This window comes from Pseudomonas sp. 8 R 14 (assembly GCF_900005955.1).
GTDB lineage: Bacteria > Pseudomonadota > Gammaproteobacteria > Pseudomonadales > Pseudomonadaceae > Aquipseudomonas > Aquipseudomonas marginalis.
Map to the genome: position 1 here is coordinate 56023 of NZ_CVTH01000061.1, position 55536 is coordinate 111558.

A 55536-nucleotide genomic window follows, 5' to 3' on the forward strand; every position below is an offset into this window, starting at 1 on the left:
GCCAACCCGGCAGGCGCGCTGTCCCGCGCGTATGACATGGTGTTGAACGGTACTGAGCTGGGTGGCGGCTCGATCCGTATCCACCGCAAAGAGATGCAACAAGCGGTCTTCCGCCTGCTGGGCATCAACGAAGCGGAACAGGAAGAGAAGTTCGGCTTCCTGCTCGACGCCTTGAAATACGGTGCGCCGCCCCACGGTGGCCTGGCTTTCGGCCTCGACCGCCTGGTGATGCTGATGACCGGTGCCCAGTCGATCCGTGAAGTGATCGCGTTCCCGAAAACCCAGAGTGCTGCGGACGTCATGACCCAGGCTCCGGGCGTGGTGGATGCCAAGGCATTGCGCGAGCTGCATATCCGCCTGCGCGAGACGCCGAAGGCTGAGTAAGGCTGCTGCGTGAAAGCGCACTGAGGTGTACGCAGTCTAAAAAGGCGCATCTTCGGATGCGCCTTTGCGTTACAAGGGGTGTATCCCACCCGGGGTGGGGTTGATAAGGTTTCTAGAGAATTTCGGAGTTGTGTTATGGCTGGCCATTCCAAGTGGGCGAACATCAAGCACCGCAAAGAGCGTCAGGATGCCAAGAAAGGCAAGATTTTTACCAAGTGGATCCGTGAGCTGACGGTCGCTGCCCGCCAGGGCGGGGGTGACCCGGGCTCCAACCCGCGTCTGCGCCTGGCCCTGGACAAGGCCCTCGGCGCCAACATGAGTCGTGACATTATCGACCGTGCCGTGGCCCGTGGGGCCGGCGCTGCCGACACCGACGACATGGTCGAGTTGACCTACGAAGGCTACGGCCCGGGTGGCGTGGCGGTGATGGTCGAATGCATGACCGATAACCGCAACCGTACTGCCGCCGCCGTGCGTCATGCGTTCAGCAAGTGTGGCGGCAACCTGGGGACTGACGGTTCGGTGGCCTACCTGTTCGAACGCAAGGGGCAGATCTCCTTCGCGCCGGGTGTGGATGAAGATGCGCTGATGGAAGCGGCGATGGAGGCGGATGCCGACGACGTGGTGACCAATGAAGATGGCTCCATCGACGTGTTTACCTCGTTCGCCGGCTTCTACGCCGTGCGTAATGCCCTGGAAGCGGCCGGTTTCAAAGGCTCCGACGCCGAGATCGTGATGCTGCCGACCACCAGTGCCGAGCTGGACCTGGACGGTGCGCAGAAAGTGCTGAAGATGCTCGATATGCTCGAAGACCTGGATGATGTACAGAACGTGTATTCCAACGCCGACATCCCGGAATCCGTGGCCGAACAGCTAGGCTGAAGAATGACGTAGATCCAAATGTGGGAGGGGGCTTGCTCCCGATGGCGGTGTATCAGTCAGCCTATGTCTAACTGGACGATCGCCATCGGGAGCAAGCCCCCTCCCACATTAGAACTACGATGTATCAAAAAATGTGTTTATCCGACCTGCAGGCGTTATGACTTTAATCCTAGGTATCGACCCCGGTTCGCGCATCACCGGTTTTGGTGTGGTGCAACACACCCCGCGCGGCTGCGTCTACGTCGCTTCGGGCTGTATCCGTACCGGCGCAGGCGAGTTGGCTGAGCGCCTGCAGATCGTCTATCGCGGCGTGCGTGAAGTGATCCAGACCTACGGACCGGTCACCATGGGCATCGAAAAAGTGTTCATGGCAAAAAACGCCGACTCAGCCCTTAAACTCGGACAAGCCCGTGGCGCCGCCATCGTGGCAGGGGCCGAAGAGGGCATGGAAATCGCCGAATACACCGCGACCCAGGTCAAGCAGGCCGTGGTCGGCACCGGTGCGGCCAATAAAGAGCAGGTGCAGATGATGGTCATGCACATGCTCAAGCTCACCTCAAAGCCGCAGATCGATGCCTCCGACGCCCTGGCCATTGCCATTTGCCATGCACACACGCGCTCCAGCCTGCTGCCTCACGGCCTGGGCATGGCACGCAGTCGTGGCGGGCGCCTGCGTCTCTGATAGCATCAGCGCAATCGTTATTTCCGGTCAGGCCTCGCTCTGACCCCAAGCTTTAAGGATCTGAACCGTGATTGGACGCTTGCGCGGCACCCTGGCTGAGAAACAGCCGCCGCACCTGATTCTGGATGTAAACGGGCTGGGGTATGAGCTGGAAGTGCCCATGACCACCCTGTACCGCCTGCCGTCGGTCGGTGAACCTATAACGCTGCATACCCATCTGGTGGTGCGCGAAGACGCGCAACTACTCTATGGTTTCATTGGCAAGCGCGACCGCGACTTCTTCCGCGAACTGATTCGCCTTAATGGCGTGGGGCCTAAATTGGCCCTGGCGTTGATGTCGAGCCTGGAAGTGGATGAGCTGGTACGAGCCGTTTCGGCCCAGGACACCTCAGCGCTGACCAAGGTACCGGGCGTGGGCAAGAAAACCGCCGAGCGCCTGTTGGTAGAACTCAAGGACCGCTTCAAGGCCTGGGAAGTGGTGCCGAGCATGTTCGCCCTGGTGCCGAACCAGCCGGATATGCCGGCGGGCCAGGTCGCGAGTGCTGAAAGCGACGCCGTCAGTGCGCTGATCTCCCTGGGCTACAAACCCCAGGAGGCCAGCAAGGCCGTCTCGGCCATCAAGGACAAGAACCTGAGCAGCGAAGACATGATCCGCCGAGCCCTGAAGGGAATGATTTAAGTGATTGAAGCTGATCGTCTGATCGCGGCCACCGGGCCTCGTGACCGTGAAGAAGTCCAGGACCGCGCCATCCGGCCCTTGAGCCTTGCCGACTACATCGGCCAGCCCACCGTGCGCGAGCAGATGGAGTTGTTTATCCAGGCCGCGCGCGGGCGCAGTGAGTCCTTGGACCATACCTTGATCTTCGGCCCGCCGGGGCTGGGTAAAACCACCCTGGCCAACATCATTGCCCAGGAAATGGGCGTGTCGATCAAGTCCACCTCCGGCCCGGTGCTGGAGCGGCCAGGTGATTTGGCGGCGTTGCTCACCAACCTCGAGCCCCATGACGTGCTGTTCATCGACGAGATCCACCGGCTCTCGCCTATCGTCGAGGAAGTGCTGTACCCGGCGATGGAAGATTTCCAGCTCGACATCATGATCGGCGAAGGCCCGGCGGCCCGCTCGATCAAGCTCGACTTGCCACCGTTCACGCTGGTGGGCGCGACGACCCGTGCGGGCATGCTGACCAACCCGCTGCGAGACCGTTTCGGCATCGTTCAACGTCTGGAGTTCTATAGCACTACCGATCTGGCGACCATTGTCAGCCGTTCGGCCAGTATTCTCGGCCTGCCCCTGGACCCGGAGGGCGCGTTTGAAATCGCTCGTCGGGCCCGGGGCACGCCACGGATTGCCAACCGCTTGTTGCGTCGTGTGCGTGACTTTGCCGAAGTACGGGCCAAGGGGCATATCACCAAGGCCGTGGCGGACCTGGCCTTGAACCTGCTGGATGTGGACGAGCATGGCTTCGATCATCAGGATCGACGCCTGCTCTTGACCATGATCGAGAAGTTCGACGGCGGCCCGGTGGGTGTCGACAGCCTGGCGGCGGCCATCAGTGAAGAGCGCCATACCATCGAAGATGTGCTGGAGCCGTACCTGATCCAGCAGGGCTATATCATGCGTACGCCAAGGGGGCGGGTGGTGACGCGCCATGCCTATCTGCACTTCGGGTTAAACATTCCGTCACGATTGGGGGAGATGCCCGTGGTAGACGAATTCCTTGATGCAGTGGACGATTAAAAGCTTCACGCCAGTCGATTTATTCGATGTTTGTGCTGTCCTAGTGGCTGGCGTCGTCATTCAGTCACTGGATATGTTTTTCGAGAATGAAAAAACAGTTGCCCCACCGGATTGGCAACCTGAGGAGTAAGCACTAGAGTATGCGCGCGCAAAACGGGGATCAGTCGTTCGCACATCGCTGTCGCGTTTATTACGAGGACACCGATGCCGGCGGCATCGTGTATTACGTCAATTATCTCAAGTTCATGGAGCGGGCTCGTACCGAGCGGCTACGGGAGCTGGGCTTTGCCCAATCCCAGCTGGCAGGGGAGGACCTGTTATTCGTCGTGCATTCCAGCGAGGCGCGTTACCACGCACCGGCGCGACTGGACGACGAGCTGCTGGTCAGCGCTGAAGTAATCGAATTGAACCGTGCCAGCCTGCGTTTCAAGCAGCAGGTCAGGCGGGCAACGGATGCAACGCTGCTCTGTGAGGGGCAGTTCCTGGTGGCGTGTGTGCGCACCAATAGTTTGAAACCTCGGGCCATTCCCGAAACTCTACGTGCGGCCTTTGCCGCCGTGAGCGGCGCGGGTAAACAATCAAAGCAGGAGATTTAGCGTGGAACCTACCGTCGTCGACCATTCCTCCATGTGGAGCCTGGTCAGCAATGCCAGTGTCGTGGTTCAACTGGTGATGCTGACCCTGGTAGCCGCATCGGTTACCTCTTGGGTCATGATTTTTCAGCGCAGCAACCTGCTGCGCGCCGGTCGACGTGCCCTGGAGAGCTTTGAAGAGCGCTTCTGGTCGGGTATCGACCTGTCCAAGCTGTACCGCCAGGCCGGCAGCAACCCGGACCCGGACTCGGGCGTCGAGCAGATCTTCCGCGCGGGCTTCAAGGAATTCTCGCGCCTGCGCCAGCAGCCGGGTGTTGATCCGGAAGCGGTCATGGAAGGCGTGGCCCGTGCCATGCGCGTCGCCATTTCCCGTGAAGAAGAGAAACTGGAGCAGAGCCTGCCGTTCCTCGCTACCGTCGGTTCCGTCAGCCCGTACATCGGCCTGTTCGGTACGGTGTGGGGGATCATGAACTCGTTCCGCGGCCTGGCCCAGGCCCAGCAAGCGACCCTGGCCACCGTGGCCCCGGGTATTGCCGAAGCCCTGATCGCCACCGCGATCGGCCTGTTCGCCGCTATCCCCGCAGTAATTGCCTACAACCGCTTTGCTGCAACCAGCGAAACGTTGATCAGCCGTTACTACACCTTCGCCGATGAGTTCCAGGCGATCCTGCACCGTAAAGTGCACACCAGCGAAGAATAAGCAGGTAATTCCCAATGGCTTTAATCGCTCGAGCTCGCAAAAAGCGCAAGCCGGTCGCCGAGATGAACGTAGTACCCTACATCGACGTGATGCTGGTGCTGCTGGTGATCTTCATGGTGACCGCGCCGATGCTCAACCAGGGCGTGAAGGTTGATCTGCCCAAGGTTTCCAGTGAAGCCTTGCCGCAGGACAACAACACTCAGGTCCTGACCATTTCGATCAAGGCTGACAAGACCTATTACTGGAACCTTGGCAGCGAAGTCGACACCCAGAAGCAACAGGACAAGGCCTTGACCCTGCCGGCGATGACCGATGCGGTGACCAAGATCATTCGCTCCGGCAACGAAGGCGGCAAGCACACCCAGGTGTTCATCCGCGGCGACAAGTCGGTCGACTACGGTTCCGTCATGGGCGCCATGGGCGGGCTGCAGAAGGCCGGCGTCGGTAACGTTGGCTTGATTACCGAGGCGCCCTGATGCACCAACAGCGAGAGCCGTCCGCCTCGGAAAGCTTCTTCTGGCCTAGCGTCTGGGCAATTGCCCTGCACGTCCTGGTCTTTGGCATGCTGTTCGTCAGCTTTGCCATGACTCCGGACCTGCCGCCAGCCAAGCCGATCGTGCAGGCGACCCTGTATCAGCTGAAATCGAAAAGCCAGGCCACCACCCAGACCAATCAGAAGATTGCGGGTGAGGCCCAGAAGTCGGCTGCGCGCCAGACTGAAGTCGAACAGATGGAACAGAAGAAGGTCGAGCAGGAAGCGGTGAAGGCTGCTGCGGAACAAAAGAAAGAAGAGGCGGCTCAAAAGGCCGAGGAATCGAAAAAGGCTGACGAAGCCAAGAAGGCCGACGAGGCGAAAAAGGCTGATGAAGCCAAGAAAGCCGAGAAAGCTGCCGAAGCTAAAAAAGCTGAAGAGAAACAATTGGCTGATATAGCCAAGAAGAAATCTGAAGAAGAAGCCAAGAAGGCTGCCGAAGAAGAGGCCAAGAAAAAGGCCGCTGAAGACGCCAAGAAGAAAATAGTCGAAGACGCGAAGAAGAAAGCCGCCGAAGACGCCAAGAAAAAAGCTGAAGCAGACGAGGCGAAGAAGAAAATCGCCGACGACGCGAAGAAGAAAGCTGCCGCCGATGCCAGCAAGAAAAAGGCCCAGGAAGCAGCGCGTAAATCCGCCGAAGAGAAAAAGGCCCAGGCCTTGGCAGATTTGCTCTCCGACACGCCGCAGCGTCAGCAAGCCTTGGCCGATGAACGTGGTGATGAAGTCGCGGGCAGTTTCGACGACCTGATTCGGGCGCGGGCAGCAGAAGGCTGGACACGTCCACCTTCGGCACGCAAAGGCATGACAGTAGTGCTGCAGATCGGCATGTTGCCGGACGGTACGGTGACTTCGGTCAGTGTGGCCAAGTCCAGTGGTGACGGTTCGTTCGACAGTTCGGCGGTTGCCGCGGTCAAGAATATTGGCCGGTTGACCGAGATGCAGGGAATGAAACCAAGCGACTTCGCTCCCTATCGTTCATTCAAGATGACATTCACACCTGAGGATCTAGCCTTGTGAGAAACCTTCTTCGAGGAATGCTTGTCGTTATTTGCTGTATGGCAGGGATAGCGGCGGCGGATGAAAAGAACATCCTGGTCACCAGCGGCAGCGATCGGGCTACCCCGATCGCGGTAGTGCCGTTTGGCTGGCAGGGCGGCAGCGTGCTGCCGGACGACATGGCCCAGATCGTCAGCGACGACCTGCGCAATTCCGGTTACTACGCACCGATTCCGAAAGGCAACATGATCAGCCAGCCGACCCAGGCCAGCGAAGTCATCTTCCGTGATTGGAAAGCGGTGGGCGCGCAGTACCTGATGGTCGGCAGCATCACGCCGGCCGGCGGTCGCCTGCAGATCCAGTACACCTTGTTCAACGTGGCCACTGAGCAGCAGGTCCTGACCGGCAGCGTATCGGGTACCGCCGAACAACTGCGCGACATGGCCCACTACATCTCGGACCAGTCGTTTGAAAAACTCACCGGTATCAAGGGGGCGTTCTCGACACGCCTGCTTTATGTAACGGCCGAGCGTTTCTCCGTAGACAACACTCGCTACACCCTGCAGCGTTCGGACTACGACGGTGCGCGGGCAGTGACCTTGCTGCAATCCCGTGAGCCAATCCTGTCGCCGCGCTTCGCGCCGGACGGCAAGCGTATTGCCTACGTGTCCTTCGAACAGAAGCGTCCGCGTATCTTCGTCCAGCACATCGATACTGGCCGTCGTGAGCAGATCACCAACTTTGAAGGCCTCAACGGTGCACCGGCCTGGTCGCCGGATGGTTCGCGCCTGGCATTCGTACTGTCCAAGGACGGCAACCCGGACATCTACGTGATGAACATGGCTTCGCGCCAGATCAGCCGCGTGACCAGCGGTCCTGGTATCAACACCGAACCGTTCTGGGGCAAGGATGGTTCGACCATCTACTTCACCTCGGACCGCGGCGGCAAGCCACAGATCTACAAGACCAGCGTTGGCGGTGGGGGCGCGGAACGCGTGACCTTTATCGGTAACTACAACGCCAATCCTAAGCTTTCGGCTGATGAAAAGACGTTGGTGATGATTCACCGTCAGGATGGTTTCACTAATTTCCGGGTTGCGGCCCAGGATTTGCAGCGTGGAACGGTAAAAATCCTCACAGATACCAACCTTGATGAGTCAGCTACTGTTGCGCCCAACGGCACCATGGTAATCTACGCCACCCGCCAGCAGGGCCGGGGAGTCTTGATGCTCGTGTCCATTAATGGACGCGTAAGGCTCCCGCTTCCTACCGCACAAGGCGAAGTCAGAGAACCGTCCTGGTCCCCTTACCTGAACTGACGCGGCGCTACAAAAAGAAGTACTTAACACACTGGGGTTCATTAGGAGTTTCACGATGGAAATGCTGAAGTTTGGTAAGTTTGCTGCTCTGGCTCTGGCTCTGTCCGTAGCCGTTGGTTGCTCGTCTAAAGGCGGCGACAATGCCGGTGAAGGCGCAGCTGTTGATCCAAACGCTGGTTACGGCGCTAACACTGGTGCAGTTGACGGCTCCCTGAGCGAAGAAGCTGCTCTGCGCGCTATCACCACTTTCTACTTCGAATACGACAGTTCGGACCTGAAACCAGAAGCCATGCGCGCTCTGGACGTTCACGCGAAGGACCTGAAAGCTAACGGCGCTCGCGTTGTTCTGGAAGGTAACACTGACGAACGTGGTACTCGTGAGTACAACATGGCACTGGGCGAGCGTCGTGCGAAAGCCGTTCAGCGCTACCTGGTACTGCAAGGTGTTGCTCCAGGCCAACTGGAACTGGTTTCCTACGGTAAAGAGCGTCCAGTTGCTACTGGCCACGACGAGCAGTCCTGGGCTCAAAACCGTCGCGTCGAACTGCGTAAGTAATTCGTCATGCGAACGTGCCGTCGTGCTCTAGCTGTATTGGCTCTCAGCCTCGCCCCGCTTGCGGTGTGGGCTGCGGTTCCTGTGGAAGATAGCAACTCTGGCTATAACAATAGCGGGAGCAGTTATCCGCCAGCGGGTTATGGCACGAATGGCGCCTATGCTGGGGGGGCGGCTACGTCCGCTCCCTCGGCACAGGGCGAACTGTTCAACCAGCTGCAACGCATGCAGGATCAATTGGCGCAGCAACAAGGCACCATTGAAGTTCTGCAAAATGAGGTGCGTCAGCTGAAGCAGGAAGGCCTGGAGCGTTACCAGGATCTTGATCGACGTATAGGAGCCGGTGTTACACCTGCCGCTACTCCTGATAATTCTTCTGCCGGTGGCGCGCCCAGCGCGGCTATCGGTGGTGCAGCAGCAGGGGCCGCCGCTGCGAGCCAAGCCCCTGCCGCCAGCAGTGAACCGGGTGATCCGGCGAAGGAAAAGCTGTATTACGATGCAGCCTTCGACCTGATCAAGGCCAAGGATTTCGATAAGGCCAGCAAAGCCTTTACCGCCTTCCTGGGCCGCTACCCAAACAGCCAGTACGCGGGCAACGCCCAATACTGGTTGGGCGAGGTGAATCTGGCAAAGGGTGATCTGCAGGGGGCGGGCCAGGCATTTGCCAAGGTCAGCCAGCTGTACCCCAAGCACGCCAAGGTGCCCGACTCGCTGTATAAACTCGCTGACGTAGAACGCCGCCTGGGTCATACCGACAAGGTCAAAGGCATTCTGCAGCAGGTCGTAGCCCAATATCCGGGTACCTCCGCTGCACAGTTGGCCCAACGGGATCTGCAACGCTTGTAAGCGATGCAGCCGTTTAGAAGAAACCCGCGCCTGGCGCGGGTTTTTTCGTTAGAATCCACGCCCTTTTATGACACACGCTTCCTGGGGCCTACGCGTTGGCGGGGTTCCTTGAAGTGCCTGACGGAGGCGGACAGCCTGTTTAGCTGTTACGCCCGTGGCGACTATGCAAGACACATTACGCATCACCGAAGTTTTTTACTCGTTACAGGGTGAAACGCGAACCGCTGGCCTGCCCACGGTTTTTGTGCGCCTGACCGGTTGCCCCTTGCGTTGCCAATACTGTGACAGCGCCTACGCCTTCAGTGGCGGCACTGTGCGCACCCTCGAAGACATCCTGGAGCAGGTTGCCGGCTACCGGCCCCGCTACGTCTGTGTAACGGGTGGCGAGCCCCTGGCCCAGCCCAACGCCATCCCCTTGCTCAAACAGCTGTGTGATGCCGGTTACGAGGTCTCCCTGGAAACCAGTGGGGCCCTGGATATTTCCGCTGTAGACCCGCGTGTCAGCCGAGTGGTTGACCTCAAGACGCCGGGCTCCAAGGAAGTGCACCGCAACCGCTACGAGAACATCGAACTGCTGACGCCCAACGATCAGGTCAAGTTCGTGATTTGTTCCCGTGAAGACTACGACTGGGCCAATTCCAAGCTGATCCAGTACGGCCTTGACCGCCGTGCCGGTGAGGTATTGTTCTCTCCCAGCCACCACGACCTGAACGCGCGCGATCTGGCCGACTGGGTGGTTGCCGATAACCTGCCCGTACGCCTGCAATTGCAGCTGCATAAATACCTGTGGAACGACGAACCGGGGCGCTGAGATGACTGATCAAAAGCGCGCGGTCATCCTGCTGTCAGGTGGCCTCGATTCCGCAACGCTAGTGGCCATGGTTCGCGCCGAAGGTTACAGCTGTTACACCATGAGCTTCGACTACGGTCAGCGCCACCGCGCCGAGCTGGATGCAGCCGCCCGTGTGGCCCGAGACTTGGGCGTGGTCGAACACAAGGTGATTGGCCTGAACCTCGACGGCATGGGTGGCTCGGCCTTGACCGACAGCACTATCGACGTCCCAGAGGCCCCCACCCAAGGCATCCCGGTTACCTACGTACCGGCACGCAACACCGTGTTCCTGTCCCTGGCCCTGGGCTGGGCGGAGGTTCTGAGTGCCCGTGACATCTTCATCGGGGTTAACGCGCTTGATTACAATGGCTACCCGGACTGCCGCCCCGAATACGTCGAGTCGTTCGAGCGTATGGCCAATTTGGCGACAAAAGCCGGGGTAGAAGGGCAGGGTTTCCGGATCCAGGCACCGCTGCAAAACCTGAGCAAGGCCGCTATCGTGAAGGCTGGCGTAGGACTCGGTGTCGATTACTCGCTGACAGTTTCCTGCTATCAGGCAGACGATGACGGCCGTGCCTGTGGGAAATGCGACAGCTGCCGGCTGCGTGCAGAGGGCTTCCAAATGGCCGGAATTACGGACCCGACGCGTTATTTCTGATTTATTTCAAATAAGGTGTTGAATAATCCTTAGAAATCAGTATTATACGCGCCACCACACAGCGGGTCGTTAGCTCAGTTGGTAGAGCAGTTGGCTTTTAACCAATTGGTCGTAGGTTCGAATCCCACACGACCCACCATTTTTGGCGGTTTAGAAAATCCGGAAGGCCCACGCAAGTGAGGATTTCCGGGTTTTTTTTTGCCTGCGATTTGGTGCTTACCTGCCGGTGCGCAATGCACCCAAGCTATACCAGCATTTGGCAAACCTCCCTGTTGACTCTCCTGTTACGGGCACACCCTATCCTGCCCGCTCGACTTTTCAGGATGAAGTGATGATGAGCAAGCGAGTACTGGTGATTCTGGGGCACCCCTCAACCGACAGTTTCTGTGGGGCATTGACCGACACCTATGTGAAGGCGGCCACAGAGGCCGGGCACGATGTGCGTCTGTTACGCCTGGATGCACTGCGGTTTGATCCAGTGCTGCACGATGGCTACAAACAGGTTCAGTTGCTGGAGCCCGATCTGCTCAAGGCCCAGGCCGATATCACGTGGGCTGAGCACCTGGCGTTTGTCTATCCCATCTGGTGGGGCGGAATTCCGGCCCTGATGAAAGGCTTCTTCGATCGGATATTCCTTCCCGGATTTGCCTTCAAGTATCGCGAAGGCAAAGCCTTTCCCGACAAGCTTTTGAAGGGGCGCACGGCCCACCTGCTGGTCACGATGGATACCCCGCCGTGGTACTACAAGTGGGTCTACTGCATGCCGGGCCTGCACCAGATGCGCAAGACTACCCTGGAGTTCTGTGGCATCAAACCATTGAAGACCCTCACGTTCGGGCCGATCCTCGGTTCCGGCGACTCCCAGCGCGAAGCCTGGCTCAAGCAAGCCCAGGCTATTGCTTGCCGCTGACATAGCCGTTGCACAGCATCGCCTTGCAGCAGGCGATGCCGGCTTTATCCCTGCCAATTACACTGCCTTTTGCCACCTTCGGGTTTCCGACCCCGTAGACATGTGTGAAGATGCGGCGCGCCAAAGTGCTCTCCCCACTCTTGTGCCAAAAAAGGACTTTTCATGTATATCGGCAAAGCCGCCCAGCTATCGGGCACTACCGTCAAGACGATCCGCCACTATGAAGACATTGGCTTGCTGCCGCCGCCCGTGCGCGAAGGTAAGTATCGGGTCTATAACCAGCAATGCGTTGAGCTGTTGACGTTCATCAAGTGTGCTCAGCAGCTGGGTTTCAAGCTTAAGGAAATGCAGGCGATTCTTAAGGACCACCGGGGCCTGGAGCTGCCGTGGGATTTGGCCAACCAGGCCATTGCCGATAAAAAGCTCGAGCTGAAAGCCCAGATCGAAGGGCTGCAAAACATCTACGACGGTCTTGAGCAGTTCGAAAGCAACCTCAAGGACGCCCGGTACCAATGCCAGTTTGAGCCTCTTTCCAAAACGGTCTGAACGAACTTGCTGCATGAACACTGCCCGCTGACGGCTATGTGCTTGAGGTGATGTCTGAAGGCGGGGGAGACCCAAGGTACCATTGCGGTTTTTAATCGACAGGCACACGCGTCAAAGCCAGATTAGGCTTTTGAAACCATTGGATATTCTGTAGCCTTGCGCAGCTTCACCTTTACCCGTGCTTGATGAACACAATCACTTCGTCCGGCGGCGCCCGAAGGGCTCCAGAGCCGGTGGTACACTCGACTTTCGCGCTACTGCGCCTGCAGGTCTTGCGAACATGACGCACATTTCCGAACGCCTACTGGTTCAAGCCCACCTCGACGCCAAGCAGCCCAAGGCCCTCAGCGCCGAGGAAGAGGCGAGCCTGCGTGCCGCCATTGCTGCCGAGCTCAAGGCTCAGGACGCGGTGCTGGTTGCCCACTTCTATTGCGATCCGGTGATCCAGGCCCTGGCCGAAGAAACCGGCGGCTGTGTCTCCGACTCCCTGGAAATGGCCCGCTTCGGCGCAGCCCACCCGGCCAAGACCGTACTGGTCGCCGGTGTACGTTTCATGGGCGAGACCGCCAAAATCCTCACCCCCGAAAAACGCATCCTCATGCCGACCCTGGAAGCCACCTGCTCCCTGGACCTGGGGTGTCCGGTGGATGAGTTTTCGGCGTTCTGCGACCAGCATCCCGAACGCACCGTGGTGGTGTATGCCAACACCTCGGCGGCGGTCAAGGCCCGGGCCGATTGGGTGGTGACCTCCAGCTGTGCGCTGGAAATCGTCGAAAGCCTGATGGACAACGGCGAGACCATCATCTGGGGCCCGGACAAGCACCTGGGTACCTACATCCAGCGCCAGACCGGCGCCGACATGCTGCTGTGGGACGGTGCGTGCATCGTCCACGAGGAGTTCAAGTCCAAGCAGTTGGAAGACATGAAGGCGCTGTACCCGGACGCAGCGATCCTGGTGCACCCGGAATCGCCGACCTCAGTGATCGAACTGGCCGACGCGGTGGGCTCCACCAGCCAATTGATTGCGGCGGCACAGCGGCTGCCGAACAAGACCTTCATCGTGGCGACCGACCGCGGCATCTTCTACAAGATGCAGCAGCTGTGCCCGGACAAGGTCTTCGTCGAAGCGCCCACGGCCGGTAACGGCGCCGCGTGCCGCAGTTGCGCACACTGCCCGTGGATGGCGATGAATACGCTGGAGCGCACGCTGCAGTGCCTGCGTGAGGGCAGTAACGAGATCTTCGTCGAGCCGTCGGTGATTCCTCACGCCGTGCGACCGCTCAAGCGCATGCTGGATTTCACCCAGGCTGCGCGCCTGAGGCTGGCCGGTAACGCCTGAATCGAGGCGAGCTCGGTTGAAAATGTGGGAGGGGGCAAGCCCCTTCCCACATTTTGATCTCCAATAAGAAGGGTATTATTTCTTTTGCTTCGGGATGCGCACCAACTGCGTATCCGAGTAGATGTCATGCCAGCTGCGTTTGTGCTTGTCGAACAACGACCAGACAAACCCCAGCCCCACGCACAACCATGACGCAATCGACACCACAAAGCGCAACAGCGCCTGCCACAGGCTGATCCGCGAGCCGTCGGCGTTTTGCACGCGCACGCCCCAGACCTGCATGCCCAGGGTTTGCCCGGAATGGGTCCAGAACTTGGCAAAGAAACCAAACAGCACAAAGAACAGAATCGTCGACAGCAGCGGGTCACCGTCCAGTGCGCCGGATTCGGTGAGGGTGCGCATCCTGGCTTCGCCCACGAACGCGATCCATACCAGCTTGTAGATAAACGCGGTGACGATCAGCAGCGCGGTGCACAACAGGAAGTCATAGAACATCGCTGCCAGGCGACGGCCCAGGCCAACGGCGGGGAACTCGCCTTGGGGACTCAGCAAGGGTTTGGACATGGCAGGGCTCTCAGAGGAAAAAAATCATTTTACGGAATAGCGCCCATAAAAAAGCCCCTGATGTCATGTCAGGGGCTTTTTGTCGCAGGAAGGATCAGCCTTCTGCTTGTACTTCGTCAGCCTGCATGCCTTTCTGGCCTTGAACTGCAACGAAGGTGACCTTCTGGCCTTCCTTCAGGCTTTTGAAGCCGTTGCCTTGAATAGCGCGGAAATGCACGAACAGATCCGGACCGCTTTCTGGAGTGATAAAACCAAACCCTTTCTCGTCGTTAAACCACTTGACGGTACCGCTCTGACGATCAGCCATTTTCTTATTTCCTTGACGCTAAAAATTAATGACAGCCCCTTTCACATGAAAGAGTACTGGGCTGGGTTGCAGGAAAGTAAGAGACGTCGAACGGGTTGTAGCACAACTACTTCAGCTACTGCCCAGGTCCAGGTTCCAAGCGACCCATGCAAACACAGTGGGCAAACTCTACGCCAACTAATGGAGAAAAAACAAGCCCTGGCAAAAGCCCAGGTTTTGCTCGGCCTCATGACACTTCGTTGAATAATGTGGAACCGACTTATTCGATAGAATGGGTCACTTGTTATAGGTTAATTCCTATAATAATGCCTATCGTTGCTGCACTGTTTTATGGCGGTTGCGTTACAGATTAGTGCACGTTAACGCAACCGCGTTACTTATAGGAACAGTCAATCAGCCACGATAGTAACGTTGCGGCACAAATGGCATTTTGCTTACACGAAGTGGCACTTTTTTCCCACGCACCAACGCAGAGACTTCGGTGTCCAGTGCGGTGAATGCGCTGTCCAGGTAACCCATGGCCAGTGGGCCACCCAGGCTCGGGCCAAAGCCACCGCTGCACACGCTGCCGATCACGCTGCCGTGTTCGTCGACGATCTCTGCGCCTTCACGTACGGGTGTGCGTTCCTGGGGCAGCAGGCCTACGCGCTTGCGGCTTACACCGGTTTGCTGCTGGGTGAAGATGCGGTCGGCACCCGGGAAGCCACCGGCACGCGCACCGTCGGTGCGTCGGGCCTTGGAGATTGCCCACAAGAGGCTGGCTTCGATCGGGGTGGTCTCAGTGTTCATGTCGTGGCCGTACAGGCACAGGCCGGCTTCCAGGCGCAGCGAGTCACGGGCGCCCAGGCCGATGGCCTGCACTTCGTCCTCGGCCAGCAGGCTGCGCGCCAGGCTTTCGGCGCTGGCGGCAGGCACGGAGATTTCAAAACCGTCTTCACCGGTGTAGCCCGAGCGGCTGACGTAGCAGTCCACGCCCAGCAGGCGCACCGGGGCGAATTGCATGAAGGTCATCCGGGTGACTTCCGGGGCCAGGCGCGCCAATACCTTCACTGCGGCCGGGCCTTGCAGGGCCAGCAGCGCGCGTTCTTCGAACAGCGGCTCGATGCGGCACTGCTCGCCGATATGCTGGCGCAGGTGCGCCAGGTCCTGGTCCTTGCAGGCCGCGTTGACTACCAGGAACAGTTCGTCGTTACCCAGGTTCGCCACCATCAGGTCGTCGAGGATGCCGCCCTGGTCATTGGTGAACATGGCGTAGCGCTGCATGCCGACCGGCAGGTCGATGATGTCGACCGGCACCAGGGTTTCCAGGGCCTTTGCGGCATTGGCGCCGGTCAGGCGGATCTGGCCCATGTGGGACACGTCGAACAGCCCGGCTTGTTCACGGGTGTGCAGGTGCTCCTTCATCACGCCCAGTGGGTATTGCACCGGCATGTCGTAGCCGGCGAAGGGCACCATGCGTGCACCCAGCTCGAGGTGCAGGGCGTGCAATGGGGTTTTCAACAGGGTTTCGGTGGACATGTTCAGCTCCTGAAAAACGTGCCGGCGCGCCTTTAGGCGTCAGCACTCGATAATGTTGACCGCTAAACCGCCACGGGCGGTTTCCTTGTATTTGCTTTTCATGTCGGCGCCGGTCTGGCGCATGGTGCGGATGACCTTGTCCAGCGAGACGAAGTGTTGCCCGTCGCCACGCAAGGCCATGCGCACCGCATTGATGGCCTTCACCGAGCCCATGGCATTGCGCTCGATGCAGGGCACCTGCACCAGCCCGCCAATCGGGTCGCAGGTCAGGCCGAGGTTGTGTTCCATGCCGATCTCGGCGGCGTTTTCCACCTGGGAAACCGTACCGCCCAATACTTCGCACAACGCGCCAGCGGCCATGGAGCAGGCCACGCCGACTTCACCCTGGCAACCGACTTCGGCCCCGGAGATCGACGCGTTTTCCTTGTACAGAATCCCGATGGCGGCGGCGGTGAGCAGAAAGCGCACCACGCCGTCTTCATTCGCGCCGGGGATAAAGCGCATGTAGTAATGCAGCACCGCCGGCACAATCCCGGCCGCACCGTTGGTGGGCGCCGTGACCACGCGCCCGCCGTTGGCGTTTTCTTCGTTGACGGCCAGGGCGTACAGGTTGACCCAGTCCAGCACCGACAACGGGTCGCGCAGGGCCGACTCCGGGTTCTTGCACAACTGGCGATGCAAGGCGGCGGCACGACGCTTGACCTTCAGGCCGCCGGGCAAGATGCCTTCGTTGCGACAGCCGGCTGCCACGCAGTCCTGCATCACCTGCCAGATCTTCAACAGGCCGGCACGGGTTTGCGCTTCCGGGCGCCAGGCACTTTCATTGGTCAGCATCACCTGGCTGATGGACAGACCGTAGGTGGTGCAATGGCCGAGCAAGTCCTTGGCATGCTTGAACGGGAACGTCAGTGGGGTGGCGTCTTCGACGATCCGGTCCGCACCGGCGGCGTCTTCATCCACCACAAAACCGCCGCCCACCGAGTAGTACTCGCGGCTGCGGATCTGGATACCCGCCGCATCAAAGGCACGAAAAATCATGCCGTTGGGGTGGTAGGCCAGGGGTTTGCGAATCATCGCCAGGTGTTCTTTCTCGTTGAACGCAATGCTGTGTTCGCCGAGCAGGTTCAAGCGACCGTCGCCGCGCATCTGCGCCAGGCGTGCGGCCACGGTTTCGGTGTTCACGGTGTCCGGGTGTTCGCCTTCCAGGCCCAGCAGCACGGCCTTGTCGCTGCCGTGGCCTTTGCCGGTGGCGCCGAGGGAGCCATAGAGTTCCACCTTGATGCCGGTGGTGGCGCTCAGCAGGTTGTCACGCTTGAGGCCCTCGACGAACCGAGCGGCCGCACGCATGGGGCCGACGGTGTGGGAACTGGAGGGGCCGATGCCAATCTTGAACAGGTCGAACACGCTTAAAGACATGAGTTGTTCTCCGGTTTCTTGTTATGTATTGGGTGGTACTCGGTCAATGTGGGAGGGGGCTTGCTCCCGATGGCAGTGTGTCAGTCAACAGAGATGTTGAATGTAAAACCGCCATCGGGAGCAAGCCCCCTCCCACATTTGATTGAGTTCAGCCTCAGGTTACGCGTAGCTCTCGATTGAAGGGCATGCGCATACGAGATTGCGATCACCAAACACATTGTCAACCCGGCCAACCGGTGGCCAGTACTTGCCTTCGATCAACGAAGCGACCGGGTACACCGCTTGTTCACGGCTGTATGGGTGGCTCCATTCGCCAACCAGTTCCGCCGCGGTGTGTGGTGCGTTTTTCAGCGGGTTGTCGTCCTTGTCCAGGGTGCCGTTTTCCACCGCGCGGATTTCTTCGCGGATGGCGATCATCGCGTCGCAGAAGCGGTCCAGTTCTTCCTTGGACTCGCTTTCGGTCGGCTCGATCATCAGCGTACCCGCCACCGGGAACGACATGGTCGGGGCGTGGAAGCCAAAGTCGATCAGGCGCTTGGCCACGTCATCCACGCTGATGCCGCTGCTGTCCTTCAGCGGGCGCAGGTCGAGGATGCATTCGTGCGCCACCAGGCCGTTGCTGCCGGTGTACAGCACGGGGTAGTGCTCTTCGAGCCGACGGGAAATGTAGTTGGCATTCAGGATCGCCAGCTGCGACGCGCGCTTGAGGCCTGCGCCGCCCATCATGCTGATGTACATCCAGGTGATCGGCAGGATGCTTGCACTGCCGAACGGTGCCGCACACACCGCGCCTTCCTTGCGCGCCATGGCCGCGTGGCCGGGCAGGAAGGGCGTGAGGTGGGACTTGACGCCAATCGGGCCAACGCCCGGGCCGCCACCGCCGTGGGGGATGCAGAAGGTCTTGTGCAAATTCAGGTGGGACACGTCGCCGCCGAACTTACCCGGTGCGCACAGGCCAACCATCGCGTTCATGTTGGCGCCGTCGATGTACACCTGGCCGCCGTTGTCGTGGATGATCCCGCAGATTTCGCGGATACCTTCTTCGAACACGCCGTGGGTGGACGGGTAGGTAATCATCAGCGCGGCGAGGTGCTCACGGTGCTCGATGGCCTTGGCGCGCAGGTCTTCGATGTCGACGTTGCCACGGGCGTCGCAGGCGGTAACCACCACACGCATTCCGGCCATGTTGGCGGTGGCCGGGTTGGTGCCGTGGGCCGACGATGGGATCAGGCAGATGTCGCGACGTGCTTCGCCACGGCTCTGGTGATAGGCACGGATGGCCAACAGGCCGGCGTACTCGCCCTGGGAACCGGCGTTCGGCTGCAGGGAGATCGCGTCATACCCGGTGGCCGCGCAGAGCATGGCCTCCAGCTCGGAGGTCAGTTGCAGGTAGCCGGCGCTTTGCTCGGCCGGGGCGAACGGGTGCAGGGCACCGAACTCGGCCCAGGTCACCGGGATCATTTCACTGGCGGCGTTGAGCTTCATGGTGCACGAGCCCAGCGGGATCATGGTGCGGTCCAGGGCCAGGTCCTTGTCCGCCAGCTTGCGCAGGTAGCGCATCAGCTCGGTTTCCGAGTGATAACGGTTGAACACCGGATGGCTGAGGATCGGTGACTGGCGCAGCAATGCGTCGGGCAGGCGGCTGTCCACCGTGGCGTTGACGTCCGGCAGGGCTTTGCCATTGGCAAAGATCGTCCACAGGGTTTCGATATCGCCTTGGGTGGTGGTTTCGTCGACCGAAAGGCCAACCCGCTCGGCGTCCACCACGCGCAGGTTGATGCGCTGGGCGCGGGCCTTGTCGTGCAGCGCAGCGGTGTCGGCGCCGGTGTGCAGGGTCAGGGTGTCGAAGAAGTGTGCCTGCTCGACCTTGAGGCCCAGGGCGGTCAAGCCCTTGGCGAGCATCGCGGTCAGCTGGTGAATGCGCTTGGCGATCTGGGTCAGGCCCTTGGGCCCGTGGTACACGGCATACATGCTGGCGATGTTGGCGAGCAGCACTTGCGCGGTGCAGATGTTGCTGGTGGCTTTCTCGCGGCGGATATGTTGCTCGCGGGTCTGCATGGCCAGGCGCAGGGCCGGCTTGCCGAAGCGGTCTACCGACACACCGACCAGACGCCCCGGCATGTCGCGCTTGAACGCATCCTTGGTGGAGAAGTACGCCGCGTGCGGGCCACCGAAGCCCAGCGGCACGCCGAAGCGTTGCGCGCTGCCGATTGCCACATCGGCGCCGAACTCACCCGGCGGGGCCAGCAGGGTCAGGGCCAACAGATCGGCAGCCACGGCCACCAGGGCGTTGGCGGTATGGAAACGCTCGGTCAGCGCGCGGTAGTCGAACACGTCACCGTTGCTGGCCGGGTATTGCAGCAGGGCGCCGAAGAACCGGCTGACATCGGTCAGTTCGCGCTCATCGCCGACCACCACGTCGATGCCCAGCGGCTCGGCACGGGTGCGCAGTACGTCGAGGGTTTGCGGGTGGCTGTGGACCGAGGCGAAGAAGGCGTTGCTGCCCTTGTTCTTGCTCAGGCGCTTGCAGAAGGTCATGGCTTCGGCGGCGGCGGTGGCTTCATCGAGCAGCGAGGCGTTGGCGATCGGCAGGCCGGTGAGGTCGCTGATCAGGGTCTGGAAGTTCAGCAGCGCTTCCAGGCGGCCTTGGGAAATTTCTGGCTGGTAGGGGGTGTAGGCGGTGTACCAGGCCGGGTTTTCCAGGAGGTTGCGCAGGATCGGCGACGGCGTATGGCAGTTGTAGTAGCCCTGGCCGATGTAGGTCTTGAACAGTTGGTTCTGGCTGGCAATGGCCTTGATCCTGGCCAGGGCCTCGGCTTCGCCCAGGCCGTCTTCCAGGCCGAGCACGCTGGTGCCCTTGATGCTTTCCGGGATCACGCTGGCGCTCAGGGCTTCCAGGGAATCGAAGCCCAGGCTGGCGAGCATCTGCTGCTCATCTTCCTGGCGCGGGCCGATGTGGCGGGCGATGAACTCATTGGCGGTGCTGAGATTGATGGTCATGGCGCGCTCCTCAGGCTTCGGCGTTGGCTTTGATCAGGCGGTCGTACGCGTCCTGATCCAACAGTTTAGCTACCGCACCGGCATCGGCCGGTTTAAAGCGGAAGAACCAGCCTTCGCCCAGCGGGTCTTCGTTGACCAGTTCCGGGCTGCCATCGAGCTTGGCGTTCACTTCCAGCACTTCACCGTCCAACGGCATGTACACGCCGCTGGCGGCCTTGACCGATTCAACCGTGGACGCTTCAGCGCCCTTGTCATAGGCCTGCAACTCCGGCAGTTGCACGAAAACCACATCACCGAGCGCGTTCTGCGCGAAAGCGGTGATACCCACGGTGACGCTGCCGTCAGCTTCGGCGCGCAGCCATTCGTGATCTTCAGTGAAACGCAACTCGCTCATGGAAACTCCTCAGGGCCAGAATCGTCTGGTGGGCGGGATTGGAATAATGGGGAGTTGCTTAGCAATATCGCGGCCAACCTTATTAATCCGTTATAAATCAATAAGTTAATAAATATGGGTATAGGCTTATGCGGTTTAGCTGTAGCGATTTCGCTACAGTCAGGCCGGGGAAAAAAAGCCTATGTGGATCAAAGCCTTGCATGGCGCGCAAAAAGCAGGGCTGTAGCGAAATCGTTCCACTGTAGCGCTTTCAGTACAGCGGATGTCGTTCTCAGACCAAAACTTGGAAATGCATTCCATGCAGCGAGTCAGGGCTTGTTTGGAATGCCGTACTTGCGCAAGCGGTGGGCGATGGCGGTGTGTGAGGTTTGCAGGCGGCTGGCCAACTGCCGGGTCGAGGGGTAACTGACGTAGAGTTTCTCCAGCAGGCTGCGCTCGAAGTCCTCGACGGCCTGTTCCAGGCTATCGACTTCGCCGTCGTTCTGGCGGGCCACGGAGGTGCCGGCGATGTCCAGGTCACCGATGTCCACCAGGCTGCTTTCGCAGATGGCGGCGGCGCGGAAGATCACGTTCTGCAACTGGCGCACATTGCCCGGCCAGCGGTTGCCCAACAGCGCCGGATAGGTGCCGGGCGCCAGGCGGCACACCGGGCGCTGGATCTGCGCACAGGCCTGTTGCATGAAGTAGCGGGCCAACAGCAGGATGTCCTGGCCGCGCTCACGCAGGGGCGGCACTTCGACGTTGAGCACGTTGAGGCGGTAGAACAGGTCTTCGCGGAAGGTACCTTCGCTGACCATTTTTTCCAGGTCGCGGTGGGTGGCGCTGAGGATGCGCACATTGACCTTCACTTCGCGGTCGCCGCCGACCCGGCGGAAGCTGCCGTCGTTGAGAAAACGCAGCAGCTTGGCTTGCAAATAGGGCGACATTTCGCCGATTTCATCGAGAAACACCGTGCCCTGGTTGGCCAGCTCCATCAGCCCCGGCTTGCCGCCGCGTTGGGCGCCGGTAAAGGCGCCGGGGGCGTAGCCGAACAATTCACTTTCGGCGAGATTCTCCGGCAGCGCCGCGCAGTTCAGCGCCAAAAACGGCGCACTGTGGCGCGCGCTGATGGCATGGCAGGCCCGCGCCACCAACTCCTTGCCGGTGCCGGTTTCGCCCTGGATCAACAGCGGCGCATCGAGCGCGGCCACCCGTTGTGCGCGTGCCTTGAGGGTGCGGATCACCGGGGATTCGCCCAGCAGCGCATCAAAGCCTTCGGCATGATCGTGGTGCAGCGCCGACAGTTGTTCGCCGATGCGGTTGGGTTGGTACAGGGTGAGCAGGGCGCCGGCATCGGTGATCGGCGTGGCGTCGAGCAAAAGCGTCTGGCCGTTGACGCTGATTTCACGCAAGGGCAGGCGAAAGCCGTTTTCCAGCAAGGTGTCCAGCAAGGCCGAGTCATTGAACAGCTCGGCGATACTTTCCCCGGCCGGTTCGCGACCGTACAGCGCGATCAGCGCCGGGTTGGCCAGCAGGATCTTGCCCGCGCTGTCCAGGGCCAGCACCGGGTCGGTCATGGCTGCCAGCAGGGCGTCGAGTTGCAGGTGGCGGCGTTGGCCGGGAAGGATGTCCACCACCGTCACCGCTTGTACGCCGTGCACGCTGAACAGCGCGTCACGCAGCTCTTCGAGCACGTCGGCGCTGAGGGTCGGCGCATCGATATAGACGTTGGGCGGCACCATTTCCACCGCATCCAGGTTGAGATTGCGCCCACCGAGCAAGGCCAGGACTTCCTGGGTAATGCCGACGCGGTCGATGAAGCTGACGTGGATACGCATGGGGCGCTTAGCAGTTCTGGAGAGTGGGAGGCGGCAAGTATGCCTTGGAGCGGGGCACAGGTGAAATCTGACAAATAATGGAGATCAAAATGTGGGAGGGGGCTTGCTCCCGATGGCGGTGTGTCAGCTGAAAATAAGCTGACTGACACCCTGCTATCGGGAGCAAGCCCCCTCCCACATTTTGCACAGTGTTGTGTCAGTCCTACCGGGTTATTCCAAGTGTTCAGGTTTGATCGGGTCCCCGGATTTCACATCCAGTTGATGCCGTACATCCTCGAACATCAGGTCGTACTGTTTGTGCATCGAGCCATTGAGCACTGCCATTTTCGGCATCCCATACTTCTGCGCGATGTTCATCGCATGCCGGGCAAAGTCGAATGCCTGGTCCTTGGGCAAGAAGAACTCTTCCTTGAGGTCCTTGCCCTGCACCGAGCCGTGCAGCTTGAACAGCATGCCCTTGCCTTCCTTTGGGTCCTGGCTGACTTCGTAGTCGATACACAGGTTGTAGCTGTAGTCGTCCTTGTTCAGCGCGTGACGTTCGACGTGCAGGTGACCGGGTTCAAAGGTGGCCATAGGCGTATCTCCTCTACTTCACAGATAGGTGATGCCAGGTGTCGCCGTGCTGATGCGTGTGCCGGCGCTGCCCTGGACGATGGCTTCGATGTCGGAGAGTGAACCGATCACCGCGGTTTTGCCAGTCTGGCGGGCGAACTCGCAGGCGGCTTGCACCTTGGGGCCCATGGAACCGGCGGCGAAGCCGAGTTTTTCCATGTCGTCGGGGTGGGCCTGGCCGATGGCTTTCTGGGTCGGCTTGCCGAAGTCGATAAAAGCGGCGTTGACGTCGGTGGCGATCACCAGCAAATCGGCGTCCAGTTGCGTGGCCAGCAACGAGGAGCACAGGTCTTTGTCGATCACGGCTTCGATGCCTTTGAGCTTGCCGTCTTCACCGTACAGGGTCGGGATACCGCCACCACCGGCGCAGATCACGATGGCGCTTTTTTCCAGCAGCCACTTGATCGGGCGAATCTCGAAAATACGTTTGGGCCGTGGGCTGGCCACGACGCGGCGATATTTATCGCCATCCGGGGCGATGGCCCAGCCTTTCTCGGCGGCGAGTTTTTCCGCTTCGGCCTTGGAGTACACCGGGCCGATGGGCTTGGTCGGGTTCTGGAAGGCAGGGTCCTTGGCGTCCACTTCCACCTGGGTGAGCAGGGTGGCGAACGGCACTTCGAAGTCCAGCAGGTTGCCCAGTTCCTGTTCGATGATGTAGCCGATCATGCCTTCGGTCTCGGCACCGAGCACGTCCAGCGGGTACGGCGAAACGCTGGTGTAGGCCGCCGCCTGCAACGACAGCAGGCCGACCTGCGGGCCATTGCCGTGGGCGATGACCAGTTCGTTGCCGGCATGGATCTTGGCGATCTGTTCGGTGGCGATGCGGATATTGGCGCGTTGGTTGTCTGCGGTCATGGGTTCACCACGGCGCAGGAGGGCGTTGCCGCCCAGGGCTACGACGATGCGCATATTGCAATCCTTCTAGAGCTCGTAATCCTTTGTAGGAGCGAGCTTGCTCGCGAAGGAGGTCAACGATAACGCGCCCATCCTGAATGAACGCGGTGCCCTTGAATTTTTCGCGAGCAAGCTCGCTCCTACAGTGGGATCGCAGCAGGGTTTAGATATCCGCGAGTGCCGACACCAGGATCGCCTTGATGGTGTGCATGCGGTTTTCCGCCTGCTCAAAGGCGATGTTGGCCGGTGACTCGAAGACTTCCTCGGTCACTTCCACACCATTGGCCAGGTTCGGATAACGTGCGGCGATGTCCTTGCCGACCTTGGTTTCGCTGTTGTGGAACGCCGGCAGGCAGTGCATGAATTTCACCCGAGGGTTGCCCGAGGCTTTCATCATCTTGGTGTTGACCTGGTACGGCAGCAGTTGCTCGATGCGTTCGTCCCACGCTTCCACCGGCTCACCCATGGACACCCAGATATCGGTGTGGATGAAGTCCACGCCCTTGACGGCTTCTTTCGGGTCTTCGGTGATGGTAATGCGCGCGCCGCTTTCCTCGGCGAAGGCCTGGCACTGTTTGATGAAGTCTTCATGGGGCCACAGGGCTTTCGGCGCGCCGATGCGCACGTCCATGCCGAGCTTGGCGCCGATCATCAGCAGCGAGTTACCCATGTTGTAGCGCGCGTCGCCCAGGTAGGCGTAGCTGATGTCATGCAGCGGCTTGTCGCTGTGCTCGCGCATGGTCAGGGTGTCGGCGATCATTTGGGTCGGGTGGAATTCGGCAGTGAGGCCGTTGAACACCGGCACGCCGGCGAACTTGGCCAGTTCTTCGACGATTTCCTGCTCGAAGCCACGGTATTCAATGGCGTCGAACATGCGACCGAGTACGCGGGCGGTGTCTTTCATGCTTTCTTTGTGGCCGATCTGCGACGACACCGGGTCGATATAGGTGACGTGGGCACCCTGGTCGTGGGCCGCCACTTCGAAGGCGCACCGGGTGCGGGTCGAGGTTTTTTCGAAGATCAGCGCGATGTTCTTGCCTTGCAGGTGCGGACGCTCGGTGCCGGTGTATTTGGCGCGCTTGAGGTCGCGGGACAGATCCAGCAGGTAATTCAGTTCGCGGGTGGTGTGGTGCATCAGCGACAGTAGGCTGCGGTTGCGCATATTGAAAGCCATGATGGAATCTCCTTAATAGTCGATAGGGTCGCGGATGATCGGGCAGGTCATGCAGTGGCCGCCGCCACGGCCACGGCCGAGTTCACCGGCGCTGATGGTGATGACTTCCACGCCGGCCTTGCGCAGCAGGGTGTTGGTGTAGGTGTTGCGGTCGTAGCCGATCACTACGCCAGGCTCCACGGCCACCACGTTGTTGCCGTCGTCCCACTGCTCGCGTTCGGCGGCGAAGCTGTTGCCGCCGGTCTCGACCACGCGCAGGGCCTTGAGGTTGAGCGCTGCGGCCACGGTCTCGAGGAAGTTGGTTTTCTCCCGCTGAATGTCGATGCCGTGGGGTTTGCTTTCGTCAGGGCGCAGGGTGAAGGGCACGATCTGGTTGACCACTTCGGGGAAGATGGTCACCAGGTCGCGGTCGCAGAAGCTGAACACGGTGTCCAGGTGCATCGCCGCGCGGGACTTCGGCAGACCGGCAACGATCACCCGTTCCACCGCTTTGTTCTTGAACAGGTTGCGCGCCAGTTGGCCGATGGCCTGGTGGGACGAACGCTCGCCCATGCCGATCAACACCACGCCATTGCCAATCGGCATGACGTCACCGCCTTCCAGCGTGGCGGCACCGTGTTCCTGGTCGGGGTCGCCGTACCAGATCTGGAAGTCCGCGTTGGTGAACTCGGGGTGGAATTTGTAGATGGCGCTCGCCAGCAGGGTTTCCTGGCGTCGCGCCGGCCAGTACATCGGGTTGAGCGTCACGCCGCCGTAGATCCAGCAGGTGGTGTCGCGGGTGAACTGGGTGTTGGGCAGCGGCGGCAGGATAAAACTGGCGTGGCCGAGGAAGTCGCGGAACATCTCGATGGTCTTGCCACCGAAGCTGCTCGGCAGGTCATCGGCCGACACGCCACCGATCAGGAACTCGGCGATCTTGCGCGGCTCAAGGCTGCGCAGCCAGGAGCTGACTTCCTCGACCAGGCCCAGGCCCACGGTGTTGGAAGTGATCTTGCGTTCCAGGATCCAGTCCAGGGCTTCGGGGTTGGCAACGATATCGGTCAGCAGGTTGTGCATTTCCAGCACATCGATGTCCCGTTCGCGCATCTTGGTCACGAAGTCGAAATGGTCGCGCTTGGCCTGGGCTACCCAGAGCACGTCATCGAACAGCAGTTCATCGCAGTTGTTAGGGGTCAGCCGCTGGTGGGCCAAGCCTGGGGAGCACACCATGACTTTGCGCAGTTTGCCGGCTTCGGAATGTACGCCGTACTTCACTTTTTCCGTGGTCATTACAGATCCTCCAGTGAACATCAGTTACAGAGTCAGGAAGCCGTCGTAGAGGCCATAGGCAGCCACCAGGGCGCCAATGACGACTGCGGCGAAAATCAGCTTCTCGACGTTGGTGAAAATCGGTTTGCCCAGTTCATGCTTGGCCTTGGCGAACAGGATCGCGCCGGGGGCATAGAGCAGGGCGGACAACAGCAGGTACTTGGTGCCGCCGGCATAGAGCAGCCAGACCGCGTAGATCAGTGCGACCGCGCCGATAAACAGGTCCTTCCTGCGCTCCTTGAGGGCGTTTTCGTAGGTTTCGCCGCGTACCGCCAGCAGCAGCGCGTAGGCCGCCGACCACAGGTAAGGCACCAGGATCATCGAGGTGGCGAGGTAGATCAGCGACAGGTAGGTACTGGCGGAAAACAGCGTGATCACCAGGAATATCTGGACCATGGCGTTGGTCAACCACAGGGCGTTGGCCGGCACATGGTTGGCGTTTTCCTTGCGCAGGAACTCCGGCATGGTGTGGTCCTTGGCGGCGGCGAACATGATCTCCGCACACAGCAGCACCCACGACAGCAGCGCACCCAGCAACGAGATGATCAAGCCGACGCTGATCAGCACCGCACCCCAGTGGCCCACCACATGCTCCAGCACGGCGGCCATCGACGGGTTCTGCAGCTTGGCCAGCTCCGGTTGGGTCATGATGCCCAGGGACAGCACGTTCACCAGCATCAGGAACAGCAGCACGGTGATAAAACCGATCACGGTGGCCTTGCCGACGTCGCTGCGTTTTTCGGCGCGTGCCGAGAAGATGCTCGCGCCTTCGATACCGATGAACACCCACACGGTGACCAGCATCATGTTGCGCACCTGGTTCATCACGCTGCCCAGGTCCGGGTTCTTCACGCCCCAGATGTCAGCGGTGAAGATGTCCAGCTTGAAGGCGAACACGGCGATCAACACGAACAGCACCAGCGGCACCACCTTGGCGACGGTGGTCACCAGGTTGATGAACGCCGCTTCCTTTATCCCGCGCAGCACCAGAAAGTGCACGGCCCACAGCAAGACCGACGCGCCAATCACCGCCGCAGGCGTATTGCCTTCGCCAAAGATCGGGAAGAAGTAACCGAGGGTGCTGAACAGGAGGACGAAGTAACCGACGTTGCCCAGCCAGGCGCTGATCCAGTAACCCCAGGCCGACGAAAAGCCCATGTAGTCACCGAAGCCGGCCTTGGCGTAGGCGTAGACGCCGCCGTCCAGATCAGGTTTGCGATTGGCCAGGGTCTGGAAGACGAAGGCCAGGGTCAGCATGCCCACGGCGGTAATTACCCAACCGATCAATACCGCGCCAACATCGGCACTGGCGGCCATGTTTTGCGGCAGAGAGAAGATCCCGCCGCCAATCATTGAGCCGACGACAAGTGCAACCAGTGCACCCAATCGAAGTTTTCCGGGAGATTCAGACATCGCATAACTCCAATGCAGGAGAAGAGAGACCACAGAATAATTCCGTGCGCTAATCAAACAGCTGACTCAGATCACTTCATTGGCACATTCCATTGTGAATTAATGACTTAGACTGGAAAGTCGTGGGCAATAGTTTTCCGCGCAAAGGCGCTTTCCAGAGCGATCTCTGCGGTTTGGTCAATCATTTAGTGCTGCGTATGGACGTTTGAAACTAGCCCGTTTTCCTGAATGTGCAAACTTTTCGCAATGGCGACAATAAAGAGCCTGGAAGCGACAAAGTATTCGGCGTATTTAAAATCTAAATAAGCCTAAACTATGCAAACTGTCATGCCGCTGAGTTATGAGCGTGGCGGTTTTATCGCTGTCTTTAATAAACGCTACACTCGCTGAGTTAATTAGTTGAGTGCACGGTTGTCCGCTCAAATCTTATTCAGGAGTCTGCATGTCTCAACCGGCCCAGAAACTTCGGCTTGGCGCCCTGATTGCCCTGGTGGTGGGCTCGATGATCGGCGGGGGGATTTTCTCGTTGCCGCAGAACATGGCCGCGCGCGCGGAGGTGGGCGCGGTGTTGATCGGTTGGGCGATCACCGCCGTGGGCATGCTGACCCTGGCGTTTGTCTTCCAGACCCTGGCCAATCGCAAGCCGGAACTGGATTCCGGGGTGTACGCCTACGCCAAGGCGGGTTTCGGCGACTACATGGGTTTTTCATCGGCCTGGGGTTACTGGATCAGCGCGTGGATGGGCAACGTCGGTTATTTCGTGTTGCTGTTCAGCACCCTCGGCTATTTTTTCCCGGTATTCGGCCAAGGCAATACGCCGGTGGCCATCGGCTGCGCATCGTTGCTGCTGTGGGCCGTGCATTTCCTGGTGATGCGCGGGATCAAGGAAGCCGCGTTCATCAACCAGATCACCACCGTGGCCAAGCTGGTACCGCTGTTGATGTTCGTGGTGATCGCCGCCGTGGCGTTCAAGGCGGATATCTTCACGGCTGACATCTGGGGCCTGGAAAAGCCGCAATTGGGCAGTGTGGTGGACCAGGTGCGCAATATGATGCTGGTCACGGTATTTGTGTTTATCGGCATCGAAGGCGCCAGTGTGTATTCGGCGCGGGCCGAGAAGCGCGCGGACGTAGGGCGGGCCACGGTGATCGGCTTTCTCGGCGTGCTGGCGCTGTTGGTGCTGGTGAATGTGTTGTCCCTGGGCATCATGAGCCAGGCGGAGCTGGCCGGCCTGCAAAACCCGTCCCTGGCCGGTGTGCTCGAGCATATCGTCGGGCCCTGGGGCGCGTTGCTGATCAGTATCGGCCTGGCGGTTTCATTGCTGGGCGCCTTGCTGTCCTGGGCGCTGCTGTGTGCCGAGATCCTCTATGCCACCGCCCATGACAAGACCATGCCGGCCTTCCTGAAAAAGGAAAATGCCAACCAGGTGCCGGTCAACGCCTTGTGGCTGACCAATGTGATGATCCAGGTCTTCCTGGTGATCACGCTGTTTTCCCACAGCACCTACACCACCCTGATCTACCTGGCGTCGTCGATGATCCTCGTGCCTTACCTGTGGTCGGCGGCTTACGCGGTGTTGCTGAGCGGGCGTGGTGAAACCTATGAAGGTGCCCACCGCCATCGCATCAAGGACCTGCTGGTGGGGTTGATCGCCCTGGGTTACGCCGTATGGTTGCTCTACGCCGGGGGCCTTAAATACCTGCTGCTGTCGGCGCTGCTGTATGCGCCGGGCGTGATCCTGTTCGCCCTGGCCAAGCGCGAACAGGGCCAGCCGTTGTTTACCCACGTTGAGAAAGGCATTTTCAGCTGCGTGATCGCCGGTGCAGGGCTGGCGGCGTATGGGTTGTACAGCGGGGTGTTGTCGTTGTGATGGGGTGACGGTACTGGCCTCATCGGGAGCAAGCCCCCTCCCACATTTTGAATATGTTCACCCATCAAAGTGTGGGGGGCTTGCTGCCGATAGCGGCCGTCAAGTCACCATTGAGGCCGGTGGGAGCCCAATTCTCCCGACGGCAAATCCCATTGCAATGGCGTACCGCTGATAGTCAGCGGGGGCAGCAGCCGATGGGCCTGGCCCCAGGCGGTCTGTTCGACGACCAGGCCTTGATCCCCTGGTTCTTCCTCGCGCAACGACGGTTGCTCGGGCACTTGGCCTGCTTGCACCAGTAACGTTGCGGTGCGTGCCAACGACAACCGCGCCGAACCACCGCGCCCCGACTGCAGCCGTTCGCCCAGCGCCTGAATCGCACTGGCCGCCATCAGATACCCGGTCGCGTGATCCAGCGCCTGCAACGGCAGTGGCACCGGTTTATCCGCGTGTTTCCAGAGCATGCCGGCCTCGGCGATCCCGCTGCTCATCTGCACCAGGCTGTCGAAGCCCCGGCGATTACGCCACGGGCCGCTCCAGCCGTAGGCGTTGAGGCTGACGTCGATCAGGCCTGGGGCGAGGTGTTGCAGTTCGGGGGCGGTGTAGCCCAGATGCTCCAGGGCGTCAGCGCGGTAACCGTGGAACAGGATGTCGGCGTCCCTGAGCAAACGCTCGAAAACCCGCCGACCTTCGGGCGTTTTCAGGTCCAGGCGCGCGCAGCGTTTGCCCAGGGTCATTTCCGGGACTACGCCGGGTTCGTTCCAGGTGGGTGAGTCGATGCGCAGTACATCCGCGCCGAGGCCGGCAAGGAAACGACTGGCCACCGGGCCGGCCAATACGCGGGTCAGGTCCAGCACCTTGAGGCCGGCCAGCGGGCGTGCCAGCGAACCGTGCCAGGGTTTGTCGGTCGTGGTTTCGAAGGTCTGGCGTTGGACCAGCGCCTCGGCGTTCACCGCCAACCCCTGCGGATGTTGCTGCCAGGCTTGCCAGGCACGCATCTGCGCGGCGCAGCCACCTTGGTCGACAATCGCCTGTTCCAGTTCTGCCGCGTTCCACGCCGCGACCTTGCCGGCCATCCCGGCGCGGTCGGCGACCTTGCCCAGCACCCGCTCGGCGGCGGCACGGTGATGAGGCGCGTTGGTATGCAGGCGAATCCAGCCATCGGCGCTGGCGTAATCGCCGGCCACCGGATCCCACAACGGTGGCACTTGCCAGCCCAGCGGGCGGATCGAGGACGAGAACCAGAAAGAGGCGAGGCGTCGGTCCACACTCACCTCGGGCTGGCGCCCGGTCCGTTGCCGGATCAACTGGGCGACGGCCTGCCCGGCGGCGCCGATGCTGGCACTGGCCAGCTCGGTGACAGCGAAGGTCGAGGGCAGGGCGCCAGCCTCGGTGAAGGTCAGCGGGGTGTGGGGTAGATCGAGTGCGGCTTGGATGGGAGTCAGCAGGTCAGTCATCAAAGGCCCTCCGTAAGAGAGGGGCCACTATAGAAGATCATCACACCGGCGTGACAACTCCCGGTTCCAACGGCAGGTCGATGCTGGCGATAAAACCACCGGCTGGGTGATTGGCCAGGATCAGGCTGCCACCGTGGCGTTCGGCCGCGCGTCGCGCGATCGCCAGGCCCAGGCCGTGGCCTTGGGCGGTCTGGCCGGGAGCGCGGTAGAACGGTTCACCGAGTTGGCTCAGGTGTTCGGCGTCCACGCCGGGGCCTTGGTCGCGCACGCTGATCAGGATACGTTCGCCCTGGCGCTGGGCGTGCAAATCGATCGGTTGCCCCGGCGGGTTGAAGCGCTGGGCATTGCGCAGCAGGTTATCCACAGCCCGTTCGATCATGGTCGGCCAGCCCTTCAGTTGCAGGTCTGCGTCGGTGCTCAGTTGCACCACCTGGTCCGGCGCGCTGAGTTGGGCATCCTTTTGCAGGGTTTTGAGCAGGGGGATGAGGTCGATGTCTTCGGCGCTGGCATTGTCGGCATCGACGCGGGCCAGCACCAGGATCTCGCTGATCAGCGCTTCCAGGCGGTCGCATTCGCGGGTCAGGCGTGGCCAGAGTTTTTCCCGTTCTTCGGGGCTGGCGCGCTCGGCCAAGGCCAGGGCGATGCGCAGGCGCGCGAGGGGCGAGCGCAGCTCATGGGACACGTCGCGCAGCAGCTGGCGTTGACTGCCGATCAGGCTTTGCAGGCGTGCGCCCATGCGGTTGAAGTCGGTGGCGAGTACGCCGAACTCATCGCGGCGGTTAGCCAGTTGCGCCAGGCTGTTCTGCTGGTAGGTGGCCTGGCCGAGGTCATGCACGGCGCCGCGCAGGCGGCTTAGTGGGCGGGTGATGGACAAGGTGACGAACAGGCTGAACAAGGTCAGTACCACCAGGGCAATCGTCAGTGCGCTCAAGGGCCATGTCAGGCTGCTGCGGTGCCACTCGTCCAGCTCCGGGTGCGGGATACGGTAGATCAACAGGTAGGTGTCGCCGGTCTTCTCGCTGGTGTACTCGGCGGTCAGGCGTCGCCAGGGCAGATGGCCTTCCTTGCTGTCGTTCTGTCGGGCTTCAAAGGCGGCGGCGCGGCGCGGGAAGGTGCCGCGCACCACCGGCTCGCCGCTTTCGTTGAGCACTTGCACGTCGATGTGGTACTGGCGCTTGCGCTGTTGCAGCAGGTCCTGGGCGGCATCCTCGCCCTGGGCTTCGTAGAGTTGGGTCCACTCTTGCGCGAGGTTATTGAGGCCGGGGTGGCGGCTGAGAATCCAGGCATCCTGGTTAAGCATGTGCCCAAGCAGGATCGACAACCCGGCAACCAGGGCGATGGCCAGCCAGAAACTGGCCAGGATGCGCCAGAACAATGAACGCACAGGAAACCCTCAAACAGGAAAAGCCCAGTGGCGGTGGCCACTGGGCTGGGAGTGTTAACGCGGGTGCATTATTGCGCTTTTTGCGGCTGTTGCGCTTTCCAGGCCTGGAATTCCTTCCATTCTGCACGGCGCTGTTCTTGCTTCTTGACGATCTCGTCGAACTTCTTCTGCTGATCAGGCTTGAGCACGGCACGGATATCGGCCTGGGTTTTCTGCTTGCCGGCGGCGATTTCATCCTGCATGGCTTTCTGGTCGGCGGCCGGGAGTTTGTCCAGGTACTTTTTGACCAGGTCCTTGCGAGCGTGCCATTGGTCACCCATCAGCTTGCCGATCTGCTCGCGCTGTTCGCGGCTCAGGTCCAGTTGGCTGAAGGGGCCGCCTTTGCCACGCGGACCGTGTTCACCGCCGTGGCCCGGGCCACCCATCATGTGCCCTTCAGGGCCGCCCATCGGGCCCGGGCCTTCAGGCAGTGCGGCCATGGCAACGGTCGGCAGGGCGGCGGCGAACATCAAAGCGATAAGGGTCTTGCGCATGGTGATTCTCCTGTCTCTATTCCGGTGAGTCCGGATGTGAGTAGATTACGGAGATCAAGGTCAGCCGCCGTCAGGAGAGGGTAAAGGTTTGGTAAGGGGGGCGGCAGCTGCAAGTTTTTAGCTGCAAGCGGCAAGTAACAGCTTTTCACTTGCCGCTTGTAGCTTGCAACTTATAGCTGCCTCTAGAGGCTGTAATAGTAGCCCCGGCTGCGCAACGCCACGATCCGTGGCCGGCCATCGGGGTGAGGGCCGATCTTCTTGCGCAGGTTGCTGACGTGCATGTCCAGGCTGCGATCGTAAAGGGTCAGCTTGCGGCCCAGGGCGATCTGCGCCAGTTCCTGCTTGTCCAGTGGTTCGCCGGGCTGGCGCAATAATGCTTCCAGCAGGCGGCTTTCGGAGACGGTGAGGGTGAATTCCTGCTCATCGATGCTGACCACGCCGCGCACCGGGCTGAAGCACAGGTCGCCCAGTTCCAGTTGGCTGGACACGGCGGCCGGGTGGCTGCGGCGCAATACCGCGCGCAGGCGCGCGGTGAGTTCGCGTGGGTCGCAGGGCTTGGCCAGGTAGTCGTCGGCGCCCAATTCCAGGCCGAGGATGCGGTCCAGGGGTTCGCCCCGCGCCGAAAGCATCAGCACCGGCAGCTCCGGATGGTCGTTGCGCAATTGCTTGAGCAGCTCCAGGCCGCTGCCGTCGGGCAGCATCACATCCAGTACCACCGCCGCCGGGGCGCTGTCGGCCAAGGCTTTACGCGCGCTCAAGCCATCGTGGCAGGCGCGCACCTGGAAACCTTCCTGGCTCAGCCAACTGCTCAGCAGCTCGCAGAGCTCCTGGTCATCATCTATCAGTAACAGCTCGCTCATGACTCACTCAATTTAGCCATTGTCGACGGCGACGGTGCCCACCGCTGGCGAAGATCCCACACAACAGGGCGATCAGTGCGACGGCCCCACCGGTGACGAACCATTGTTGCTGCTCGGTCAGCCAGCGGGTCAAGGCGCCGCCCTGTGCATCTTTGAGTTGCTGGGCCAGGCGTTGGTTCTCCTGGCGAAGGCGACTCAATTGAGCGCTTTCGCGGGTGGCATCCGCGCTTTGCAGTTGCTTGCTCAGTTCTTCACGCTGCCGCTCGCTTTCTTTCAAGCGTTGCTGCAACTCGGTGATCTGGGCGCCGGCGCTCAAGGACAGGGGCGTGGAACTGCCGGTGCTCGAGGTTTCTTCAGCGTGGGCCGTAGCCCCGATCATTAACACTGCCAACAGACACAACTGACGTAAGCGCATCGGAACTCCTGATTCCACACGAATATTCAGAACGTTGTCGGCAGGTTGCCGAAAATAATGAGCAATTAGGAGTGCGCCGACCTCAATAGGTTCGGCGCAACCTGGATCAGGGCAGGACTTGCTTGAAGGGTTTGATCACCACGTCGGCGTAGACACCGGCTGCGACATAGGGATCAGCCTTGGCCCAGGCCTGGGCATCGGCCAGCGAGGCGAACTCGGCGACGATCAGGCTACCGGTAAAACCGGCGTCGCCCGGGTCGTTGCTGTCCACGGCCGGGTGCGGGCCGGCCAGCACGATGCGGCCTTCGGCTTGAAGGACTTTCAGGCGCTCGACGTGGGCCGGGCGCACGGACAGGCGTTTTTCCAGCGAGTTGGCAACATCGGTGGCAATGATGGCGTAGAGCATGTCAGTCCTCGGTTTTCGGCGTAGTAGGCTCGGTGTCATGCAGGTGGCGCGACAGGTAGATGCCCTGGGCGACCAGGAACAGCACGGTCATGCCCAGGCTGCCGAACACTTTGAAGTCGACCCAGTAGTCCTGGAAGGTAAACGCCACGAACAGGTTGGCGGCACCGCAGAAGATGAAAAACACGATCCAGGCCACGTTCAAGCGTGTCCACACCGGTTCCGGCAGGGTCAGTGCGTGGCCCATGATCCGCTTGATCAGCAGGCGATCACCGATGAAGTGGCTGCCGATGAATGCCAGGGCGAACAGCCAGTTCACCACCGGCGCTTTCCATTTAAGGAAGGTTTCGCTGTGGAAGGCCAGGGTCAGGCTGCCGAAGACCAGGCAGGCGACCAGGGTCAGCCACTGGCTTTTTTCCAGTTTGCGCTGGGAAATGAAGATGGCGCCGTAGACCACCACAGAGCTGATGATGAGCACGGCGGTGGCACTGTAGATGCCGCCGACAGTCAGCTCATGGCCGGCCAGGTCGATGACCCTGGGGTCGAGTTTGTAAACGATGAAAAACAGCAACAGCGGGATGAAGTCGATGAATTGTTTCACAGTAAGAGCCAGAAGCTGGATGTGGCGGCATAATAACAAACATCCTTGGTTGCGATAGCGCCAGCTGACTTGAGGTTACACACCCCCGTGAATGTTGATTTGCACTGCCACAGCACGGCCTCCGACGGCGCCCTGGCGCCCGCGGTACTGGTTGCGCGTGCGTTTGAAAAAGGCGTGCGAGTCCTCTCGTTGACCGACCACGACACCCTCGAAGGCCTCGACGAAGCGCGTACAACGGCCCATGCCCTGGGCATGCAACTGGTCAACGGGGTGGAATTGTCCTGCACCTGGGGCGGCGCCACCATTCATGTGCTCGGCTACGGCTTCGATCAAAAAGCGCCGCCGCTGGTGGAGGCTATCGCGCAATTGCACGATGGCCGCTGGCTGCGGTCCGAAGAAATAAGCCGAAAACTCAGCCTCAAAGGCATGCCCAACGCCCTCGACGGCGCCCGCGCCCTCCAGCAGGAACTGGGTGACAGCGGCAACGCGCCGGCCCGTCCGCACTTTGCCGACTGGATGGTGCGTGAGGGTTTTGTCAAAGACCGCGCCGAAGCCTTTCGCAAGTGGCTGGGCGCCGGCAAGTTGGGCGATGTGAAGCAACATTGGCCGACCCTCGAAGACACCGTCGAGACCCTGCGGGCCTCCGGAGCCTGGGTCAGCCTGGCGCATCCCTGGCATTACGATTTCACCCGCAGCAAGCGTCGCAAGCTGATTGGCGACTATATTGGAGCGGGCGGTCACGCGATCGAAGTGGTCAACGGCTTTCAACCCGCCGAACAGGTGGGCAGCCTGTCGATCCTTGCCCGCGAATTTGGTCTGCTGGTCAGCGCCGGCAGTGACTTTCATGGCCCTGGCGGCTGGTCCGAGATCGGCGAGTACCGCGCGGTCCCGGAAGATTTGCCGCTGTTGTGGGGGAGATTCAAGCATGACCCCATTATTGCCACCGTCTGAACAGGTAGAACCCGTGAGTCAATTCTTCCAGATTCATCCGGAAAACCCCCAGGCGCGCCTGATCAAGCAGGCCGTAGAGATCATTCGCGCCGGCGGTGTGGTGATCTACCCAACCGATTCGTCATACGCCATCGGTTGCCAGATCGGTGACAAGGGCGCAGTCGAGCGTGTCAGACGCCTGCGCCAGCTGGATGACAAGCACAACTTTGCGCTGATCTGTAGCGACTTGTCCCAGCTGGGCCTGTTCGCCAAGGTCGACACCGGCACCTTCCGCCTGCTCAAGGCCCACACGCCAGGGCCCTACACTTTTATCCTCAACGCCACCCGCGAAGTGCCGCGCCTGCTGCTGCACCCGAAAAAACGCACCATCGGCCTGCGGGTGCCGGAGCATCCCATCGCCCTGGCGTTGCTGGCCGAGCTGGGTGAGCCGTTGATGAGTGTGTCGCTGATCATGCCCGGCGACACCGAGCCCCTGGAAGACCCGTACGAGATGCGCCAATTGCTGGAAAAACAGGTGGACCTGATCATCGACGGCGGTTTCGGCGGCAACAAGGCCTCCACCGTGATCAACCTGGCCGACGGCGAACCTGAAGTGATCCGTGTCGGTTGCGGCGATCCTGCGCCCTTTATGGCCGAGGCCTGAATGTCAGCCGTGGAAACCGTCGACAGCCAGGCGGGCGCCCAGCAGGAGCTGCCGTTTGCCATGGTGTACGGCCAGGCGGTGCTGGAAATGCCGCTGGACCTGTACATTCCGCCGGACGCCCTGGAGGTCTTCCTTGAGGCTTTCGAGGGCCCGCTGGACTTGCTGCTGTACCTGATCCGCAAGCAGAACATCAACATCCTCGACATCCCGGTGGCGGAAATCACCCGCCAGTACATGGGCTATGTCGAGTTGATGCAGTCGGTACGCCTGGAACTGGCTGCCGAGTACCTGGTGATGGCCGCCATGCTCGCCGAGATCAAGTCGCGCATGCTGTTGCCGCGCGCGGAGACGGTCGAGGCCGAAGAGGACGACCCGCGCGCCGAACTGATCCGCCGGCTGCAGGAATACGAGCGCTTCAAGGCCGCCGCCGAAGGTATCGACGGCCTGAGCCGCGTCGGCCGCGACGTGGTGGTACCCAAGCTCGACGCCCCCGAAGCCCGCGCGCGCAAGCTGCTGCCGGACGTGAGCCTGGAAGAGTTGCTGATGTCCATGGCCGAGGTGCTGCGCCGTGGCGATATGTTTGAACACCACCAGGTCAGTCGCGAGGCCCTGTCCACCCGCGAGCGTATGAGCGATGTGCTCGAACGCCTCAAGGGCGGCGGGTTTGTGCCGTTTGTGGAGCTGTTCACGGCGGAAGAAGGGCGCCTGGGGGTGGTGGTGACCTTTATGGCGGTCCTCGAGCTGGTCAAGGAGTCCTTGGTCGAGCTGGTCCAGAATGAGCCTTTTGCGGCTATCCACGTGCGGGCGCGAGCCGAATAAAGAGCTGAAACGATGAATCTGACTGAACCCCGCGAATTGGCCCCGTTGCTGGAGGCCTTTCTCCTGGCCTCGGGTAAACCGCAATCCCTGGAGCGTCTGTTCGAACTGTTTGAGGAAGCCGAGCGCCCTGAACCGCCGGTGTTCAAGAAGGCGCTGGAAATCCTGCGCAAATCCTGCGACGGCCGCGCCTTTGAACTGCGTGAGGTGGCGTCGGGTTATCGCCTGCAGATCCGTGAGAAGTTTTCCCCGTGGGTCGGCCGCCTCTGGGAAGAGCGCCCGCAGCGCTATTCACGGGCGATGCTGGAGACCATGGCGCTGATCGCCTATCGCCAGCCCATCACCCGTGGCGAAATCGAGGACGTGCGGGGCGTGGCGGTCAACAGCCATATCGTCAAGACGCTGCTGGAGCGTGAGTGGATCCGCATCGTCGGCTACCGCGACGTGCCCGGCAAACCGGCGATGTTCGCCACCACCAAGGTGTTCCTCGACCATTTCAACCTGAAAAACCTCGACGACCTGCCGCCCCTGGCCGAATTGCGTGAGATGGAAGCCGAGCCGGTGCTCGACTTCGACGACGCCCCGGTCCCGGCGAGCCTGCAGGAACTGGCCGACGCCACCGCCGAGCCGGAGGAGCCGAAGGACGAAACCAGTTTCCACACGTTGTTGCTGGAACTGGACGACATGGAGCAGGGCATCAAGACCGACTTTGATGACTTGCTGCGCGATGGTGCGGCCGAGCCGGAAGCCCAGGTGAGCGTGGAGGTCGAACCTGAACCTGAGGACGATATCCTCGGCGTGGCCGAAGCCCGCGAAAAACTCCTGGCCGCCGTCGCCGCCCTCGAACAACCGCCCCTGAGCGACGAAGAAGACGAAGCCCGGGCACTGGCCGAAGCCATCGAGAACGAACGCCGCCAGTTCGAAGACTGACGCAGTCGAATGCGGGGCCTGGGGCACCACCGGTCGGCGGAAAAAACCATGACCTGGCGCTTATCGACTAGTCTCTGATGCGCAACGCGCGCCATGGGCGTATGATTCGCGACCCTTTGCCGACCTATTCGGCCAAAGCCCCGCTTTCAACACTCTTCAGGCCACGCCTGAATCGACCCACCGGGAGGTGCTTAAGATGAACGATAAAGACCAGAACGACAGCCAGGAAATCGGCCCTGCAGGCGAAAAGCTGCAAAAGGTGCTGGCGCGTATCGGCGTGGGCTCGCGCCGCGACGTCGAAGCCTGGATCACCCAGAAGCGCATCAAGGTCAACGGCGTCGAGGCCACCCTTGGCCAGCGCGTCGACCTGCACGATGCAATCACCATTGATGGCAAGGTCATCAAGCGTGAAGAGGCCGCCGAATCGGTGCGCCGCGTGATCATGTACAACAAGCCCGATGGCGAGATCTGCACCCGTGACGACCCGGAAGGCCGTCCGACCGTGTTCGACAAGATGCCCAAGCCCAAAGAAGGCCGTTGGATCAACATCGGTCGTCTCGACATCAACACCACCGGCTTGCTGATGTTCACCACCGACGGTGAACTGGCCAACCGCCTGATGCACCCGTCCTACGAGATGGACCGCGAATACGCCGTGCGTGTGCGTGGTGAAGTCGATGATGAGATGATTGAACGCCTCAAGGCCGGCGTGGTGCTGGAAGACGGCCCGGCCAAGTTCACCGACATCAAGCAAGCGCCGGGCGGTGAAGGTTTCAACCACTGGTACCACTGCGTGGTGATGGAAGGGCGTAACCGTGAAGTGCGTCGCCTGTGGGAATCCCAGGGCCTGGTGGTCAGCCGCCTGAAGCGCGTGCGTTTTGGCCCGGTGTTCCTCAACTCCGACCTGCCGATGGGCCGCTGGCGCGAAATGAGCCAGTACGAAGTCGACATCCTCAGCGCCGAAGTCGGCCTGACGCCGGTCGCCATGCCGCAGATGAACGCCAAGAGCAAAGACAAGCTCGATCGTATGCAGCGTAAATCGTCGCGCCCCGTGGCCCGCACCGAACGTGTTGCCCGCACCCTGCGCCCGGCGCTGGATGCACCGGCTACCGGGGGGCGTATCTCACGTCAACCGCACATCGAAGGCGAGCGTCGCCCAACCGCGCCATCGCGCCAGGAAGGCGAACGTGCGCCACGCACCCCACGCCCAGCCGGTCGTGGTGACGCGCCAAGCGGTGGTCGCAGCAACCGTGGTGACGCCGGTCGCGGTGCTCCAGCATCCGATCACCCAGCCGACAGTGCCAACACCAAGCGCCCGGCCAAGCCAGCGCCGAAAAAGCGCCCAGGCCTGAAACTGGTCGCGGACGAGCCATCGGGCAAGCGCCGTGGCGCACCGGCCGGTTCAGGTCAACGTCCAGGCTTTGGTCGCAAGAAACCGCAGTGATGTAACCGCGGCACACAAACGCCAACCCTAGGGTTGGCGTTTGTGTGCCTTGGAATAGAGGTAAAACATGTGGGAGGGGGCTTGCTCCCGATAGCGGTGTATCAGCTTGCCAATCCGGCGACTGACGCACCGCTATCGGGAGCAAGCCCCCTCCCACAGTTGGATCTCCATCATTTTCAAGGTCGGTGATCAGAACGCAAAGGTGCCGTCAAAGACGGGTTTGTCATCCAACGCCAACACCCCACTGGCAAAGATCAGGTCCAGGTGATGGCTGCCTTTCTGCCCGCCACCCAAGCCCAGGTGCAAGCCGCAGTGGCGCTCCTCGAACCCGGCATTGCGCGCATACAGGTCCTTCACCCCTTCATTGGTGCCAATCCCCAGTTCCTCCACCCGGCGATTGGACGGGTTGGCATTCAGGTATTTATTGAAGTCGTCGGCCAGCCCCGGCACGTCACTGGCCACGCTGCAGATGGTCGAGTTTTCGATCCACAGTTCCAGTGGTGACTGCAGCACGCCGTACTTGCGTGCGAAGGGGATGGTGCTGAGAAAGGTGCCGACAAACCGCACCTGACCATTGATGGCTTCGCTGTGGGTGGCGATTTCGCCGGGGGCCAGGTCGTGGTTGCCGATGCCGTTGATATTGGTCCACTTCTTGATGCTGCTCATGGGCGCCTGCAGGCGTGAGCCGTGTTTGTCGGTAAAACTCAGCACAGCGGCTTGGGACATGCGCCGGATCAGTGTGGCGTTGAGGTCGGCGATGCGCTGCGGCTCGACGCTGAAAGTGTCGTAGAAGTAGTCGCCGTAATCCTTGAACAGCAGGGATTTCTTCCAGTGTTCGGCCATCACGCCTTGCAGGGCACGGATGAAGTCCGGGCCTTCGGCGCGCGGGTTGGGCAGGGTGGAGGAATCGTAGAGGAACAGGTACAGGTCGCAGGCTTCGATGGCCTGCGCCAGGCTGTCGCTGTCGGCCAGGTCCAGGCGCTGCACCTGGAAGTTGAAACGGGCGGCGCTGCTCTGGGCGATCGCCTGGGCGATGGCGTCGTAGCGCTCGGTGTGGCCCAGCAGCACGGTGGGGCAGTTCAGGCCGCTGAGGGCCGGATGGTGTGCAAGGTAGTAGAGAAAGTGTTCAACGGCGCGGGCCTTGTCCATGACGTATGTCCTTGTGTGCCTTGGGTAAGGAGGCAGGTGCCGTGCACAGCACCTGCCGAATACGTGCCGGGTGTCAGAAAGGCCACATCGCCGTGCCAAATGGCACCACGGCATCGGCTTGCATCATTTCAACGGCGGCCTCGTGGGTCGGCGCTTCAAACCAATCGTCGAGCTGCAGTTCGGTTTCCAGGTCGTTTTCCAGTGCTTGCATGGTGTATCTCCTAGAGGACGTTGTTTGAGAACGGCTTGCCAGCGGGCTTCGCTGGGCAAGTGAAAGAACCTAGGTGAGAGTGTTTAGTAATGCAAAAATTTTATTGACACGGTCTCAATTGGATTTTTTCTTCTGTTTTTTCGCCGGCTTTTTTTCTTCAGGAAATACAGTGAGCTGGCATCGCTAATGGTGATGAATTTTCCTGCCGTCATTTTTTCAAAAACTTACAGATGTAACGCAGATTTTCCATGCTGTAACGATTAATTTACGTGTACCTCGCGGCACGATTGGCCTATTTACCGCTGTAAGGAATACCTGACAGATCGTCGCACGTGCTCTGCGGGTGCGGCTTGAAGCTGTCGAGCGGTGTACAATGCGCCGCGTTTTACTGTGACCCCCTTGCGTAACCACGCAAAAGGCCAAGACCTCAGGGTTTACCCGCCCTGATCACTCCGCCTGGCCACGAGCCCGGCGGGTTCGATTTCGTCACAGATAAAAACAAACAGGTGACGCATGACCGTTAGAAAGACGCTGTATTCCTGGTGCCTGCGCTGGGGTTTGAGCGGCGCTGCTTGAGTCGGTAATTCAAGGCAGCAACCTGCATTCAACATCATCAAACCTTGCGTGAGACCCTTTTCATGAGTGAACCCCATTCCTCTTCAGGCGAGCTGAAACGCGGCCTGAAAAATCGGCATATCCAGTTGATCGCCCTTGGTGGCGCCATCGGCACCGGCCTGTTCCTGGGCTCGGCCGGCGTGCTCAAATCCGCCGGCCCGTCGATGATCCTGGGTTATGCCATCTGCGGCTTCATTGCCTTCATGATCATGCGCCAGCTCGGCGAAATGATCGTCGAAGAGCCGGTCGCCGGTTCCTTCAGCCACTTTGCCCACAAGTACTGGGGCGGTTTCGCCGGCTTCCTGTCGGGCTGGAACTGCTGGATCCTGTACATCCTGGTGGGCATGTCCGAGCTGACAGCCGTCGGCAAATACGTGCACTACTGGTGGCCGGAGATCCCGACCTGGGTCTCGGCGGCGGCGTTCTTCGTGCTGATCAACCTGATCAACCTGGCCAACGTCAAAGTCTTTGGTGAAGCGGAGTTCTGGTTCGCCATCATCAAGGTGGTCGCCATTGTCGGCATGATCGCCCTGGGCAGCTACCTGCTGGTCAGTGGCAGCGGCGGCCCGCAAGCCTCGGTGAGCAACCTGTGGGAACACGGCGGCTTCTTCCCCCATGGCGTCAGCGGCTTGGTGATGGCCATGGCGATCATCATGTTCTCCTTCGGCGGCCTGGAAATGCTCGGCTTTACCGCCGCCGAAGCCGACCAGCCACGCACTGTGATCCCCAAGGCGATCAACCAGGTGATCTACCGCATCCTGATCTTCTACATCGGCGCCCTGGTGGTGTTGCTGTCGCTGACACCATGGGACAGCCTGCTGGCCACCCTCAACGCCTCCGGCGATGCCTACAGTGGCAGCCCGTTCGTGCAGGTGTTCTCGATGCTGGGCAGCAACACCGCCGCGCATATCCTCAACTTCGTGGTGTTGACGGCGGCGTTGTCGGTGTACAACAGCGGCACCTACTGCAACAGCCGCATGCTGCTGGGCATGGCCGAGCAGGGGGATGCGCCCAGGGCGCTGGCCAAGATCGACAAGCGCGGCGTGCCAGTGCGTTCGATCCTCGCTTCGGCGGCGGTCACGCTGGTGGCGGTGTTGATGAACTACTTCATTCCGCAACATGCGCTGGAACTGCTGATGTCACTGGTGGTGGCCACGCTGGTGATCAACTGGGCAATGATCAGCTTCTCCCACTTCAAGTTCCGCCAGCACATGAACCGCACCGGCCAGGCGCCGTTGTTCAAGGCGCTGTGGTACCCGTACGGCAACTATGTGTGCCTGGCGTTCGTGGTGTTTATCCTGGTGATCATGCTGATGATTCCGGGGATCCAGGTGTCGGTGTACGCGATCCCGGTGTGGGTGGCGTTTATGGCGGTGTGTTATTGGATCAAGAACAAGCGCAGTGCTGAAGCGGCGTTGAACACCGCGAGTGCGGCGTTGAAGTAAACAGGCGCCTACCTGGAAAACCCCGCATCCTGTATAGGGCGCGGGGTTTTTGCATTTTGAGGCCGTCAACTTTTTGAAATCACACCGCTCATGTATTCATTCAAGTCGCGAAAGTCCTTAACGTTCCAGGCATGCGGCGGGACCTTTACTCCATTCTCGCGCAGCGTTTTTGGGATCAGGTCTCCATTCGGGCGAAGTATGACCGACGACACAATAACGCCCGGGTAAGCCGCCAGCCGTTTTTTGAAGGCTGGGGTTGTCAGGTCAGGTGTAGGCGGGTTGCTTTTCCTGGCCAACGGTCCCGTTGCCTTGAGGTCTGGCCCGTGGCACATGGCGCAGCGCTGTGAATAGAGGTTTTTGCCATTGGCGTTATCTGCAAAGGACAGTGACGTTTGAATGAGTGATAAGGTGCCGAGCAAAGTGATCAATAGTCTTTTCATTGTCATGCGTCCTTGTTGTCGAGGTTGTTGTCCTGATTGGGCGTGTCTGTTGCCTAGGGTTTATTGAGTGATGCTGGTTATTTCCAACAACGTGCACCTGCCCGATGCCGAAATCGAGTTGACCGCCATCCGCGCCCAGGGCGCCGGAGGGCAGAACGTCAACAAGGTGTCGAGCGCGGTGCACCTGCGGTTCGATATTCCGGCGTCGTCGCTGCCGGCGTTCTACAAGGAGCGACTGCTGGCACTGCGTGACAGCCGTATCACCAGCGAAGGCGTGCTGGTGCTCAAGGCCCAGCAGTACCGGACCCAGGAACAGAACCGCGCCGACGCGCTGGAACGCCTGGTGGAGCTGATCCTCACTGCCACCAAGGTCGAGAAGAAGCGCCGCCCGACCAAGCCCACCCTGGGCTCGAAAAAGCGGCGCCTGGAATCCAAGACCAAGCGCGGCAGCATCAAGGCCGGGCGCGGCAAGGTCGACTTCTAGGCATCGCGCGCTTCGCGGGCCTTGGGCGCTTGCCGGTACAGGTAGACACTCAGCAGCAGCCCACCGAGGGCGGCGAGGGCGGCGAACAGGAAGATCGACGCAAAGCCGAAACCTGCCGCCACGGCCCCGGCCAGCGGCCCGGTAATGCCCAGCGACAGGTCGATAAACAGCGAATAGGCGCCCACCGCCGAACCACGGCTGGACGCGGGCACCAGGTTGACCGCCTCCACCCCCAGCGCCGGAAACACCAGGGAAAAGCCGAAACCGCTCAACGCTGCGCCGGCCAGGGCCAGGTTGGCATCCGGCGCCAGCCACAACAGCAGCAGGCCGAGGATCTCCACCGACAGGCAAGCGATTGCCACGCGAAAGCCGCCGATACGGTTGATCAGGTTGCCGAACAGCAGGCGCGCACCGATAAAGCTGGCGCCGAACAGGCTCAATGCCCACACCGCATTATCCCAATGCTGAGTGGTGTAATACAGGGTGATAAAGGTGGCGATGGTGCCAAAGCCGATGGAGCCCAGGGCCAAAGCGCAACCGTGGGGCAACACCCGGCCCAGTACATTCATGAACGGCAGGCGCACGCCGGCGACGATGGGCGCAGCCACTTTGTTCCAGGCCAGCAACAGGCCGACGACCGCCAGCAGGATAATGCTGACGCCCATGCTCCACAGCCCGAAATTCCTCACCAGCAGCACGCCCAACGGTGCACCGACCGCCAGCGCGCCGTAACTGGCGATACCGTTCCACGAAATGACCTTGGCGGTATTGGCCGCGCCCACCCGGCCAATGCCCCAGCCGATGGCGCCTGAGCCCACCAGGCTTTCTGCGCTGCCCAGTACCAATCGACCGATGAGCAGGCTGGCCAGGCTGACGGCCGGCACGCTCGAAAACCACGCCGCAAGCAACATGAACACGCCGCTCGCGCCGCAGCCCACCAGGCCGATCAGCACCGCCCGCTTGCTGCCCAGGTTGTCGATGATTTTGCCTGCATACGGGCGGCTCAACAGCGTGGCCAGGTATTGCACGCTGATCACCAGGCCGGCGATCACCGCGCCGTAGCCCAGTTCACTGTGGACATAGCCCGGCAACACGGCCAGGGGAATGCCGATATTCAGGTAGCCGATAAAGGTGAACAACACGAGGGAAACAACTTGCAGCGTGACCGCCATGGGGCGCTGGGTATCTGGCATGGGAGAGGTCCACTGTCGCAGCAGGTAAAGATAGGCTGCTAATGATACCGGGGCTTGGGCGTGCGCAGGGCGGTAAAACGCAAAAACGTCAGATCAAAAAGACGTCAGGCTTGAAGGGGGGCGAGTAACTGGGTGGTGACCAGGGCGGCCAGGGCGTTTTCCTGGGTGCCGAAGCGCTTGAGCAGCAAGGCTTGTTTGTCCGCGCTGAGGCGTTTCCACACGTCGACCATCTGCAGGGCGGTGTCGAGTACGGCGGTGTCCGGGAGGGTGTCTGTCATGGCGGGTACCTCGGGGTGATTCAGGCAGTGTGGAAAGCGTTCAAAGGTCCGCTTTCCACACGGTCTGGTACGGCGTCAGTCCTGGCTCTTGCTGTCGACTGGTTTTGCTTGTTTGGCCTCAGGCTGCTTCGCGCTGGCCTGCTGCGGTGTTGGCTGCTCAGTTTCGTGCAGGCTTGGGAAGGGGAGATTAGGTATCTCGTGCATCGTCGTCGCTCCTCGCAAAGTCTGTTTTTTCAATCGCAGGTGATTCCGCGCTCTCAAAAAGCCTTGGCAGGATACAGCACTGTAAATGACAAAAAGACTTTTATATCGCCGGGTGTACGAACCTTTTATCGTTTTTACGCAAGTGACAAGAGGTCACACCGTTCAGAACGGCACCTTGCCGAGGATCATGTCGCGGTACATCACAAAATCCCCGAGCAAGCTGTAGAACGGGTGCTGGAAAGTCGCCGGACGGTTCTTTTCGAAGAAGAAATGCCCGATCCAGGCAAAACTGTAGCCGGCAATCGGCACGGCCAATAACAGCCCCAGTGAGCCTCGGCCGATGGCATAGGCCAGGATGCCGATCACCAGGGTAGTGCCGATAAAGTGCAGGCGCCGGCAGGTGCTGTTGCCGTGCTCGGTCAGGTAATAAGGGTAAAACTCGGCAAAGCTGTTGAATCGCTTGAGGTTTTCCACTACGGCCGGCCCTTTGATTGTTGTGCCGCCGAACAGATGTTCGGCGGGGAGCTTATTTGAGTCTAGAGTGATCAGTGGTAACAGCCAGTGACAATAGATGCCACTTTAGTATCCTTGGCTTTCCTGGCTGCCGTTTTGAGCCTGCTTTATTCAAGAAGACGCCATGAGCGAACGAACAACGTCTGCAAGCTGGGCGATGGGGATAGTCAAGGCACTGGAAATGGACGGCCTGGATTGCCGCGCCTTGTTCAAGCAACTGGGCCTGGACTACGCCGCCCTGAGTGACCCCGATGCGCGGTTCCCGCAGGACTCCATGACCCGCCTGTGGCAGCGCGCGGTCGAGTTGTCGGGCAACCCGGCGATTGGCCTGAACATGGGCAAGGTGGTGCGCCCGGCGTCGTTTCATGTGGCCGGTTACGCCTTGATGTCCAGCAACACCCTGGCCGAAGGCTTCATGCGCTTGGTGCGTTACCAGCGGATCATCGCCGAAAGCGCCGACTTGAGTTTTCGACTATTACCTGAAGGCTATGCGCTGATTCTCACGGTGCATGGCGATCATCTTCCGCCGACCCGACAAAGCGCCGAAGCCTCCCTGGCCTGTGCGTTGGCGCTGTGCGGCTGGCTCACCGGGCGGACCCTGCAACCCCGCAAAGTGCTGTTGCAGGGCGATCAACCGGGGGACCTGGCCCCCTATAAACAAGCGTTCCATGCCCCGCTGGAGTTCGATGCGCCGTATGACGCGCTGATCTTTGAGCGCGCCGACATGGACGCGCCGCTGCCCACGGCCAACGAGGCCATGGCGCTGTTGCACGATCGATTTGCCGGTGAGTACCTGGCGCGTTTCTCCGAAAGCCGCGTGACCCACAAGGCGCGGCAGGTGCTGTGCCGGCTGCTGCCCCAGGGCGAACCCAAGCGCGAAGTGGTGGCCAAGACCCTGCACCTGTCCCAGCGCACCTTGCAGCGGCGCCTGCAGGAAGAAGGCACGAGTTTCCAGACCCTGCTCGACGACACCCGCCGCGAACTGGCCGAGCAATACCTGGCGCAGCCGCGCATGACCCTGTTGGAGATTGCCTACCTGCTGGGCTTTGCCGACCCGAGCAACTTCTTTCGCGCGTTTCGCCGCTGGTTTGATGCCACGCCCGGCGAATACCGGGCGCGGCTGCAGGACGCGTCGACGGTCAGTGACGCCAGAACGCCGGAATGCACAGAACAAAGACTGTGATGATTTCCAGCCGGCCCAGCAGCATGCCCAGGGACAGGATCCACTTGGCCGCATCCGGCAGGCTGGCGAAGTTGCCGGCCGGGCCAATGGTTTCCCCCAGGCCCGGGCCGACGCCGGACACGGTGCTGGCGGCGCCGGTGAGTGCGGTCATCCAGTCCAGGCCCAGCAGCGACAAGGCCAGGGCGATGGCGCAGATGGTAATGGCGAAGAAAAACGAAAAGGTCAGGATCGAACGCACGATCTCTTCGTCGAGACGGTGGCCGTTGTACTTCTGCTTGATTACCGCGCGCGGGTGAATCAGCTGGTTCAAGTTGGCCTTGAGCAGGATATAGGCGACCTGGAAGCGGAAAATCTTGATCCCGCCCGCCGTGGAGCCGGAACAGCCGCCGATGAAGCCCAGGTAGAAAAACAGCATCAGTGAGAAATTGCCCCACAGGCTGTAGTCCCCCAGTGCAAAACCGGTGGTGGTCACTACCGACGTAACGTTCAACGCCACATGGCGCAGGGCATCCAGCCAATGCAGGTTGGTGGTCCACCAGTACCAGGTGCCGAGCACCAGCCAGGTCACCAGCAACAAACCGAGCAAGCCCTGTACTTGCTGATCCTTGATCAATGCCTTGCGATTCCCCCGCAAGGTGGCCACGTACAGGGTGAACGGCAAGCTGCCGAGGATCATCACCACCACCGCCACCCAGTGCACCGCCGGTTGTTTCCAGTGCGCCAGGGACTCGTCCGAGGTGGAGAACCCACCGGTGGAAATCGCCGACATCGCATGGTTGATCGCATCGAACAGGCCCATGCCGGCCCACCAGAACGCCAGGCTGCCGAGGATGGTGATGCCGACGTAGGCCGCCACGATCAGCCGCGCCACCATGTGCGAGCGGGGCATGACCTTCTCCGAGCGGTCCGAGGATTCGGTCTGGAACAGGCGCATGCCACCGATGCGCAGCAGCGGCAGGATCGCCACCGCCATGCCGATAAAGCCGATGCCGCCGAGCCAGTGCAGCAGCGAGCGCCATATCAAAATGCCGGGGGACAGGGTGTCCAGGCCGCTCAGCACCGTGGAGCCGGTGGCGGTGATGCCGGACATGCTTTCGAAAAACGAGTCGGTGTAGCTGATGTGCTGGGTCAGCAGGAACGGCAGCGCGGCGAATACGCATACCACCACCCAACTGCTGACCGTGAGCAGGTACATGTCTCGCGGACGCAGGTGCACGTGTTCGGGACGCCCGGGAATCACCAGGGCAAGCCCGGCGACAAAAGTGATCAGGCTGGCCCAGAGGAACGAGGGCAGGTCGCTGGTCCGTTCGAAAATCACCAGGGTGGCCATGGGCACGACCATGGCGATCGCAAGGGTGATCAGGAAGATGCCGATGATGAAACCGATGATGCGTAGGGTCGGCAACGCCATGAAGTAAGCTCGAAATAGGGCAGAGGCGCCATTCTACCTGGGGTGCAGGGCATGTAAACCGGCGGATTTGGGCACAACATGGATCAAATGTGGGAGGGGGCTTGCTCCCGATGTCGGTGTGTCAGTGAAGGAAGTATCTACTGAGCCACCGCTATCGGGAGCAAGCCCCCTCCCACATGGGTTTGCGGTGGTAAAGACAGTGCACAAAAAAGGCGACCCGAAGGCCGCCTTATTCAACACCGCGCTGATCAGAATTCGTGATCAGCGTTATCCGGGTTCAGGTCGCTGATGCCCAGCTTGCCGGCAGCGGCTTCGATCGAGCCGGTCTGCTTGACCAGGGCGGCGATGGCGTCACGCACGATCTGGTTACCTGCGTCGTTACCGGCCGCGATCAACTGGTCGTAGTGCTCACCCTTGTTGGCGTGATCAACCATGACCTGGATCTTCGCTTCGGTCGCCGCCAGGTCCGCTTTCAGCGCGGTATCGGCAGCCGGGTCGGCCTTGGCCACCAGGGACGACAGGCTGGCGCCGGTCAGTTTGGTGCCGTCGACGCGGGTGTACTCGCCCAGGTAGACGTTGCGGATGCCCTTGGCGTCGTAGAAGTGCGAGTAGTGGGTGTTGTCGCTGAAGCAGTCCTGTTCGTCTTCCGGCGAGTTGGCTTCCAGGGAAACCTTCATGCGCTCACCGGCCAGCTCGCCCAAGGACAGGCTGCCCATGCCGAACAACATTTTGCGCAGGCCGTCGGTGGCAGGTTCTGCCTCCAGGGTGGCGCGGTAGTTGTCTTCGACGTTGGGTTTCCAGTTGCCGACCATTTCCTGCAGGTCGCTGACCAGCAGTTGGGTCACGGCGGTCAGGTAGGCGCGGCGGCGCTCGTTGTGGCCGCCGGTTGCGCCGTCGCCGGTCAGGTAGTCCGACGCAGGGCGGTTGCCCGCGCCCGGGCCGGTGCCGTTCAGGTCCTGGCCCCAGAGCAGGAATTCGATGGCGTGGTAGCCGGTGGCGACGTTGGCTTCGGAACCGCCCAGCTCATTGAGGCTGGCGAGTTTTTCCGGGGTGATGTCCTTCACGTCGACCTTGTCTTCGCCGACCTGGACTTCGGTGTTGGCGATGATGTTGGCGGTAGCGCCCGGGTTGCCCAGGGCGTGTTCGTAGGATTTGTCGACGTAGTCGATCAGGCCTTCGTCCAGGGGCCAGGCGTTAACCTGACCTTCCCAGTCATCGATGATGGTGTTGCCGAAGCGGAACACTTCGCTCTGCAGGTACGGAACGCGCGCGGCAACCCAGGCGGCCCGGGCGGCTTTCAGGGTTTCGTCGTTTGGTTTGGCGAGGAAGGCGTCGATTGCGGTTTGCAGGGTTTTTGCCGTGGACTCGGCATCGCTGTACACCGCGAAGACCATGTCGGCGTAATGCGCAACCACGGCCTTGGCGGCCGCTTCATCGACCTGGCCGGCAGGGGTGGCAGCCGCTGGAGCGGTGGTGCTGGCAGCCGGGGTCGGCGCCTGGTTTGCTGCGGGCTTGTCTTTACCTTCGCCGCAACCGGCGAGAGAAATGGCAATGGCCAGCAGACTGGCGGTGGCCAGGGGCATACGAATCATGGCGAACATCCTGCTTCGGTTGTTGATGGGCGCGCGGGGGTCGCGCAAAACTGCGACATAATGCGAAAGATTTGCATTTTGTGTAAAGGGTTATACGCGGGAAATATTCAGTATCGTTTTGCCCGCTCAGAGAATGGCCGCGCCATTGCGCTCCGCCTGCTTCAAAAAAGCCGCCAACTCCCGGGCCGGCAGGGGTTTACTGTAGTAGTAACCCTGACCTTCATGGCAACCCTCGGAGATGATGTAGGCCTCCTGCTCCGCGGTTTCCACGCCTTCCGCGATGACCTGCATGCCCAGGCTTTTGCCCAGTTGGATAATGGCGCGAACGATGGTGGCGTCGTCATCGTCGTCCAGCAGGTCCTGGACGAAGCTTTTGTCGATCTTGATCTTGTCCAGGGGCAGGCTTTTCAAATAGCTCAAGGAGGAATAGCCGGTGCCGAAGTCATCAATCGCGATCAATGCCCCGGAGCGGCGCAGGCTCAACAGGTGTTGGGCGGCGGTGCTGATGTCTTCCATCAGGCCGGTTTCGGTGACTTCCAGCTCCAGGCTGCGCGGCGGCAGGCGGTAGATCTGCATCAGGTTGTTGACCACCCGTGGCAGCTCGGTGTGGTGCAACTGCACGGTGGACAGGTTGACCGCCATGCGCAGTTCGGTGAAGCCCAGGTCATGCCATTCGCGCAATTGTCGACAGGCCTGGTCCAGTACCCATTCGCCAATCGGAATAATGGTGCCGTTCTGTTCTGCCAGCGGGATGAACAGGTCCGGCGGCACCAGCCCGTGTTCCGGGTGCTGCCAACGGATCAGGGCTTCCACGCCTACCACACGCTGGTCGCGATAGCTGATCTGCGGCTGGTAGACCAGGTGGAACTGGTCGCGGCTGAGGGCATCGCGCAGGTCTTTTTCCAGCTCGCGGCGGCGGCGCATTTCGCTGTCGACGCTGGCGATATAGAACTGATAGCGGTTGCGAGAGCGGCTCTTGGCCAGGGTCATGGTCTGTTCGGTTTTTTGCAGCAGCTTCTCGGTGCTGTCGCCATCTTCGGGAAACAAGGTGATGCCGATGGTGGCGCGCAGGCGAATTTCCTCGTGGTCGAGGGCGAACTCCGCCTCCAGGTCGTCGAGGATACTTTGCGCCAGTTCGGCCGCTTCGTAGGGCTGGTCGATATCGGCCTGTACCAGCGCGAACTGGTCGCCCCCCAGGCGGGCGAGGGCGCCGAGGCGACCGCTGTGGGCGCGCAGACGGTCGGCGAGGGCCAGCAGCAATTTGTCGCCGGCCTGGTAGGTAAACTGCTCGTTGACGCTTTTGAAGTCATCCAGTCCCACGCACAGCACCGCCACCCGGCGCTGGCGGCGACCGGCGTCGATGAGGATCTTGTCCAGTTGCTCCTGCAGTTTCTGGCGGTTGGGCAGGCCGGTGAGGAAATCGTACTGGGCCATGCGCAGCAGGCTGGATTCCGCCTCATGGCGCAGGTGGGTGTTGCGCTCGATGGATTCGAGCAACTGGTTGGCGGTGTTGATCCACAACCCCAACTCGTTGCGCTCGTGGCCCTTGAGTTGCGGGATCTTGTGCTCGCTGGGGCGGTCCGGGTTGATCGATGTCAGGTGTTCGATAATCCGCGACAGCGGCTTGGTCAGCAGCCAGTGGTAAACCAGGTACAACACCAGGCCCATGGCCAAGGCGCGTAACACGCCGGAAATGAAGATGATCACCGAACTGACAATAAAGCCCTGGCCGTACGTGGCGGTGTCGAGGGTAATGCTCAGGTCACCGTAATATTCGCTGTAGGGGCCTTTGCCGACCAAGGCAGTGGTGAAGGTGCGTTCCCGGCCAAGAATCAGGTCGGTGAGCCAGCGGCTGGGGGAGTGCTGCAAGGCACGGCTTTTTTCTGCCAGCATGGTTTCGTTGGGATGGCCGATGGAGGCCATGCGCACCGCCTCGTCCTGGAACAGCCCCTCTATCACCTGCATGCCCATCTCGCGGTCCAGGCTATAGACGGCCTGGGTCGAGGGGTCGCGAAACATGTCGAGGATGCGCTGGGCATCACCGGCCACGGCCTGGCGCGTCTTGTAGGCATCGAAAACGATCTGCGCCACGCTCAGCGTCACGCCCACGATCAACGCCGACAGCAGCACGACCCGTAGCAACTTCACCGACAAGCTGTTTTTGAGTTCCAGCTTCAAAGGGGCATTCCTTGTCTCATGCGGGTGGCCTTCAATATGCCATGAGTATTGGCAATCTGAGGTTGGCAGTCAAAGGGACATTGGGGCATAAGCTCAATTGGCGTTTTGGCTGACCAGCATTGAGAGGTACCAACGCAGATCGGTGCCTGGCAGACGTGGATAAAGAATCAGCATGCGGTACAAATATTGACTGGAGAGAAGGCGGAGCCGGTCCGCCTTCTGCGAGCCGGCGGTGTTAGTAATTAACCGGACCCTGTGGTTGTTGTCCTTCCCCGCCGATCTTTTCGCCGCCACCGGCTATGTCGATTTCCTCGTTTGCCATGTCCATTACTCCTTTGGCCAGGTCCATACCCTTATCAAGAAGTCCCGTTATCATTGGGATTGCGCCCGTTGCCGCCGACATAGGATCCATCGTAATTCCTCACACGTGATTAAGAGGTTTATTCCTCCTACCCCTTGTGTGGTGAATCCTATTGGTGGGTTCCAGTATTTCTGGCTTGCCTATGCTGCACCCACAAAAAAGCCCGGCAATCGCCGGGCTCTTTCTACTGCAAGGGTTGCTTAGGCAGTGAAGGTCTTGCCTTCGAACTGCTCAGCGACGAACTTCCAGTTGACCAGGTTCCAGAACGCTTCCACATACTTTGGACGTACGTTGCGGTAGTCGATGTAGTAGGCGTGTTCCCACACGTCGCAGGTCAGCAGCGGGGTGTCGCCGCTGGTCAGCGGGTTGCCGGCGCCGATGGTGCTGGCCAGGGCCAGGGAACCGTCAGCCTTTTTCACCAGCCAGCCCCAACCGGAACCGAAGGTGCCGACGGACGTCTTGGTGAATTCTTCCTTGAACTTGTCGAACGAACCGAACGCGGCGTTGATGGCTTCAGCCAGCGCGCCGGTAGGTTGGCCGCCGGCGTTTGGTGCCAGGCAGTTCCAGTAGAAGGTGTGGTTCCAGACCTGAGCGGCGTTGTTGAAGATGCCGCCCGAAGAAGATTTGACGATTTCTTCCAGGGTCTTGCCTTCGAACTCGGTGCCTGGCACCAGGTTGTTCAGGTTCACGACATAGGTGTTGTGGTGCTTGTCGTGGTGGTATTCCAAGGTTTCCTTGGAGATGTGCGGCTGCAGGGCATCGTGTGCGTAGGGCAGCGGCGGCAATTCGAAAGCCATGATGATTCTCCTAATCAGGTCAGTTGCGGTGAGCGCAAGGCCGATCACGGGCGGCCAAACAAGCGCCGGGGAGTTTGTACTCTTTGCGGCGCAGGGTCCGGATCATAGCACCGGGGGTGCGGCAAAACCACGCAACAACTGTGTGGGATAGAGGTTCCAGAGCGTTTTGGAATATTCATCAGGCGCTGATCAATTGATAGGCCACGCTGAACATCATCGCCGCTACCAACAGGTCCAACAGGCGCCATGTCGCCGGGCGTGCCAGCCATGGCGCCAGCCAGGCCGCGCCGAGCGCCAGGGTGGCGAACCACAGCAACGATGCACTCGCGGCCCCGGCCACGTAGGCGCCGGGTTCGGTTTGTTGCGCGCCCAGTGAGCCGATCAGCAGCACCGTGTCCAGGTAGACATGAGGATTGAGCAACGTGACCGCCAGGGCGCTGAGCAATACGGCGCGCAATGAGCGGACCTTGAGGTCGCCCCCTTGCTCCAGGCCCTGTGTCGAAAACGCCCGGCGCAGCGCCAGGGTGCCGTACCACAGCAGGAACGCGGCGCCGCCCCAGCGGGCAATCGCCAGCAGCAGCGGGTTTTGTGCCAGCACCGTCGCCAGGCCGAATACCCCGGCGGCCACGAGCAAGGCGTCGCACACCACGCACAACGCCGCCACCGGCAGGTGATGTTCACGGCGCAGGCTTTGCGCCAATACAAATGCGTTTTGCGTGCCGATGGCCATGATCAGCCCCAAGGCCACCAATAATCCGTTCAGATAGCTTTGCCACATAACCATTACTCCGAAGTCGCTGCCAGTTGCCGCAATACGTCCATGGCTCGCTCGGCATCCGCACGGCCGACGAACAGGTGGTCGTGGTAGTAGCCGGCGATCACGTTGCAACTGATCCCGGCTTTGCCGAGTGCGCTGGCGAAGGCGGCCGTCAGGCCCACGGCTTGCAGCGCTGAATGCACATTCAGGGTGATCCACGCGGCGATGTAGTCGAACGCCAGCCCGGCCTGTTCCGCCTGCCGGCGCTCCAGGATCAGGGTCAGGCCTTCCTGCTCGCGAAAGCTGCCGATGGCCTCGCAACCGGCCGGGATACGATGGTCAGGCAGGGTGCAGAACACGTAGTCACCGTCATTGAGCTGCGGGCTCATGCTGCGCAGCAGGGTTGCCAGGGCGGTTTCGCCAGCCATGGTGAAGGTTCCTTTTAAAGAGAGAAGCGATGCTGGCTATTCTCGTGGTCCAGGCTGTATAAGAAA

58 protein-coding genes and 1 tRNA gene (1 of these 59 only partly in view) are annotated in these 55536 nt (G+C 60.8%); 27 read left to right on the plus strand and 32 right to left on the minus strand.

The genetic code is table 11. The features are described from left to right. From aspS to nadA, 18 genes are all read left to right on the plus strand, one after another. A protein-coding gene (gene aspS / locus BFQ01_RS15185) for an aspartate--tRNA ligase (RefSeq protein WP_027605538.1) crosses the window boundary here: on the plus strand, positions 1 to 384 show its 3' portion. Its footprint begins 1392 nt before the window's first position; 384 of the gene's 1776 nt are visible here — the last part of the coding sequence; the start codon falls outside the window, past its left edge; it ends in the stop codon at positions 382 to 384. 135 nt (positions 385 to 519) lie between these two features. Beyond that, on the plus strand, positions 520 to 1266 hold the full coding sequence (locus BFQ01_RS15190; RefSeq protein WP_027605539.1) for a YebC/PmpR family DNA-binding transcriptional regulator: 747 nt from the start codon (positions 520 to 522) through the stop codon (positions 1264 to 1266). A 157-nt stretch (positions 1267 to 1423) separates the two neighbouring features. After that, complete coding sequence (gene ruvC, locus BFQ01_RS15195) at positions 1424 to 1948, plus strand: crossover junction endodeoxyribonuclease RuvC (RefSeq protein ID WP_065925894.1); 525 nt, start codon at positions 1424 to 1426, stop codon at positions 1946 to 1948. 67 nt (positions 1949 to 2015) lie between these two features. Next, positions 2016 to 2627 carry a Holliday junction branch migration protein RuvA gene (ruvA, locus tag BFQ01_RS15200; RefSeq protein ID WP_003175802.1) on the plus strand — a complete coding sequence of 204 codons (612 nt, stop codon included), beginning with the start codon at positions 2016 to 2018 and terminating at the stop codon, positions 2625 to 2627. Continuing rightward, on the plus strand, positions 2628 to 3686 hold the full coding sequence (ruvB, locus tag BFQ01_RS15205) for a Holliday junction branch migration DNA helicase RuvB (RefSeq protein WP_065925895.1): 1059 nt from the start codon (positions 2628 to 2630) through the stop codon (positions 3684 to 3686). Positions 3687 to 3826: 140 nt separating this feature from the next. Further along, complete coding sequence (ybgC, locus tag BFQ01_RS15210; protein WP_032890914.1) at positions 3827 to 4282, plus strand: tol-pal system-associated acyl-CoA thioesterase; 456 nt, start codon at positions 3827 to 3829, stop codon at positions 4280 to 4282. 1 nt (position 4283) lies between these two features. Next, complete coding sequence (gene tolQ, locus BFQ01_RS15215) at positions 4284 to 4979, plus strand: protein TolQ (RefSeq protein WP_053135845.1); 696 nt, start codon at positions 4284 to 4286, stop codon at positions 4977 to 4979. A gap of 23 nt (positions 4980 to 5002) precedes the next feature. Further along, on the plus strand, positions 5003 to 5455 hold the full coding sequence (tolR, locus tag BFQ01_RS15220) for a protein TolR (protein ID WP_161793227.1): 453 nt from the start codon (positions 5003 to 5005) through the stop codon (positions 5453 to 5455). After that, positions 5455 to 6528 carry a cell envelope integrity protein TolA gene (gene tolA, locus BFQ01_RS15225; RefSeq protein WP_027605542.1) on the plus strand — a complete coding sequence of 358 codons (1074 nt, stop codon included), beginning with the start codon at positions 5455 to 5457 and terminating at the stop codon, positions 6526 to 6528. The genes tolR and tolA overlap by 1 nt, the downstream gene beginning before the upstream one ends. A 17-nt stretch (positions 6529 to 6545) precedes the next feature. After that, the gene (gene tolB, locus BFQ01_RS15230) at positions 6546 to 7826 is read left to right on the plus strand and encodes a Tol-Pal system beta propeller repeat protein TolB (RefSeq protein WP_043293513.1); all 1281 of its coding nucleotides are present in this window, start codon (positions 6546 to 6548) and stop codon (positions 7824 to 7826) included. Positions 7827 to 7881: 55 nt separating this feature from the next. Continuing rightward, positions 7882 to 8382, plus strand: a complete 501-nt coding sequence (gene pal / locus BFQ01_RS31525; RefSeq protein ID WP_003209827.1) for a peptidoglycan-associated lipoprotein Pal — start codon at positions 7882 to 7884, stop codon at positions 8380 to 8382. Between the two features lie 6 nt (positions 8383 to 8388). After that, positions 8389 to 9225: a tol-pal system protein YbgF gene (ybgF, locus tag BFQ01_RS15240; RefSeq protein WP_065925897.1), complete on the plus strand. Its 837-nt coding sequence runs from the start codon at positions 8389 to 8391 to the stop codon at positions 9223 to 9225. Between the two features lie 163 nt (positions 9226 to 9388). After that, the gene (gene queE / locus BFQ01_RS15245; RefSeq protein ID WP_027605545.1) at positions 9389 to 10036 is read left to right on the plus strand and encodes a 7-carboxy-7-deazaguanine synthase QueE; all 648 of its coding nucleotides are present in this window, start codon (positions 9389 to 9391) and stop codon (positions 10034 to 10036) included. Position 10037: 1 nt separating this feature from the next. Beyond that, positions 10038 to 10715 (plus strand): 7-cyano-7-deazaguanine synthase QueC, encoded by a 678-nt coding sequence (queC, locus tag BFQ01_RS15250; protein ID WP_065925898.1) that lies wholly within the window; start codon positions 10038 to 10040, stop codon positions 10713 to 10715. A 63-nt stretch (positions 10716 to 10778) separates the two neighbouring features. Beyond that, positions 10779 to 10854: transfer RNA gene (locus tag BFQ01_RS15255), tRNA-Lys, on the plus strand. Between the two features lie 192 nt (positions 10855 to 11046). After that, positions 11047 to 11625 carry an NAD(P)H-dependent oxidoreductase gene (locus BFQ01_RS15260; protein ID WP_065925899.1) on the plus strand — a complete coding sequence of 193 codons (579 nt, stop codon included), beginning with the start codon at positions 11047 to 11049 and terminating at the stop codon, positions 11623 to 11625. A gap of 162 nt (positions 11626 to 11787) precedes the next feature. Next, on the plus strand, positions 11788 to 12171 hold the full coding sequence (locus BFQ01_RS15265) for a MerR family transcriptional regulator (protein ID WP_065925900.1): 384 nt from the start codon (positions 11788 to 11790) through the stop codon (positions 12169 to 12171). A gap of 280 nt (positions 12172 to 12451) precedes the next feature. Next, positions 12452 to 13510, plus strand: coding sequence for a quinolinate synthase NadA (gene nadA, locus BFQ01_RS15270; RefSeq protein ID WP_065925901.1), 1059 nt, complete (start codon positions 12452 to 12454; stop codon positions 13508 to 13510). Between the two features lie 75 nt (positions 13511 to 13585). Here the strand turns inward: nadA and BFQ01_RS15275 are convergent, their stop codons facing one another. The 12 genes from BFQ01_RS15275 to arcD (BFQ01_RS15330) form a co-directional block, all read right to left on the minus strand. Continuing rightward, positions 13586 to 14074, minus strand: coding sequence for an RDD family protein (locus tag BFQ01_RS15275; protein ID WP_065925902.1), 489 nt, complete (start codon positions 14072 to 14074; stop codon positions 13586 to 13588). A 94-nt stretch (positions 14075 to 14168) separates the two neighbouring features. Continuing rightward, positions 14169 to 14381 carry a cold-shock protein gene (locus tag BFQ01_RS15280; RefSeq protein WP_014339904.1) on the minus strand — a complete coding sequence of 71 codons (213 nt, stop codon included), beginning with the start codon at positions 14379 to 14381 and terminating at the stop codon, positions 14169 to 14171. Positions 14382 to 14774: 393 nt separating this feature from the next. After that, on the minus strand, positions 14775 to 15899 hold the full coding sequence (gene gcvT, locus BFQ01_RS15285; protein WP_065925903.1) for a glycine cleavage system aminomethyltransferase GcvT: 1125 nt from the start codon (positions 15897 to 15899) through the stop codon (positions 14775 to 14777). Positions 15900 to 15938: 39 nt separating this feature from the next. Next, positions 15939 to 17315 carry an L-serine ammonia-lyase gene (locus BFQ01_RS15290; protein ID WP_065925904.1) on the minus strand — a complete coding sequence of 459 codons (1377 nt, stop codon included), beginning with the start codon at positions 17313 to 17315 and terminating at the stop codon, positions 15939 to 15941. 159 nt (positions 17316 to 17474) lie between these two features. Beyond that, positions 17475 to 20315, minus strand: coding sequence for an aminomethyl-transferring glycine dehydrogenase (gene gcvP, locus BFQ01_RS15295; protein ID WP_065925905.1), 2841 nt, complete (start codon positions 20313 to 20315; stop codon positions 17475 to 17477). A 10-nt stretch (positions 20316 to 20325) separates the two neighbouring features. After that, positions 20326 to 20709 carry a glycine cleavage system protein GcvH gene (gene gcvH, locus BFQ01_RS15300; RefSeq protein ID WP_027605554.1) on the minus strand — a complete coding sequence of 128 codons (384 nt, stop codon included), beginning with the start codon at positions 20707 to 20709 and terminating at the stop codon, positions 20326 to 20328. Positions 20710 to 21017: 308 nt separating this feature from the next. Beyond that, the gene (locus tag BFQ01_RS15305; protein ID WP_065925906.1) at positions 21018 to 22526 is read right to left on the minus strand and encodes a sigma-54-dependent transcriptional regulator; all 1509 of its coding nucleotides are present in this window, start codon (positions 22524 to 22526) and stop codon (positions 21018 to 21020) included. A 210-nt stretch (positions 22527 to 22736) separates the two neighbouring features. After that, on the minus strand, positions 22737 to 23099 hold the full coding sequence (locus BFQ01_RS15310; protein ID WP_065925907.1) for a DUF5064 family protein: 363 nt from the start codon (positions 23097 to 23099) through the stop codon (positions 22737 to 22739). Between the two features lie 18 nt (positions 23100 to 23117). Beyond that, the gene (gene arcC / locus BFQ01_RS15315; RefSeq protein ID WP_065925908.1) at positions 23118 to 24047 is read right to left on the minus strand and encodes a carbamate kinase; all 930 of its coding nucleotides are present in this window, start codon (positions 24045 to 24047) and stop codon (positions 23118 to 23120) included. Between the two features lie 148 nt (positions 24048 to 24195). Then, positions 24196 to 25206, minus strand: a complete 1011-nt coding sequence (locus tag BFQ01_RS15320; protein ID WP_065925909.1) for an ornithine carbamoyltransferase — start codon at positions 25204 to 25206, stop codon at positions 24196 to 24198. A 12-nt stretch (positions 25207 to 25218) separates the two neighbouring features. Beyond that, a complete protein-coding gene (arcA, locus tag BFQ01_RS15325; RefSeq protein WP_027605560.1) occupies positions 25219 to 26475 on the minus strand; it encodes an arginine deiminase in 1257 nt (418 codons plus the stop codon). A 24-nt stretch (positions 26476 to 26499) separates the two neighbouring features. Further along, on the minus strand, positions 26500 to 27927 hold the full coding sequence (arcD, locus tag BFQ01_RS15330) for an arginine-ornithine antiporter (protein ID WP_065925910.1): 1428 nt from the start codon (positions 27925 to 27927) through the stop codon (positions 26500 to 26502). Positions 27928 to 28369: 442 nt separating this feature from the next. Between arcD (BFQ01_RS15330) and arcD (BFQ01_RS15335) the strand changes: the two genes are divergently transcribed. Then, on the plus strand, positions 28370 to 29797 hold the full coding sequence (gene arcD / locus BFQ01_RS15335; RefSeq protein ID WP_065925911.1) for an arginine-ornithine antiporter: 1428 nt from the start codon (positions 28370 to 28372) through the stop codon (positions 29795 to 29797). 104 nt (positions 29798 to 29901) lie between these two features. On the opposite strand, the gene BFQ01_RS15340 is transcribed toward arcD (BFQ01_RS15335), so the two are convergent. From BFQ01_RS15340 to BFQ01_RS15370, 7 genes are all read right to left on the minus strand, one after another. After that, entirely contained in the window at positions 29902 to 31251 is a 1350-nt protein-coding gene (locus tag BFQ01_RS15340; RefSeq protein WP_065925912.1) for a CoA transferase, read from the minus strand. A 40-nt stretch (positions 31252 to 31291) separates the two neighbouring features. Continuing rightward, positions 31292 to 32635, minus strand: a complete 1344-nt coding sequence (locus tag BFQ01_RS15345) for a sensor histidine kinase (protein ID WP_065925913.1) — start codon at positions 32633 to 32635, stop codon at positions 31292 to 31294. Positions 32636 to 32703: 68 nt separating this feature from the next. Further along, positions 32704 to 33168: an LTXXQ domain protein gene (locus tag BFQ01_RS15350; protein ID WP_027605565.1), complete on the minus strand. Its 465-nt coding sequence runs from the start codon at positions 33166 to 33168 to the stop codon at positions 32704 to 32706. Between the two features lie 182 nt (positions 33169 to 33350). Continuing rightward, positions 33351 to 34028 (minus strand): response regulator transcription factor, encoded by a 678-nt coding sequence (locus BFQ01_RS15355; RefSeq protein ID WP_027605566.1) that lies wholly within the window; start codon positions 34026 to 34028, stop codon positions 33351 to 33353. 7 nt (positions 34029 to 34035) lie between these two features. Further along, positions 34036 to 34443: a translation initiation factor 2 gene (locus BFQ01_RS15360; protein WP_027605567.1), complete on the minus strand. Its 408-nt coding sequence runs from the start codon at positions 34441 to 34443 to the stop codon at positions 34036 to 34038. Between the two features lie 106 nt (positions 34444 to 34549). Then, the gene (locus BFQ01_RS15365) at positions 34550 to 34849 is read right to left on the minus strand and encodes a YciI family protein (RefSeq protein WP_027605568.1); all 300 of its coding nucleotides are present in this window, start codon (positions 34847 to 34849) and stop codon (positions 34550 to 34552) included. Position 34850: 1 nt separating this feature from the next. Continuing rightward, positions 34851 to 35447 (minus strand): septation protein A, encoded by a 597-nt coding sequence (locus BFQ01_RS15370; protein WP_065925914.1) that lies wholly within the window; start codon positions 35445 to 35447, stop codon positions 34851 to 34853. Positions 35448 to 35534: 87 nt separating this feature from the next. Here BFQ01_RS15370 and BFQ01_RS15375 point away from each other — a divergent pair, with 87 nt between their 5' ends. The 5 genes from BFQ01_RS15375 (at position 35535) to rluB (ending at position 40231) form a co-directional block, all read left to right on the plus strand. Beyond that, positions 35535 to 36398 (plus strand): PHP domain-containing protein, encoded by an 864-nt coding sequence (locus BFQ01_RS15375; protein WP_065925915.1) that lies wholly within the window; start codon positions 35535 to 35537, stop codon positions 36396 to 36398. Between the two features lie 13 nt (positions 36399 to 36411). After that, positions 36412 to 37041, plus strand: a complete 630-nt coding sequence (locus BFQ01_RS15380) for an L-threonylcarbamoyladenylate synthase (RefSeq protein ID WP_027605571.1) — start codon at positions 36412 to 36414, stop codon at positions 37039 to 37041. Between the two features lie 120 nt (positions 37042 to 37161). Next, positions 37162 to 37860 carry a segregation and condensation protein A gene (locus BFQ01_RS15385; protein WP_169898658.1) on the plus strand — a complete coding sequence of 233 codons (699 nt, stop codon included), beginning with the start codon at positions 37162 to 37164 and terminating at the stop codon, positions 37858 to 37860. Positions 37861 to 37872: 12 nt separating this feature from the next. After that, positions 37873 to 38787: an SMC-Scp complex subunit ScpB gene (gene scpB, locus BFQ01_RS15390; protein ID WP_065925917.1), complete on the plus strand. Its 915-nt coding sequence runs from the start codon at positions 37873 to 37875 to the stop codon at positions 38785 to 38787. 196 nt (positions 38788 to 38983) lie between these two features. Then, entirely contained in the window at positions 38984 to 40231 is a 1248-nt protein-coding gene (gene rluB, locus BFQ01_RS15395) for a 23S rRNA pseudouridine(2605) synthase RluB (protein WP_027605574.1), read from the plus strand. Between the two features lie 189 nt (positions 40232 to 40420). Here the strand turns inward: rluB and BFQ01_RS15400 are convergent, their stop codons facing one another. After that, positions 40421 to 41380: a leucyl aminopeptidase gene (locus BFQ01_RS15400; RefSeq protein WP_065925918.1), complete on the minus strand. Its 960-nt coding sequence runs from the start codon at positions 41378 to 41380 to the stop codon at positions 40421 to 40423. Between the two features lie 73 nt (positions 41381 to 41453). Then, on the minus strand, positions 41454 to 41591 hold the full coding sequence (locus BFQ01_RS32565) for a hypothetical protein (RefSeq protein ID WP_003175756.1): 138 nt from the start codon (positions 41589 to 41591) through the stop codon (positions 41454 to 41456). 638 nt (positions 41592 to 42229) lie between these two features. Here BFQ01_RS32565 and BFQ01_RS15410 point away from each other — a divergent pair. Beyond that, positions 42230 to 43651: an amino acid permease gene (locus BFQ01_RS15410; protein WP_065925920.1), complete on the plus strand. Its 1422-nt coding sequence runs from the start codon at positions 42230 to 42232 to the stop codon at positions 43649 to 43651. A 65-nt stretch (positions 43652 to 43716) separates the two neighbouring features. Here the strand turns inward: BFQ01_RS15410 and BFQ01_RS15415 are convergent, their stop codons facing one another. Next, positions 43717 to 44091, minus strand: coding sequence for a cytochrome c (locus BFQ01_RS15415; RefSeq protein WP_065925921.1), 375 nt, complete (start codon positions 44089 to 44091; stop codon positions 43717 to 43719). Between the two features lie 70 nt (positions 44092 to 44161). On the opposite strand from BFQ01_RS15415, the gene arfB reads away from it, so the two are divergent. Continuing rightward, entirely contained in the window at positions 44162 to 44575 is a 414-nt protein-coding gene (arfB, locus tag BFQ01_RS15420; RefSeq protein ID WP_065925922.1) for an alternative ribosome rescue aminoacyl-tRNA hydrolase ArfB, read from the plus strand. Here arfB and BFQ01_RS15425 read toward each other — a convergent pair. The 3 genes from BFQ01_RS15425 to BFQ01_RS15430 form a co-directional block, all read right to left on the minus strand. Further along, positions 44572 to 45768: an MFS transporter gene (locus BFQ01_RS15425; RefSeq protein ID WP_065925923.1), complete on the minus strand. Its 1197-nt coding sequence runs from the start codon at positions 45766 to 45768 to the stop codon at positions 44572 to 44574. The genes arfB and BFQ01_RS15425 overlap by 4 nt on opposite strands. Positions 45769 to 45872: 104 nt before the next feature. Then, positions 45873 to 46046: a hypothetical protein gene (locus BFQ01_RS32570; protein ID WP_176718751.1), complete on the minus strand. Its 174-nt coding sequence runs from the start codon at positions 46044 to 46046 to the stop codon at positions 45873 to 45875. 366 nt (positions 46047 to 46412) lie between these two features. Beyond that, positions 46413 to 46724, minus strand: coding sequence for a DUF962 domain-containing protein (locus tag BFQ01_RS15430; protein WP_027605580.1), 312 nt, complete (start codon positions 46722 to 46724; stop codon positions 46413 to 46415). 163 nt (positions 46725 to 46887) lie between these two features. On the opposite strand from BFQ01_RS15430, the gene BFQ01_RS15435 reads away from it, so the two are divergent. Then, the gene (locus tag BFQ01_RS15435; protein WP_065925924.1) at positions 46888 to 47946 is read left to right on the plus strand and encodes an AraC family transcriptional regulator; all 1059 of its coding nucleotides are present in this window, start codon (positions 46888 to 46890) and stop codon (positions 47944 to 47946) included. Here the strand turns inward: BFQ01_RS15435 and BFQ01_RS15440 are convergent. The 7 genes from BFQ01_RS15440 to BFQ01_RS15465 all read right to left on the minus strand — a co-directional run bounded on the left by BFQ01_RS15440 (position 47903) and on the right by BFQ01_RS15465 (position 55470). Continuing rightward, entirely contained in the window at positions 47903 to 49357 is a 1455-nt protein-coding gene (locus tag BFQ01_RS15440) for a TrkH family potassium uptake protein (protein ID WP_065925925.1), read from the minus strand. The genes BFQ01_RS15435 and BFQ01_RS15440 overlap by 44 nt on opposite strands. Before the next feature lie 248 nt (positions 49358 to 49605). Next, entirely contained in the window at positions 49606 to 50949 is a 1344-nt protein-coding gene (locus BFQ01_RS15445; protein ID WP_027605583.1) for an imelysin family protein, read from the minus strand. 126 nt (positions 50950 to 51075) lie between these two features. Then, entirely contained in the window at positions 51076 to 53127 is a 2052-nt protein-coding gene (locus BFQ01_RS15450) for a putative bifunctional diguanylate cyclase/phosphodiesterase (protein ID WP_065925926.1), read from the minus strand. Positions 53128 to 53362: 235 nt separating this feature from the next. Further along, positions 53363 to 53539: a hypothetical protein gene (locus tag BFQ01_RS32575; protein ID WP_161985734.1), complete on the minus strand. Its 177-nt coding sequence runs from the start codon at positions 53537 to 53539 to the stop codon at positions 53363 to 53365. Between the two features lie 149 nt (positions 53540 to 53688). Continuing rightward, on the minus strand, positions 53689 to 54285 hold the full coding sequence (locus tag BFQ01_RS15455; RefSeq protein WP_003212997.1) for a superoxide dismutase: 597 nt from the start codon (positions 54283 to 54285) through the stop codon (positions 53689 to 53691). A gap of 178 nt (positions 54286 to 54463) precedes the next feature. Further along, on the minus strand, positions 54464 to 55063 hold the full coding sequence (locus BFQ01_RS15460) for a LysE/ArgO family amino acid transporter (protein ID WP_065925927.1): 600 nt from the start codon (positions 55061 to 55063) through the stop codon (positions 54464 to 54466). Positions 55064 to 55068: 5 nt separating this feature from the next. Continuing rightward, positions 55069 to 55470, minus strand: coding sequence for an ACT domain-containing protein (locus BFQ01_RS15465; RefSeq protein ID WP_027605586.1), 402 nt, complete (start codon positions 55468 to 55470; stop codon positions 55069 to 55071). Between the last annotated feature and the right edge of the window lie 66 nt (positions 55471 to 55536).

Excerpts from the sequence above, each read along its gene's own strand:
- BFQ01_RS15410 (WP_065925920.1), top strand. The coding sequence starts at position 42,230 with ATGAGTGAACCCCATTCCTCTTCAGGCGAGCTGAAACGCGGCCTGAAA.
- BFQ01_RS15265 (WP_065925900.1), top strand. The coding sequence starts at position 11,788 with ATGTATATCGGCAAAGCCGCCCAGCTATCGGGCACTACCGTCAAGACG.
- BFQ01_RS15440 (WP_065925925.1), bottom strand. The coding sequence starts at position 49,357 with ATGGCGTTGCCGACCCTACGCATCATCGGTTTCATCATCGGCATCTTC.
- queC (WP_065925898.1), top strand. The coding sequence starts at position 10,038 with ATGACTGATCAAAAGCGCGCGGTCATCCTGCTGTCAGGTGGCCTCGAT.
- gcvH (WP_027605554.1), bottom strand. The coding sequence starts at position 20,709 with ATGAGCGAGTTGCGTTTCACTGAAGATCACGAATGGCTGCGCGCCGAA.
- ruvC (WP_065925894.1), top strand. The coding sequence starts at position 1,424 with ATGACTTTAATCCTAGGTATCGACCCCGGTTCGCGCATCACCGGTTTT.
- arcD (WP_065925910.1), bottom strand. The coding sequence starts at position 27,927 with ATGTCTGAATCTCCCGGAAAACTTCGATTGGGTGCACTGGTTGCACTT.
- BFQ01_RS15425 (WP_065925923.1), bottom strand. The coding sequence starts at position 45,768 with ATGCCAGATACCCAGCGCCCCATGGCGGTCACGCTGCAAGTTGTTTCC.
- tolB (WP_043293513.1), top strand. The coding sequence starts at position 6,546 with ATGCTTGTCGTTATTTGCTGTATGGCAGGGATAGCGGCGGCGGATGAA.
- BFQ01_RS15190 (WP_027605539.1), top strand. The coding sequence starts at position 520 with ATGGCTGGCCATTCCAAGTGGGCGAACATCAAGCACCGCAAAGAGCGT.
- BFQ01_RS15260 (WP_065925899.1), top strand. The coding sequence starts at position 11,047 with ATGATGAGCAAGCGAGTACTGGTGATTCTGGGGCACCCCTCAACCGAC.
- BFQ01_RS15365 (WP_027605568.1), bottom strand. The coding sequence starts at position 34,849 with ATGCTCTACGCCATCATTGCCACCGATGTTGCCAACTCGCTGGAAAAA.
- BFQ01_RS15305 (WP_065925906.1), bottom strand. The coding sequence starts at position 22,526 with ATGCGTATCCACGTCAGCTTCATCGACCGCGTCGGCATTACCCAGGAA.
- queE (WP_027605545.1), top strand. The coding sequence starts at position 9,389 with ATGCAAGACACATTACGCATCACCGAAGTTTTTTACTCGTTACAGGGT.
- gcvP (WP_065925905.1), bottom strand. The coding sequence starts at position 20,315 with ATGACCATCAATCTCAGCACCGCCAATGAGTTCATCGCCCGCCACATC.
- BFQ01_RS15340 (WP_065925912.1), bottom strand. The coding sequence starts at position 31,251 with ATGACTGACCTGCTGACTCCCATCCAAGCCGCACTCGATCTACCCCAC.
- pal (WP_003209827.1), top strand. The coding sequence starts at position 7,882 with ATGGAAATGCTGAAGTTTGGTAAGTTTGCTGCTCTGGCTCTGGCTCTG.
- BFQ01_RS15465 (WP_027605586.1), bottom strand. The coding sequence starts at position 55,470 with ATGGCTGGCGAAACCGCCCTGGCAACCCTGCTGCGCAGCATGAGCCCG.
- ybgC (WP_032890914.1), top strand. The coding sequence starts at position 3,827 with ATGCGCGCGCAAAACGGGGATCAGTCGTTCGCACATCGCTGTCGCGTT.
- BFQ01_RS15310 (WP_065925907.1), bottom strand. The coding sequence starts at position 23,099 with ATGGCCACCTTTGAACCCGGTCACCTGCACGTCGAACGTCACGCGCTG.
- gcvT (WP_065925903.1), bottom strand. The coding sequence starts at position 15,899 with ATGTCCACCGAAACCCTGTTGAAAACCCCATTGCACGCCCTGCACCTC.
- BFQ01_RS32575 (WP_161985734.1), bottom strand. The coding sequence starts at position 53,539 with ATGGATCCTATGTCGGCGGCAACGGGCGCAATCCCAATGATAACGGGA.
- BFQ01_RS15280 (WP_014339904.1), bottom strand. The coding sequence starts at position 14,381 with ATGGCTGATCGTCAGAGCGGTACCGTCAAGTGGTTTAACGACGAGAAA.
- BFQ01_RS15400 (WP_065925918.1), bottom strand. The coding sequence starts at position 41,380 with ATGGACAAGGCCCGCGCCGTTGAACACTTTCTCTACTACCTTGCACAC.
- arcA (WP_027605560.1), bottom strand. The coding sequence starts at position 26,475 with ATGACCACGGAAAAAGTGAAGTACGGCGTACATTCCGAAGCCGGCAAA.
- BFQ01_RS15445 (WP_027605583.1), bottom strand. The coding sequence starts at position 50,949 with ATGATTCGTATGCCCCTGGCCACCGCCAGTCTGCTGGCCATTGCCATT.
- BFQ01_RS15455 (WP_003212997.1), bottom strand. The coding sequence starts at position 54,285 with ATGGCTTTCGAATTGCCGCCGCTGCCCTACGCACACGATGCCCTGCAG.
- nadA (WP_065925901.1), top strand. The coding sequence starts at position 12,452 with ATGACGCACATTTCCGAACGCCTACTGGTTCAAGCCCACCTCGACGCC.
- arcC (WP_065925908.1), bottom strand. The coding sequence starts at position 24,047 with ATGCGCATCGTCGTAGCCCTGGGCGGCAACGCCCTCCTGCGCCGTGGT.
- scpB (WP_065925917.1), top strand. The coding sequence starts at position 37,873 with ATGAATCTGACTGAACCCCGCGAATTGGCCCCGTTGCTGGAGGCCTTT.
- arcD (WP_065925911.1), top strand. The coding sequence starts at position 28,370 with ATGTCTCAACCGGCCCAGAAACTTCGGCTTGGCGCCCTGATTGCCCTG.
- tolA (WP_027605542.1), top strand. The coding sequence starts at position 5,455 with ATGCACCAACAGCGAGAGCCGTCCGCCTCGGAAAGCTTCTTCTGGCCT.
- arfB (WP_065925922.1), top strand. The coding sequence starts at position 44,162 with ATGCTGGTTATTTCCAACAACGTGCACCTGCCCGATGCCGAAATCGAG.
- BFQ01_RS15415 (WP_065925921.1), bottom strand. The coding sequence starts at position 44,091 with ATGAAAAGACTATTGATCACTTTGCTCGGCACCTTATCACTCATTCAA.
- BFQ01_RS15460 (WP_065925927.1), bottom strand. The coding sequence starts at position 55,063 with ATGTGGCAAAGCTATCTGAACGGATTATTGGTGGCCTTGGGGCTGATC.
- BFQ01_RS15320 (WP_065925909.1), bottom strand. The coding sequence starts at position 25,206 with ATGGCTTTCAATATGCGCAACCGCAGCCTACTGTCGCTGATGCACCAC.
- BFQ01_RS32565 (WP_003175756.1), bottom strand. The coding sequence starts at position 41,591 with ATGCAAGCACTGGAAAACGACCTGGAAACCGAACTGCAGCTCGACGAT.
- BFQ01_RS15355 (WP_027605566.1), bottom strand. The coding sequence starts at position 34,028 with ATGAGCGAGCTGTTACTGATAGATGATGACCAGGAGCTCTGCGAGCTG.
- BFQ01_RS15350 (WP_027605565.1), bottom strand. The coding sequence starts at position 33,168 with ATGCGCAAGACCCTTATCGCTTTGATGTTCGCCGCCGCCCTGCCGACC.
- rluB (WP_027605574.1), top strand. The coding sequence starts at position 38,984 with ATGAACGATAAAGACCAGAACGACAGCCAGGAAATCGGCCCTGCAGGC.
- BFQ01_RS15360 (WP_027605567.1), bottom strand. The coding sequence starts at position 34,443 with ATGCGCTTACGTCAGTTGTGTCTGTTGGCAGTGTTAATGATCGGGGCT.
- BFQ01_RS32570 (WP_176718751.1), bottom strand. The coding sequence starts at position 46,046 with ATGACAGACACCCTCCCGGACACCGCCGTACTCGACACCGCCCTGCAG.
- BFQ01_RS15275 (WP_065925902.1), bottom strand. The coding sequence starts at position 14,074 with ATGTCCAAACCCTTGCTGAGTCCCCAAGGCGAGTTCCCCGCCGTTGGC.
- BFQ01_RS15435 (WP_065925924.1), top strand. The coding sequence starts at position 46,888 with ATGAGCGAACGAACAACGTCTGCAAGCTGGGCGATGGGGATAGTCAAG.
- ybgF (WP_065925897.1), top strand. The coding sequence starts at position 8,389 with ATGCGAACGTGCCGTCGTGCTCTAGCTGTATTGGCTCTCAGCCTCGCC.
- BFQ01_RS15290 (WP_065925904.1), bottom strand. The coding sequence starts at position 17,315 with ATGTCTTTAAGCGTGTTCGACCTGTTCAAGATTGGCATCGGCCCCTCC.